General features: G+C 72.2%; 37 protein-coding genes, 2 tRNA genes and 3 pseudogenes (1 of these 42 cut by a window edge). 17 read left to right on the plus strand and 25 right to left on the minus strand.

What is annotated here, in order from left to right; translation table 11 throughout:
- Positions 1-914: the 3' portion of a molybdopterin molybdotransferase MoeA gene (locus ACZ4YY_RS09980; RefSeq protein WP_468286169.1), read on the plus strand. 559 nt of this gene lie to the left of the window's left edge; only the last 914 of its 1,473 coding nucleotides appear in the window; the start codon falls outside the window, past its left edge; the stop codon is at positions 912-914.
- A 99-nt stretch (positions 915-1,013) separates the two neighbouring features.
- On the opposite strand, the gene ACZ4YY_RS09985 is transcribed toward ACZ4YY_RS09980, so the two are convergent.
- A complete protein-coding gene (locus ACZ4YY_RS09985) occupies positions 1,014-2,132 on the minus strand; it encodes a potassium channel family protein (RefSeq protein WP_468286172.1) in 1,119 nt (372 codons plus the stop codon).
- A 120-nt stretch (positions 2,133-2,252) separates the two neighbouring features.
- Here ACZ4YY_RS09985 and ACZ4YY_RS09990 point away from each other — a divergent pair.
- Positions 2,253-2,912: pseudogene (locus ACZ4YY_RS09990) on the plus strand (potassium channel family protein); the annotation flags it as partial.
- Between the two features lie 27 nt (positions 2,913-2,939).
- Here the strand turns inward: ACZ4YY_RS09990 and ACZ4YY_RS09995 are convergent.
- Both ACZ4YY_RS09995 and ACZ4YY_RS10000 read right to left on the minus strand, forming a co-directional pair.
- Complete coding sequence (locus ACZ4YY_RS09995) at positions 2,940-3,788, minus strand: ABC transporter permease (protein WP_468286175.1); 849 nt, start codon at positions 3,786-3,788, stop codon at positions 2,940-2,942.
- Complete coding sequence (locus tag ACZ4YY_RS10000; RefSeq protein WP_468286178.1) at positions 3,785-4,792, minus strand: ATP-binding cassette domain-containing protein; 1,008 nt, start codon at positions 4,790-4,792, stop codon at positions 3,785-3,787. Before ACZ4YY_RS10000 ends, ACZ4YY_RS09995 begins: the two co-directional genes overlap by 4 nt.
- 461 nt (positions 4,793-5,253) lie before the next feature.
- Between ACZ4YY_RS10000 and ACZ4YY_RS10005 the strand changes: the two genes are divergently transcribed.
- Positions 5,254-6,234, plus strand: a complete 981-nt coding sequence (locus ACZ4YY_RS10005) for an NAD(P)H-quinone oxidoreductase (RefSeq protein WP_468286181.1) — start codon at positions 5,254-5,256, stop codon at positions 6,232-6,234.
- Positions 6,235-6,441: 207 nt separating this feature from the next.
- On the opposite strand, the gene ACZ4YY_RS10010 is transcribed toward ACZ4YY_RS10005, so the two are convergent.
- Positions 6,442-6,669 carry a hypothetical protein gene (locus ACZ4YY_RS10010; protein WP_468286184.1) on the minus strand — a complete coding sequence of 76 codons (228 nt, stop codon included), beginning with the start codon at positions 6,667-6,669 and terminating at the stop codon, positions 6,442-6,444.
- A gap of 910 nt (positions 6,670-7,579) precedes the next feature.
- On the opposite strand from ACZ4YY_RS10010, the gene ACZ4YY_RS10015 reads away from it, so the two are divergent.
- Positions 7,580-8,128 (plus strand): bacterial proteasome activator family protein, encoded by a 549-nt coding sequence (locus ACZ4YY_RS10015; RefSeq protein WP_468286187.1) that lies wholly within the window; start codon positions 7,580-7,582, stop codon positions 8,126-8,128.
- A 285-nt stretch (positions 8,129-8,413) separates the two neighbouring features.
- On the opposite strand, the gene ACZ4YY_RS10020 is transcribed toward ACZ4YY_RS10015, so the two are convergent.
- Positions 8,414-10,042, minus strand: a complete 1,629-nt coding sequence (locus tag ACZ4YY_RS10020; RefSeq protein ID WP_468286190.1) for a protein kinase domain-containing protein — start codon at positions 10,040-10,042, stop codon at positions 8,414-8,416.
- 344 nt (positions 10,043-10,386) lie between these two features.
- Between ACZ4YY_RS10020 and ACZ4YY_RS10025 the strand changes: the two genes are divergently transcribed.
- The gene (locus ACZ4YY_RS10025) at positions 10,387-11,997 is read left to right on the plus strand and encodes a protein kinase domain-containing protein (RefSeq protein ID WP_468286193.1); all 1,611 of its coding nucleotides are present in this window, start codon (positions 10,387-10,389) and stop codon (positions 11,995-11,997) included.
- Positions 11,998-12,076: 79 nt separating this feature from the next.
- Here the strand turns inward: ACZ4YY_RS10025 and ACZ4YY_RS10030 are convergent, their stop codons facing one another.
- Positions 12,077-13,081, minus strand: a complete 1,005-nt coding sequence (locus tag ACZ4YY_RS10030) for a phosphotransferase (protein ID WP_468286196.1) — start codon at positions 13,079-13,081, stop codon at positions 12,077-12,079.
- Between the two features lie 533 nt (positions 13,082-13,614).
- On the opposite strand from ACZ4YY_RS10030, the gene pdhA reads away from it, so the two are divergent.
- Genes pdhA through ACZ4YY_RS10045 form a run of 3 tightly spaced genes read left to right on the plus strand, consistent with a single transcriptional unit; the run spans position 13,615 to position 17,381 of the window.
- The gene (pdhA, locus tag ACZ4YY_RS10035) at positions 13,615-14,913 is read left to right on the plus strand and encodes a pyruvate dehydrogenase (acetyl-transferring) E1 component subunit alpha (RefSeq protein ID WP_468286199.1); all 1,299 of its coding nucleotides are present in this window, start codon (positions 13,615-13,617) and stop codon (positions 14,911-14,913) included.
- Between the two features lies 1 nt (position 14,914).
- On the plus strand, positions 14,915-15,907 hold the full coding sequence (locus tag ACZ4YY_RS10040) for an alpha-ketoacid dehydrogenase subunit beta (RefSeq protein ID WP_468286202.1): 993 nt from the start codon (positions 14,915-14,917) through the stop codon (positions 15,905-15,907).
- A gap of 10 nt (positions 15,908-15,917) precedes the next feature.
- Positions 15,918-17,381 (plus strand): dihydrolipoamide acetyltransferase family protein, encoded by a 1,464-nt coding sequence (locus ACZ4YY_RS10045; protein WP_468286205.1) that lies wholly within the window; start codon positions 15,918-15,920, stop codon positions 17,379-17,381.
- A gap of 212 nt (positions 17,382-17,593) precedes the next feature.
- On the opposite strand, the gene ACZ4YY_RS10050 is transcribed toward ACZ4YY_RS10045, so the two are convergent.
- The 5 genes from ACZ4YY_RS10050 to ACZ4YY_RS10070 all read right to left on the minus strand — a co-directional run bounded on the left by ACZ4YY_RS10050 (position 17,594) and on the right by ACZ4YY_RS10070 (position 22,163).
- The gene (locus ACZ4YY_RS10050; RefSeq protein ID WP_468286208.1) at positions 17,594-19,906 is read right to left on the minus strand and encodes a hypothetical protein; all 2,313 of its coding nucleotides are present in this window, start codon (positions 19,904-19,906) and stop codon (positions 17,594-17,596) included.
- Between the two features lie 2 nt (positions 19,907-19,908).
- Positions 19,909-19,980: transfer RNA gene (locus ACZ4YY_RS10055), tRNA-Leu, on the minus strand.
- Between the two features lie 5 nt (positions 19,981-19,985).
- Positions 19,986-20,057, minus strand: a tRNA-Pro gene (locus ACZ4YY_RS10060).
- 130 nt (positions 20,058-20,187) lie between these two features.
- Positions 20,188-21,504 carry an MFS transporter gene (locus ACZ4YY_RS10065; protein WP_468286210.1) on the minus strand — a complete coding sequence of 439 codons (1,317 nt, stop codon included), beginning with the start codon at positions 21,502-21,504 and terminating at the stop codon, positions 20,188-20,190.
- Positions 21,501-22,163 carry a GntR family transcriptional regulator gene (locus ACZ4YY_RS10070; protein WP_468286213.1) on the minus strand — a complete coding sequence of 221 codons (663 nt, stop codon included), beginning with the start codon at positions 22,161-22,163 and terminating at the stop codon, positions 21,501-21,503. Before ACZ4YY_RS10070 ends, ACZ4YY_RS10065 begins: the two co-directional genes overlap by 4 nt.
- Before the next feature lie 200 nt (positions 22,164-22,363).
- Here ACZ4YY_RS10070 and ACZ4YY_RS10075 point away from each other — a divergent pair, with 200 nt between their 5' ends.
- Complete coding sequence (locus ACZ4YY_RS10075) at positions 22,364-23,266, plus strand: D-alanyl-D-alanine carboxypeptidase family protein (protein ID WP_468286216.1); 903 nt, start codon at positions 22,364-22,366, stop codon at positions 23,264-23,266.
- Between the two features lie 58 nt (positions 23,267-23,324).
- On the opposite strand, the gene ACZ4YY_RS10080 is transcribed toward ACZ4YY_RS10075, so the two are convergent.
- Positions 23,325-24,149, minus strand: coding sequence for a maleylpyruvate isomerase family mycothiol-dependent enzyme (locus tag ACZ4YY_RS10080; RefSeq protein ID WP_468286219.1), 825 nt, complete (start codon positions 24,147-24,149; stop codon positions 23,325-23,327).
- 181 nt (positions 24,150-24,330) lie between these two features.
- Here ACZ4YY_RS10080 and ACZ4YY_RS10085 point away from each other — a divergent pair, with 181 nt between their 5' ends.
- Positions 24,331-25,146 (plus strand): carbon-nitrogen family hydrolase, encoded by an 816-nt coding sequence (locus tag ACZ4YY_RS10085; protein ID WP_468286222.1) that lies wholly within the window; start codon positions 24,331-24,333, stop codon positions 25,144-25,146.
- An 84-nt stretch (positions 25,147-25,230) separates the two neighbouring features.
- A complete protein-coding gene (locus ACZ4YY_RS10090; RefSeq protein ID WP_468286226.1) occupies positions 25,231-25,776 on the plus strand; it encodes an AAA family ATPase in 546 nt (181 codons plus the stop codon).
- 11 nt (positions 25,777-25,787) lie between these two features.
- Here ACZ4YY_RS10090 and ACZ4YY_RS10095 read toward each other — a convergent pair.
- A protein-coding gene (locus ACZ4YY_RS10095) for an IS5 family transposase (protein WP_468286588.1) occupies positions 25,788-26,617 on the minus strand; the annotation gives its coding sequence in 2 pieces (ribosomal slippage) (positions 25,788-26,288 and positions 26,291-26,617; 828 coding nt in all).
- Positions 26,618-26,684: 67 nt separating this feature from the next.
- Positions 26,685-27,179, minus strand: a complete 495-nt coding sequence (locus tag ACZ4YY_RS10100) for an LURP-one-related/scramblase family protein (protein ID WP_468286229.1) — start codon at positions 27,177-27,179, stop codon at positions 26,685-26,687.
- A gap of 145 nt (positions 27,180-27,324) precedes the next feature.
- On the opposite strand from ACZ4YY_RS10100, the gene ACZ4YY_RS10105 reads away from it, so the two are divergent.
- Positions 27,325-27,789, plus strand: a complete 465-nt coding sequence (locus ACZ4YY_RS10105) for an HIT family protein (RefSeq protein ID WP_468286233.1) — start codon at positions 27,325-27,327, stop codon at positions 27,787-27,789.
- A gap of 87 nt (positions 27,790-27,876) precedes the next feature.
- On the opposite strand, the gene ACZ4YY_RS10110 is transcribed toward ACZ4YY_RS10105, so the two are convergent.
- The 6 genes from ACZ4YY_RS10110 to ACZ4YY_RS10135 form a co-directional block, all read right to left on the minus strand.
- The gene (locus ACZ4YY_RS10110; protein ID WP_468286236.1) at positions 27,877-29,325 is read right to left on the minus strand and encodes a hypothetical protein; all 1,449 of its coding nucleotides are present in this window, start codon (positions 29,323-29,325) and stop codon (positions 27,877-27,879) included.
- Between the two features lie 16 nt (positions 29,326-29,341).
- Complete coding sequence (locus ACZ4YY_RS10115; RefSeq protein ID WP_468286240.1) at positions 29,342-30,658, minus strand: OmpA family protein; 1,317 nt, start codon at positions 30,656-30,658, stop codon at positions 29,342-29,344.
- A complete protein-coding gene (locus ACZ4YY_RS10120) occupies positions 30,655-31,563 on the minus strand; it encodes a hypothetical protein (protein WP_468286243.1) in 909 nt (302 codons plus the stop codon). The genes ACZ4YY_RS10115 and ACZ4YY_RS10120 overlap by 4 nt, the downstream gene beginning before the upstream one ends.
- Positions 31,564-31,629: 66 nt before the next feature.
- Positions 31,630-33,918 carry a hypothetical protein gene (locus tag ACZ4YY_RS10125; protein WP_468286246.1) on the minus strand — a complete coding sequence of 763 codons (2,289 nt, stop codon included), beginning with the start codon at positions 33,916-33,918 and terminating at the stop codon, positions 31,630-31,632.
- 20 nt (positions 33,919-33,938) lie between these two features.
- Positions 33,939-34,541 (minus strand): toll/interleukin-1 receptor domain-containing protein, encoded by a 603-nt coding sequence (locus ACZ4YY_RS10130; RefSeq protein ID WP_468286249.1) that lies wholly within the window; start codon positions 34,539-34,541, stop codon positions 33,939-33,941.
- Positions 34,542-34,927: 386 nt separating this feature from the next.
- Positions 34,928-36,229: a helix-turn-helix domain-containing protein gene (locus tag ACZ4YY_RS10135; RefSeq protein WP_468286252.1), complete on the minus strand. Its 1,302-nt coding sequence runs from the start codon at positions 36,227-36,229 to the stop codon at positions 34,928-34,930.
- A gap of 164 nt (positions 36,230-36,393) precedes the next feature.
- On the opposite strand from ACZ4YY_RS10135, the pseudogene ACZ4YY_RS10140 reads away from it, so the two are divergent.
- A pseudogene (locus ACZ4YY_RS10140) lies at positions 36,394-37,543 on the plus strand (NHL repeat-containing thioredoxin family protein).
- Between the two features lie 12 nt (positions 37,544-37,555).
- Here ACZ4YY_RS10140 and ACZ4YY_RS10145 read toward each other — a convergent pair.
- The 4 genes from ACZ4YY_RS10145 to ACZ4YY_RS10160 form a co-directional block, all read right to left on the minus strand.
- A complete protein-coding gene (locus ACZ4YY_RS10145) occupies positions 37,556-37,804 on the minus strand; it encodes a DUF6458 family protein (RefSeq protein WP_468286255.1) in 249 nt (82 codons plus the stop codon).
- Between the two features lie 101 nt (positions 37,805-37,905).
- Positions 37,906-39,204: a M18 family aminopeptidase gene (locus ACZ4YY_RS10150; RefSeq protein WP_468286258.1), complete on the minus strand. Its 1,299-nt coding sequence runs from the start codon at positions 39,202-39,204 to the stop codon at positions 37,906-37,908.
- Positions 39,205-39,494: 290 nt separating this feature from the next.
- Complete coding sequence (locus tag ACZ4YY_RS10155) at positions 39,495-41,321, minus strand: acyl-CoA dehydrogenase (protein ID WP_468286260.1); 1,827 nt, start codon at positions 41,319-41,321, stop codon at positions 39,495-39,497.
- Positions 41,322-41,460: 139 nt separating this feature from the next.
- Positions 41,461-42,378 (minus strand): alpha/beta fold hydrolase, encoded by a 918-nt coding sequence (locus tag ACZ4YY_RS10160; protein WP_468286262.1) that lies wholly within the window; start codon positions 42,376-42,378, stop codon positions 41,461-41,463.
- Between the two features lie 173 nt (positions 42,379-42,551).
- Between ACZ4YY_RS10160 and ACZ4YY_RS10165 the strand changes: the two genes are divergently transcribed.
- From ACZ4YY_RS10165 to ACZ4YY_RS10175, 3 genes are all read left to right on the plus strand, one after another.
- Positions 42,552-43,019, plus strand: a complete 468-nt coding sequence (locus tag ACZ4YY_RS10165) for an SseB family protein (protein ID WP_468286264.1) — start codon at positions 42,552-42,554, stop codon at positions 43,017-43,019.
- A 431-nt stretch (positions 43,020-43,450) separates the two neighbouring features.
- A complete protein-coding gene (locus ACZ4YY_RS10170; RefSeq protein WP_468286266.1) occupies positions 43,451-44,428 on the plus strand; it encodes a pirin family protein in 978 nt (325 codons plus the stop codon).
- 169 nt (positions 44,429-44,597) lie between these two features.
- On the plus strand, positions 44,598-45,740 hold the full coding sequence (locus ACZ4YY_RS10175; RefSeq protein WP_468286269.1) for an AI-2E family transporter: 1,143 nt from the start codon (positions 44,598-44,600) through the stop codon (positions 45,738-45,740).
- On the opposite strand, the pseudogene ACZ4YY_RS10180 reads toward ACZ4YY_RS10175, so the two are convergent.
- A pseudogene (locus ACZ4YY_RS10180) lies at positions 45,710-47,848 on the minus strand (SpoIIE family protein phosphatase); the annotation flags it as partial. The gene ACZ4YY_RS10175 and the pseudogene ACZ4YY_RS10180 overlap by 31 nt on opposite strands.
- Positions 47,849-48,005: 157 nt before the next feature.
- Here ACZ4YY_RS10180 and aspS point away from each other — a divergent pair.
- The gene (gene aspS / locus ACZ4YY_RS10185; protein WP_468286275.1) at positions 48,006-49,769 is read left to right on the plus strand and encodes an aspartate--tRNA ligase; all 1,764 of its coding nucleotides are present in this window, start codon (positions 48,006-48,008) and stop codon (positions 49,767-49,769) included.
- Positions 49,770-49,886 lie beyond the last annotated feature (117 nt).

Genomic DNA, 49,886 nt, shown 5'->3' on the forward strand with positions numbered 1-49,886 from the left:
GGATCCCCCCGGGCACCACGGCCGTCCTGCGCAGCGAACACGGCCGCACCGACGAGAAGGACCGGCTGCACCCGACCCGCGACCTCCAGCACGGCCAGGACATCCGCCCCCGCGGCCAGGAGTGCCGCAGCGGTGACCGGTTGCTGCCCGCCGGGGCGGTGGTGACCCCGGCAGTGCTCGGGCTCGCCGCGGCCGCCGGATACGACACACTGGCCGCCGTCCCCCGCCCCCGCGTCGAGGTGCTCGTCCTCGGTGACGAGCTGCTCACCGAGGGCCGCCCCCGCGACGGCCTCATCCGGGACGCACTCGGTCCCCTGCTGCCGCCGTGGCTGCGGGCACTGGGCGCCGAGGTCGTGGCCCTGCGCCGGCTGGGCGACGACGCGGAGGCCCTGCACCAGGCCCTCACGACGTCAGCGGCCGACGTGATCGTCACCACCGGCGGCACCGCCGCGGGCCCCGTCGACCATGTGCACCCCACTCTGCACCGCATCGGAGCCGACCTCCTCGTCGACGGCGTCGCGGTGCGCCCCGGCCACCCGATGCTGCTGGCCCGCTTCCCCGACGGCCGGCATCTCGTCGGCCTGCCCGGCAACCCCCTTGCGGCCGTCTCCGGGCTGCTCACGCTCGCCGAGCCTGTGCTGCGTGCCCTCGCCACCCGCGCGGCCCCGGAGCCGTACACGCTGCCGCTGAGGGAGGCGGTCCAGGGCCACCCCCATGACACCCGGCTCGTCCCGGTGGTCCTGCGGGGCGACCATGCGGTGCCGCTGCACTTCAACGGCCCGGCGATGCTGCGGGGCGTCGCGGCGGCCGACGCTCTCGCCGTCGTTCCACCGGGAGGTGCACGGGCGGGTCAGGAGGTAGACATCCTCGATCTGCCGTGGGCCGCGGCGGGGATCGGCTCCTGTTTCACGTGAAACAGCTCGCGTTTCCCGTGAAACAGGTAGAGAAGGCCGCTGTGGGACGTTTCACGTGAAACACCTGGATGGGCCCGCTCGTCCGTTTCACGTGAAACCTCATCGGATCTGCTCGGCCGTCTGGGAACGGCTCACCGTGATCAGGCGATCCCCCCGCTTGAGGTGATCGAGCCGGGGATCGGCGAAGTTCAGCAGGTCCTTGCCCCGGACCACGGCCAGGACCAGGTCCGCGCAGTCACGTGGCGACTGCCCGACCTCCGCCGCCGTCAACGGACGTTCGATGAGGTCCAGGCCGCTGCCGAGGGTCATCAGGTCTTCCAGGGTGCGGGCCACGGTCGGGCTGACCATGGAGACCCCCAGCAGGCGTCCGGCGGAGCTGGAGCTGGTGACCACCGTGTCCGCGCCGCTCTGCTTGAGCAGCGGCACGTTCTCGTCCTCCCGGGCCGCGACGGCGATCGTGGCGCGCCGGTTGAGCTGACGGGCGGTGAGCGTGACGAGGGCCGAGGTGTCGTCGCGCTGCGGGGCGACGATCACCCGGGAGGCGTGCTGGGTCTCGGCCCTCAGCAGGGTCTCGGAACGGGTGGCGTCCCCGGTGACCGACACCAGCCCGTCGTCGCCGGCCGCGTGCGCGGCCTTGCGCTGGGAGTCGACCACGACGATCCGTTCCTTGGGGATGCCCTGGCCGATGAGCGTCTCCACGGCGTGGCGCCCCTTCGTGCCGTATCCCACGACCACGACGTGACCGCGGGTGCGGGTGCGCCAGCGGTGGACGCGGACCTGCTGGCGGGTGCGCTCGGTGAGCACCTCGAGGGTCGTGCCGACCAGGATGATCAGGAACAGTACCCGCAGTGGGGTGATGACCAGGATGTTGATGAGCCGGGCCGCGTCGCTGACCGGAGTGATGTCGCCGTAGCCGGTGGTGGAGAGGGTGACCGTGGCGTAGTAGGCCGCGTCGAGGAAGTCGACCGAGCCGTCGGAACTGTCCTTGTAGCCGTCGTGGTCGGCGTAGACAATCAGTGTGGTCGCGGCCAGGACCAGCAGGGCCAGGGCGAGGCGGCGCAGCACCTGCTGGAGCGGGGGGAGGGCGCTGTGCACCGGCATGGTGATGGTGCGGCCCGCCTCGGCGTCGTCGCGCGCCTCGGTGCGCGAGCGACGGTGCCAGAGCGACTTCAGCAGGGAGATTCTTCCCGGCCCGAGCTGTCGTTCGGCGTCTCGCATTCGCGTGGCCCCCTGTGGTGGTGATCCGATCGATGGGCACCATGGTTGCGGGCGGGGTCGCCCCCGTCAGCAAGCAACACGTGCCCGCACACTGTTTCAGCCCATCATCCGGAGGTCCCCTTGCGTGACCACACTGTCGTCATCGGCTTCGGCACGAAGGGGCGGTCCGCGATTCGGACTGTCTGCGGGGCGGGCCTGCGCAAGGACCAGGTCGTCGTGATCGACCCCGGCTCGAGGGCGATCGACGCGGCGACGGCGGAGGGGTACGCGGGCGTGGTCGGCGACGCGACCCGCAGTGACGTGCTGCGGCGGGCCGAGGTGCAGCGGGCGGGACGGATCATCGTCGCCACCGAGCGCGACGACACGGCGGTCCTCGTGGTGTTGACGGCCCGCCAGATGAACCCACGCGCGAAGATCGTGGCCGCGGTGCGGGAGGAGGAGAACGCGCCGCTGCTGAAACAGTCCGGCGCCGACGAGGTGATCACCAGCGCCGGCGCCTCCGGGCGGCTGCTGGGGTTGTCGGTGCTCAGCCCCGCCGCGGGTCGGGTGATGGAGGACCTGATGCACCAGGGCAGCGGCCTCGACATCGTGGAACGCCCGGTCACCAAGGCCGAGTCGGGCCGTTCACCGCGCGAGACGGACGACCTGGTGGTGAGCGTCCTCCGCGGTCACCGGGTCCTCGCCTACGACGATCCGGCCGTCGGGGTCCTGGAGCTGACGGACCGGCTGGTCACGATCGTGCGGGTGCCGTCGGAACCGCCGACGACACCCCACTTCTGAGCCTGCCGGGCCCTCAGGCCCGGGTAGTCACTTGCGGTTGTACAGCCGCATCGTCACCGGTCCGAAGACCAGCACGAACAGGCCCGCCCACCCCAGCGACCAGGCGATCTCAGCGGCCGGCCAGTCGCCCGCCATCAGCCCGCGCACCGCGGACGACAGATGGGTGACCGGGCTGTTGTTGACGAACGCCTGCAGCCAGCCCGGCATGGTTTTGGGGTCGACGAACACGTTGGACAGGAAGGTCAGCGGGAAGATCACCATCATGCTGACGCCCATCACCGACTTCTCGGTGCGCAGCAGCAGCCCGAACATCGTCCAGATCCACGAGAAGGCGAACGAGAAGACGACCAGCAGGGCGATGCCGGCGACGACGCCGCCGACCCCGCCGTCCGGCCGGTAGCCGAGGATCATGCCGACGGTCAGCATGACGACGGAGGCGATGGTGTAGCGCAGGGCGTCGCCCAGGAGGTAACCGACCATCGTGGACGGTCGCCAGATCGGCAGCGACCGGAAGCGGTCGAAGACGCCCTTCTCGATGTCGGTGTTCACCGAGACGCCGGTGTACATGGTGATCATCACGACCGACATCACCAGGATGCCCGGCAGCAGGAACTGGATGTACTCCTCCGGCGACCCGGCCAGAGCGCCGCCGAACAGGTAGGTGTACATCAGCACCATCATGATCGGGAACGCCGTGACGTCGAAGAGCTGCTCCGGCACGTGTTTGATCTTCAGGATCGCCCGCCAGCCGAAGGTGAGGGAGGCCGACCAGGCGCTCGGCCGCGGCGGTCGTTCCTTGGCCACCAGCAGCGCGGCGAGGGAGTCGGCGCTGACGGGGGCGAGTTCCTGGGCCTCGTTGGTCGTCGCGGTGCTCATGCCGCCACCTCGTTCTTCGCGTCGTCGGCCGCTTCGTGCGTGTCGTGTCCGGTGAGGGCGAGGAAGACCTCGTCCAGGCTGGGCTGGCCCAGCGAGAAGTTGTCGACGGTGATGCCCGCCCGGGCCAGCTCGCCGAGGGCCCGTGCGGCCTGCTCGGCGGCCGTGTCGCTCGCCGCGGCGCCCAGTCGGGCCGTGAGCGCGACCGGGTCCGGTTCGGGCTGGACGCGGGCGTCCAGCACCCTGCCCAGCACCTCCGCGGCCGCCGGGCGCTGCTGGGCGTCCCGCAGCCGCAGATGGACGGTTCCCGCGCCGACGGACGCCTTCAGCTCGCCTTTCGTGCCCTCGGCGATCACCTTGCCGTGGTCGATGACGGCGATCCGCGACGCCAGCTGGTCGGCCTCGTCCAGGTACTGCGTGGTCAGCAGCACGGTGGTGCCCTGCCCGACCACCGCCCGCACGATCTCCCACACCTGGTTGCGGCTGCGCGGGTCGAGACCGGTCGTCGGCTCGTCCAGGAAGAGCAGGTCGGGCGTGCTCAGGATGGACGCGGCGATGTCGATGCGGCGCCGCATGCCGCCCGAGTAGTGCTTGACCTGCTTTCCGGCCGCTTCGGTGAGCCCGAACGCCTCCAGCAGCTGTGCCGAGCGCTCCCGCGCGGCCTTCTTTCCGTGGCCGAGGAGGCGGCCGAGCAGCACCAGGTTCTCGATGCCGGTGAGGTCCTCGTCCACGGAGGCGTACTGGCCGGTGAGACTGACCCGGCCGCGCACCTGGTCGGCCTCGCGCACCACGTCGTGGCCGAAGACGTGCGCCTCGCCGCCGTCGGGCCGCAGGAGGGTGGCGAGCATCTTCACGGTGGTGGTCTTCCCGGCGCCGTTGGGGCCGAGGACGCCGTAGACCGTGCCGGTGGGGACGGCGAGGTCGACGCCGTCCACCGCCCTGGTCTCGCCGAACGTCTTCACCAGGCCTGCGGTCTCGATGGCCAGGCCAGGGGTGTGCTGGCTCATGGTGGGGTGTCCTTCCACGCACTTGGGTTACGCATGGGGAGACTTTTACGGTCGCGCAAACTCATCGGTCCCGCACAGAGTTTTTCCGCGGACCGGTCGATCGACCTACGCGCCTGCGACCGCGGACCGAGGCACGGGGACGGATGCGTGCGGACGAAATGCAGGTGGGGGGCACGCGGGCGGATGGAGGCGGGGGCGGGGCATCCGGACGGCAGCAGGGTGCTTGACGTACGCGGGCCGACGCAGGCGGGGGCGGGGCATCCGGACGGCAGCAGGCGGCCTGCGGCGGCGGACGGACGCAGGCGGCCCGAGGCGCGCGCACGGGACGGACGCGCACGGGATGGACGGGCGCGCACGGGACGGACGCGCAAGGGACGGACGCAGACGGACGGATGCGGGCGGGATGCGGGCGGACGGAGGCCACCGGCCGGGTGCTGGGGCCGAGGAGTAGCGTCCCCCTCATGCATGCGATCACGATTCCCGAACCTGGTGGTCCCGAGGCGCTGGTGTGGGACGAGGTCCCCGATCCCGTACCCGGCGAGGGCGAGGTCCTGGTCGAGGTGGTGGCCAGCGCCGTCAACCGTGCCGACGTCCTGCAACGGCAGGGCTTCTACAACCCGCCGCAGGGCTCGTCGCCCCACCCCGGCCTGGAGTGCTCCGGCCGGGTCGCCGCGCTCGGCCCCGGCGTCTCCGGCTGGTCCGTCGGTGACGAGGTATGCGCCCTGCTGGTGGGCGGCGGTTACGCCGAGAAGGCCGTCGTCCCGGCCGGGCAGCTGCTGCCCGTGCCAGAGGGGATCGACCTCACGCAGGCCGCCGCGTTGCCCGAGGTGACCTGCACGGTGTGGTCGAACGTCTTCATGATCGCCCACCTGCGCCCCGGGGAGACGCTGCTCGTGCACGGCGGTTCCAGCGGCATCGGCACCATGGCGATCCAGCTGGGCAGGGCCGTCGGCGCGAAGGTGGCCGTCACCGCGGGCAGTGCGGAGAAGCTGCGTCGGTGCGCCGAACTGGGCGCGGACATCCTGATCAACTACCGGGAGCAGGACTTCGTCGCCGAGCTGAAGGACGCCACGGACGGCGCCGGCGCCGATGTCATCCTCGACAACATGGGCGCCAAGTACCTGGAGCGGAACGTCCGGAGCCTCGCCGTCAACGGCCGCCTGGCGATCATCGGCATGCAGGGCGGTGTGAAGGGCGAACTGAACATCGGCGCTCTCCTCGCCAAGCGGGCCGCGATCAGCGCGACCACGCTGCGGGCCCGCCCGCTCGGCGAGAAGGCGGCGATCGTCGCGGCCGTGCGCGAGCACGTCTGGCCGCTGCTCGCCGCCGGTCACATCCGTCCCGTCGTCGACCGCGCCGTCCCGATGCGTGACGCGGCCGCCGCCCACCGGGTCGTCGAGGAGAGCGGCCACATCGGAAAGGTGCTCCTGGTCACCGGATGACCGCCGCCCCTGCGGGCGACCCTGCCCGCACCCGGAGCGCTCCTAGGGCCCTTCTGATGCATCTCCGCGGCGTCGCGACGCCCGGCACGCACTCTCGCCGCACCGCGCGAAAGCCCAAGCAGCACCGCTACGAGGACTTCCGCGCCGCACGCCGAGAGCACGCACCGGACGCCGCTCCTTCTCCCACGGAGATCCATCAGGAGGGCCCTAGCCACGTCGCAGACGCAGGCCCAGGAAGGCGAGGCCCAGGCCGAGGCCGATGAGGACGAGACCGCTGCCGAGGGGCAGGATCCGCAGCATCCGTCCCACGGGCCGCTCCTCGGCGGCCACGGCCCGTGCCGACGGGGAGGGCACGAGTCCGGCCTCCCCGGGCGGGTCGGCCGCGGAGCTCGGCTCCTCCACCGGCCCCAGGTCCTCCCCCTCCTCCGTCTCCACCTCGCTCTCCTGCGGGTGGCTCCGCCCCGGTCGCGCCCGCCCCTCTCCGGCCCGGCTCCCGGCGCGACGGGGGTCGACGGTGGAGGCGGAGGCGGACGGAGAGGGGGAGACTCCCGCCGGGAGGGGGGCGTACGACGGACCCGCCGCGGGCCCCGCCCCCCGCCCGCGCTCCACACCGTCCACACCGTCCGCGTCGTCCCCCTCGTCCTTCTGGCCCGCCCGGCCGCCTCGGCCCCCCGCCTCCTCCCCGTCCTCCCTGTCCTCTTCCAGGTGGCTCCGCCCCGGTCCCACCCGCCCCTCCCCGGCGGCCCGGCTCCCGGCCGGACGGGGATCGGCGGAAACGGCGGGGGACGACCCCGAGTACACCCCGGAGGACGAGCCGAATGACGAGCCGAATGACGAGCCGGAGGACATCCCGGGAGAGGCCGCCGTGGGAGAAGCCGCGGCAGAGCCCGCCCTCGCCGTCGACGCGTGCGCCGAGCCGGCGCCGTATGCGGAACTGCCTCCGTGCAACGAGCCGCCCCCGTACGGCGAACCGCCCCGGTACGACGAAACGCCCCCGTACGACGAGCCGCCCCCGTACGACGAGCCGCCCCCGTACGACGAAACGGCCCCGTACGACGAAACGCCCCCGTACGCCGAACCGCTCCCGTACGACATCCCTCCGCCGTACGGCAGCACCACCACCAGCAGTCCTGCCCCCGCCCCCCACCACCCCCGCCGCCATGGAGCCACGCCTGTGACCCCCTCCCGGTGTCGGTCGCCAAGAAAGACGGCACAAGCCTCACATAACAGCAAATTGGCCGCACTTCGGAGTGCTCCGAACGGAATCGGCGGGCCGGAAACGGTGGATCTTCCCCCACAGGGGGCACCACGGTGATGAGGTGGAGGCGTGCGAGAGAATGGCGGCATGGAGATGCCGAGAAACGACAGGTCGCCGGAGAACGCCCAGAGGATCCTGGTGGTCGGCCAGGACGGCATGGCGCTCGGCGGTATCGACGCAGACGACGACTCCCGTGAGACCCCGCTGACGGAGCAGGTCGAGCAGCCGGCGAAGGTCATGCGGATCGGCAGCATGATCAAGCAGCTGCTGGAGGAGGTGCGCGCCGCTCCTCTCGACGAGGCGAGCCGTGCCCGGCTCAAGGAGATCCACGCCAGCTCGGTGAAGGAGCTCGAGGACGGCCTGGCACCGGAGCTGGTCGAGGAGTTGGAGCGGCTGTCCCTGCCGTTCAACGACGACGTGACGCCGAGCGACGCCGAGCTGCGCATCGCGCAGGCGCAGTTGGTCGGCTGGCTGGAGGGGCTCTTCCACGGCATCCAGACCACGCTGTTCGCCCAGCAGATGGCCGCGCGCGCCCAGTTGGAGCAGATGCGTCGCGCGCTGCCGCCCGGCGTGGGCGGTCAGGAGGGCACCGACGACCCGCGTACGGGCGGCCGTTCGGGCGGACCGTACCTGTAAGGGGTCCTTGCGCTGAAGCGCCTGATCAGGCGTTCACAGTGCAAGGAGCTCTAAGAGCTCCGAACCAAAAGGGGAGCCCGGCTCGCGACGCCCGGCACGCACGCTCGCCGCGTTGCCGAAAGCCCCTGGTAGCTCCGCTATGAGGAGCTTCCGGCGCCCAGCGACCGCACGCCCCGGACGCCGCGAGCTGATCGGCCTCCCCTTTCGTTCGGAGCTCTCAGCGCCTCACGCAGCGCGAAGGGCCCGGCGTGGCAGACGCCGGGCCCTTCCTCATGCCGTGTCAGCTCAGGAGGCCGGGTTGCCCGTCGACACCTTGACCTCGATCTCGGGCATGGCCTTCGGGTCGACGTCCGTCCCTGCCGACGGGAACTGGTCCATGACCGCGCCGTCGCCGTAGGTGTTCTCGTCCACGTACGTGATCTTGTACTTCCAGCCGGCGGCCTGGAAGCACTCCTTCACGGAGTTGATGTACTTGAACTTGAAGTCCGGCACCCGGATCTTTTCGGCGTCGTTGTACGACTCCTCCGGCTCGGAGCACTCCGTCGAGTCGATCGCCTTGGACACGTCGGGGCCGCGGTAGCCGGCCGCCTTCGTCGCCGTCGGCGAGGCGCTGGTGCCGCCACCGCCCTTGTCGTCCTCGCTGCCGCCCTTCATCGCGAGGCTCGCGACCAGTGCGCCGACGGCCACGACGGCGACGACCGCCGAACCGATGAGCACCGGCTTGTTGCCCTTGCGGCCACCGCCCGAGGCGACCGTCGTGGAGGGCTGGGGCGAGATGGTGTACGCGGGCGGGGTGGGCGCCTGGTGGCCGCCGTAGGCCGGAGCGGGCGTCTGGTAGCCGCCCTGCTGCGGGTAGCCGTACGACGCGGCGGGCGTCGAGGGGGTGTTGTACGGGTTCGGCGCCGGCTGGTACGGCGTCTGGACGCTGCCCTGCGGCGTCTGCTGGCTCTGGCCGACCGGCGGGAACACCGCGGAGCCGACGCCCGAGCCGCTCTGCGAAGGCGCCCCCGGCACGATGCTCGGCGGGGCGGCCTGGAAGGAGGCCGCGACGCGCAGACACTCGTCGCGCATGGCGACGGCGGTGGGGAAGCGCTCGTTCGGGTTCTTCTTCAGCGCGCGGGCGACGAGGGCGTCCACGGCCGGCGGCAGGGCACGGTTGATCGAGGACGGAGCCACCGGCTCCTCCTGCACGTGTGCGTATGCGATCGCCAGCGGCGAGTCCGCGTCGAACGGCAGGCGTCCGGTGACCAGTTGGAAGAGCATGATGCCGACCGAGTACAGGTCGGAACGGGCGTCCACACCCCGGCCGAGGGCCTGTTCGGGCGAGAGGTACTGGGGGGTGCCGACGACCATGCCGGTCTGCGTCATCGAGGTGACGCCGGACTGCATCGCGCGCGCGATGCCGAAGTCCATCACCTTGACGACGCCGCGCTTGGTCATCATCACGTTGCCGGGCTTGATGTCGCGGTGGACCAGCCCCATCTCGTGGCTGATCTCCAGCGCCGCCAGCACGTCCGCGGTGATCTTCAGCGCCTTGTCGGCGGGCATCGCGCCCTGCTGCCGCACGTCCTCGTCGAGCACCGAACCCAGCGGCCGGCCCTCGATGTACTCCATGACGATGTACGGCGTCGTCATGCCGTCGACGTCGTCCTCGCCGGTGTCGAAGACCGACACGATGTTTGTGTGCGTGAGCTTCGCCACGGCCTGGGCCTCACGGCGGAAGCGCTCGCGGAAGGCCTGCTCGCGGCCGAGTTCGGTGTGCAGGGTCTTGACCGCGACCTGACGGTCCAGCACCGAGTCGTAGGCGAGGTGCACCGAGGCCATGCCGCCCTCGCCGAGCAAGTCGCGCAGCTGGTAGCGCCCACCGGCGAGCGCCCGCCCCGTGAACCGGCCCTGTGCGCCGTCCTGGCTCATCTTCTGCGTCCCCCGTAAGGCCTTCAGGCGCTCTCGCTTGCCGTGCTCGCCATTGATCGAAAGTGCTATTCCCGGCCAAGTCTGCCCCAGGGCACCGACACGTCAAGCTCGGTGCCCGTTCCGTGACCCTACGCGAAAGAAGCGTCGCGGAAGCGTTACAGGGGGCGTACGCCCGGTACACAGAATTTGCACGTCGACACGGAGTGCGGGTTTGATGGCCGGTCCGTCTCGGACCGGTGCCCGGGCTCGTCCCGGACCGGCGGCTTGCGCGGAGGCTGTAGCGTGGCCGACGGAGACCGTAACAACACCGCGCGCACCGCGGGCAGAAACGACGGCGAGGACTGATGGCACAGCAGCAGCGCGCCCAGGGCCCGTCCGACCCCGAGGCGACTGGCGGCGGTATGTCAGATGCGCCGGAATTGTGGGGCAACGGCGGGTTGGTCGGGGACGGCCGGTACCGGCTGACCGGCAGACTCGGCCGGGGCGGCATGGCGGAGGTGTTCGCGGCCGAGGACGTACGTCTCGGACGCACCGTCGCGGTCAAGCTGCTGCGCGCGGACCTCGCCGAGGACCCGGTGTCCAAGGCCCGCTTCACGCGTGAGGCGCAGTCCGTCGCAGGTCTCAACCACCATGCCATCGTCGCCGTGTACGACTCCGGCGAGGACGTCGTGGGCGGCCAGAGCGTGCCGTACATCGTGATGGAGCTGGTCGAGGGGCGGACCATCCGCGACCTGCTGCTCAACGCCGAGGCGCCGGGCCCCGAGCAGGCCCTGATCATCGTCTCCGGCGTCCTTGAGGCGCTGGCCTACTCGCACCAGCACGGCATCGTGCACCGCGACATCAAGCCGGCGAACGTCATCATCACGCACAACGGCGCCGTGAAGGTGATGGACTTCGGCATCGCCCGCGCCCTGCACGGCGCGTCGACGACGATGACGCAGACCGGCATGGTCATGGGCACCCCGCAGTACCTCTCGCCGGAGCAGGCCCTCGGCAAGGCCGTCGACCACCGCTCCGACCTCTACGCCACCGGCTGCCTCCTGTACGAACTGCTCGCGCTGCGCCCGCCGTTCACCGGCGAGACGCCGCTGTCGGTGGTCTACCAGCACGTCCAGGACATCCCCGTGCCGCCGTCGCGCAGCTCCGACGGCGGCTGCCCGCCCGAGCTCGACGGCCTCGTCATGCGCTCCCTCGCCAAGGAGCCCGACGACCGTTTCCAGACCGCGGAGGAGATGCGCGGCCTGGTCCAGTACGGACTGCAGATGCTGTACGACCAGGGCGGCCATACCGGCACCTGGAACACCGGCCCGGTCGACGCGCCCGACGGGCGGGGCGCCGGCACCGTGGCCTTCGCGGGCACGACGGCGATGCCGCACGGCGTCGGCGGCTCCAGCACGTCCCAGATCCCCCAGCCGATCCTGCCGCAGGGCTACGGCGGCGGTGACGACGGCGGCTTCGAGGGGCACGGCAACCGGGGCAGCGGCCGCGGCAAGCTGTGGATCCTCGCCGTCCTCGCGGTGATCGCCATCGCCGCGGGCGTCTCCTTCGCGCTGAGCAAGGGGGACGGCAAGGGCGGCGGGAGCGAGACCACGAAGTCGCCGAGCGCCACTCCGTCCGCCTCGCAGGACACGTCCAGCCCGTCGCCCAGCGAGGAGAAGAGCGACCAGCCGACTGGCGACACCTCCGACAACACCGGCGGGTCGGGCTCCGGGTCCAACTGGACGCCCTCGTACACCCCGTCCTACTCGCCGTCGCCCAGCTACAGCAGCGAGCCGTCCAACGAGCCGTCGGACCCGGCGACCGAGACGCAGCCGTCGGAGGAGCCGACCGACACCGAGTCGAGCGGCACCGGCGGCGGCGACAGCAGCGGGACCGGCGACGAGGGCGGTACCACGCAGGGCACGTCGAACGGCGGCACCGACCAGGGCACGTCCCTCGGCGTGACCGGAGGCTGACCTCTCGGCCGCACCCCTTCTTCACATGCGCGCGTGGGGCCCGCCGGGGCGCCACGCGCGCGTGTGTGTCCGGGCGGGTTCAGTCCGCGAACGCGTCACACACCGCGTCGTACGCGCCGGTCCACCAGACCACCAGCGCCGAGGCGGCGGGGAACTGGGAGTCGGCGCGGGTGTCGCCGCGTTCGTAGTGCCAGCGCAGCATCCAGAAGTCGTTGAGCCGCTCCCACCACACGCGGTGCACGGCCGCCGCCAGTTCCGAGGGCGTGGCCCCGGCGGCAGGCCGGTACGCGCGCGCGTAGGCCCGGATCTTCGGCAGGTCCAGGGTGCCGTCGGGCCGGACGAAGAAGATCGCGGCGGCGCGGACGGCCTCCTCCGCGCGGGGCTGCACGCCGAGCCGGTCCCAGTCGACGATCGCGGCGGGCGCGTCCCCCCGGTAGAGCAGGTTGAAGGGGTGGAAGTCGCCGTGCACCCAGCCGACCGGGCCGACGCGCGGTGGACGCCGGTCGGCGTGCCGTTCCAGCAGGACACGCCGTTCGAGGAGCCGGCGGCGGGCCAGTTCGTCGAAGGAGCCGGCCGGGCGGTGGCGGCTCACGCGGGCGAGGAGGTCGTCGATCAGGGCGAAGGTGTCGGCCGGAGCGCTGCTCTCGGCGGGTGTGGCCCGCGCCCGCGCGTGCGCCGGCATCACGCGCTCCAAACTCGCGTGCACAACCCCCAGAAGCGCCCCCAGCCGTCCGCACTCGGCGGGCGTGAGCTGGGCGCCATGGCGGTGGCGGCCGTCGATCCACGGGTGCAGCGCGTAGGCGTGACCGCCGACGACGGCGACCGTGCGCCCGTCGCGGCCGGGCAGTGGGGGCGCGACGGGGACGCCCAGGTCGGCCAGGCGCCGGGTGGCGCGGTGCTGGCGGACGATCGAGGCAGGGTCGGCGGTGTCCGGATCGAAGTGGTGCTTGAGGAAGTACCGGCCGCGGGTCGTGCGCAGCCGGTAGCCGCGGTTCAGCAGGCCCTGGTGGACCGGCTCGCAGGCGAGCGGGGCGCCGGCGGCGTATCGGCGGAGCAGGGCGCCCAAAGGGGGCGCATGGGGCACGAGGGGTGGTACACAGGAGCGCGGCACGCGGCCGATGCTAGGGCACGGCGCACCGCTGTGAGCTGGGCGTTGTCACAGAAAGTCACCAGGCGACACAAGTGATCTCCGGCGGTCCCGGTCGGTCTCCGACGGGCACACTCCCGGCCGCCACGCCGTCATGACATCGGGCCCGCCAAGGGGAAACACCCGGATTCCTCCCTTTCCGTGCCTGACATCGGTGTCGTACACGAACTCTTCCCGTGAACTGGGTGGGCGGGTTAACGTGCCGTTGCTCCGGCCTCCTGCAAGGCTGTGACCAGGATCCTTCCCGACTTTGCCGATTTACTTGGAAATCCAAGCAAAAACGCAGGTCAGGTGGGGTTTCACAGAAATGTGGCGCACTGGGTAACGTGAACATTGCAGGGCGCTCGCCGGGGCACCTGTCACGCCTGTTCCCGGCCGAGTGACACCCACCCCGTGCACGGGTGTCGGACAACAGGTGAGCCGCACTGGTACCCGGCAACCCCGGGGGCCGGACCGACGGAGGAGCACACGTGACCGTGGAGAGCACTGCCGCGCGCAAGCCGCGACGCAGCGCCGGAAGCAAGGCCGGCACCACCGGCGCCGAGGAAGCGGCCGGCACCCCGCGCGCCGCGGAGGCCAAGGGCACCGGCACCGGCACCAAGCGCACCACCAGCGCCAACCGCACCACCCGCACCGGCCGCGCCGCCAGGAAGAGCAGCGCGGAGCCCGGCCTCGTCCAGTTGCTCACCCCCGAGGGCGAGCGCGTCGAGAACGCCGAGTACGACCCCTACGTCGCCGGCATCACCCCCGACGAGCTGCGCGGCCTGTACCGCGACATGGTGCTCACCCGTCGCTTCGACGCCGAGGCCACCTCGCTCCAGCGCCAGGGCGAACTGGGCCTGTGGGCGTCGCTGCTCGGTCAGGAGGCCGCCCAGATCGGCTCCGGCCGGGCCCTGCGCGACGACGACTACGTCTTCCCCACCTACCGCGAGCACGGCGTCGCCTGGTGCCGGGGCGTCGACCCGACGAACCTGCTCGGCATGTTCCGCGGCGTCAACAACGGAGGCTGGGACCCCAACGGCAACAACTTCCACCTCTACACGATCGTCATCGGCTCCCAGACGCTGCACGCAACCGGCTACGCCATGGGCGTCGCCAAGGACGGCGCCGACAGCGCGGTGATCGCCTACTTCGGCGACGGCGCCTCCAGCCAGGGTGACGTCGCTGAATCGTTCACCTTCTCCGCGGTCTACAACGCGCCCGTCGTGTTCTTCTGCCAGAACAACCAGTGGGCGATCTCCGAGCCCACCGAGCGGCAGACCCGCGTCCCGCTGTACCAGCGCGCGCAGGGCTACGGCTTCCCCGGCGTCCGCGTCGACGGCAACGACGTCCTCGCCTGCCTCGCGGTGACGAAGTGGGCGCTGGAGCGCGCCCGGCGCGGCGAGGGCCCCACCCTCGTCGAGGCGTACACGTACCGCATGGGCGCCCACACCACCTCCGACGACCCCACCCGCTACCGCCACGACGACGAGCGGGCGGCCTGGGAAGCGAAGGACCCGATCCTGCGTCTGCGCCGCCACCTCGAGACCTCGAACCACACGGACGAGGGATTCTTCGCGGAACTCGAGGCCGAGAGCGAGGCGTTGGGCAGGCGAGTGCGCGAAGCGGTCCGTGCCATGCCCGACCCGGACCACTTCGCCATCTTCGAGAACGTCTACGCCGACGGGCACGCCCTCGTCGACGAGGAGCGGGCCGAGTTCGCCGCCTACCAGGCGTCGTTCGCGACCGAGTCCGACAGCGGCTTCGCCACGGGCGAGGGGGGAAACTGAGATGGCCGGTACTGCGACCAGCAAGAACATGGCCCTGGCCAAGGCGATCAACGAGTCGCTGCGCCGCGCCCTGGAGGCCGACGAGAAGGTCCTCGTCATGGGCGAGGACGTCGGCAAGCTCGGCGGCGTCTTCCGGGTGACGGACGGCCTGCAGAAGGACTTCGGCGAGTCCCGCGTCATCGACACCCCGCTCGCCGAGTCCGGCATCGTCGGCACGGCGATCGGCCTCGCCCTGCGCGGCTACCGGCCGGTGGTGGAGATCCAGTTCGACGGCTTCGTCTTCCCCGCCTACGACCAGATCGTCACCCAGCTGGCGAAGATGCACGCCCGCTCACTGGGCAAGGTCAAGCTGCCCGTCGTCGTGCGCATCCCCTACGGCGGCGGCATCGGCGCCGTCGAGCACCACTCGGAGTCCCCCGAGTCGCTCTTCGCGCACGTGGCGGGCCTGAAGGTGGTCTCCCCGTCGAACGCGGGCGACGCCTACTGGATGATGCAGCAGGCCATCCAGAGCGACGACCCGGTGATCTTCTTCGAGCCCAAGCGGCGCTACTGGGACAAGGGCGAGGTCGACACCGAGGCGATCCCCGGCCCGCTGCACAGGGCCCGGGTCGTCCGCGAGGGCACCGACCTCACCCTGGCCGCGTACGGCCCGATGGTGAAGCTCTGCCTGGAGGCCGCCGCCGCGGCCGCCGAGGAGGGCAAGAACCTGGAGGTCCTGGACCTGCGCTCGGTCTCCCCGCTCGACTTCGACTCCATCCGGGCCTCGGTGGAGAAGACCCGCCGCCTGGTCGTCGTCCACGAGGCGCCGGTGTTCTTCGGTTCGGGCGCGGAGATCGCCGCCCGGATCACGGAGCGCTGCTTCTACCACCTGGAGGCACCGGTGCTCCGGGTGGGCGGCTACCACGCCCCCTACCCGCCGGCCCGCCTGGAGGAGGAGTACCTGCCGGGCCTGGACCGGGTGCTCGACGCCGTCGACCGTGCCCTGGCGTACTGAGGAGAGGGTCGTGACGACGATGACGGAAGCGTCCGTACGCGAGTTCAAGATGCCCGACGTGGGCGAGGGACTCACCGAGGCCGAGATCCTCAAGTGGTACGTCCAGCCGGGGGACACGGTCACGGACGGACAGGTGGTGTGCGAGGTCGAGACGGCCAAGGCCGCCGTCGAGCTGCCCATCCCCTACGACGGCGTGGTCCGCGCCCTGCACTTCCCCGAGGGCACCACGGTCGACGTGGGCACGTCGATCATCGCGGTGGACATCGCGGGCGGGGCCGCACCGGCTCCCGCCGAGGCCCCGGCCGCGCCCGCCGCGACCGCGGTGGGTCCGTCGGTTGTGGAGAAGCCGGAGGAGCCGACGGCGCAGGGGTCCGGCCGCCAGCCGGTCCTCGTCGGGTACGGCGTGGCCTCCTCCTCCACCAAGCGCCGCCCGCGCAAGTCGGCGGAGACGGCGGTCCCCGAGGAGACGTCCGCCGCGGCGGCCGTGCAGGCCGAGCTGAACGGCCACGGGTCGGCGGGCCACGGCCCGGCCGGCGCGGGCACCGAGAGGCCGCGCCCGCTCGCCAAGCCGCCGGTGCGCAAGCTCGCCAAGGACCTGGGCGTGGACCTGACGACAGTGGTCCCGTCGGGCCCGGACGGCGTCATCACCCGCGAGGACGTCCACGCCGCGGCCGCCCCGGCGGCGGTCCCGGCCCGGGCGCCCGAGCCGGTGAGCCCGGCCGTGACCGCCGCCCCCGCTGCGGCACCGGCGCCGGTGGTGTCGTACGACACGGCCCGCGAGACCCGTGTCCCGGTCAAGGGCGTCCGCAAGGCGACGGCCGCGGCGATGGTCGGCTCCGCGTTCACCGCGCCGCACGTCACCGAGTTCGTGACGGTCGACGTCACGCGCACGCTGAAGCTGGTCGAGGAGCTCAAGCAGGACAAGGACATGCAGGGTCTGCGGGTCAACCCGCTCCTGCTGATCGCCAAGGCCCTGCTCGTCGCCGTCAGGCGCAACCCGGAGATCAACGCGTCCTGGGACGAGGCGGCGCAGGAGATCGTCGTCAAGCACTACGTGAACCTCGGCATCGCGGCGGCCACACCCCGTGGCCTGATCGTCCCGAACGTCAAGGACGCCCAGGCCAAGACGCTGCCGCAACTGGCCGAGTCGCTGGGCGAGCTGGTGGCGACGGCCCGCGAGGGCAGGACCTCGCCGGCCGCCATGCAGGGCGGCACCATCACCATCACCAACGTCGGCGTCTTCGGCGTCGACACCGGCACCCCGATCCTCAACCCCGGTGAGTCGGCGATCCTCGCGGTCGGCGCCATCAAGCTCCAGCCGTGGGTGCACAAGGGCAAGGTGAAGCCGCGTCAGGTCACCACCCTCGCGCTGAGCTTCGACCACCGTCTGGTGGACGGGGAGCTGGGCTCCAAGGTGCTGGCGGACGTGGCGGCGATCCTGGAACAGCCGAAGCGCCTGATCACCTGGGCGTGACCGAGACAGGGGGCGGCCTCGGCCGCCCCCTGACCCCGGATCCGCCCGGGCCTCAGCCCCCCGTCTTCCACGCGGGGCCTCGGCCCCCGGGTAGGGGCGGGCCCCTCAGCCCCCGGCTTCCATCCGGGGGCTGAGGGGCCCGCTTCCAGCCCGGGCCCCCGGCCTCGCCCCCGGGCCTCGACTTCTCCGACCTCGCCCCCGGCTTCGGCCCCTTACCGGTTCGCCCCCTGTTCCTGGCTCATCCAGTGGCCGTTCGTCGACCAGCCCAGGAGGAGGCGGCCCGGGCCGTCGTGCGGTGAGCCGCCCTCGGCGGTCTGCCGGAGGCCGGTGAGGGCCGGGGCCAGGCGGGTGGCCACGTGGGCGGGGTGGCGGGACAGTTCCTCCGCGAGGCGGGCCGGGGCGCGGGACCGTTCCCGCTCGTCGCACAGCGAGAGGTGGAACAGCATCTGGCGCCAGGCGTAGGCGACGTCCTTGATCGTGGCCAGCGGGCGCGGATTGCCGTGCAGCCGCGCGGTCAGGCGGCACACCGTGTCGAAGCAGCGGTGGGCCAGTTCCTCCCAGCCCGGCTCCGGGGCGATGCCGACGCGGTGGACCAGGGTCGCCAGGTTGTGCGTGGTGAGGATCTGCGCCTGCTCGATCACCGTGCCGTTCGCCGCCACCGAGCCGTAGCCGTGCCGCGACCGCGAGGACGAGGCCTCGGCCCGCTCGGCGCACAGCTTCGCGAAGCCCGGTGAGGTCCGCGGACGGAACGTGCGCGTCAGCGCCTCGCCCGCCTCGGCGATCGCGAGGTTGCGGACGGCCCGGTAGTCGATGCCGTAGTACCGCTCGTACAGCGAGCCACCGCCCAGCAGCTCCGCCGCGACGCGGGCCGCGGCGAGGAACTTCGGGGTGAACGTGCCCATGAAGATGTCCGCGGCCAGCTCCTCCACCAGGGGAGCACCGAGGTCGGCCTGGCGGGCGAGGACCGACAGCTCGCGCACCAGCGGGTTGGGCAGGATCGTGCCCGGGAAGGCCTGCACGGCCAGCTCACCGAGCCGGCGCAGCGCCACCTCCGCCACCGCACCGGCGTCGCCCCGCGCACGCCACCGGCCCACGGCCGACACCCACGGCAGCTCCTCCACCCGCACCTGCTTCTCCAGGTTGAGCAGCAGCAGCGACCGGCGGTTGCGGAACGCCCGGTAGGTCGCGGCGGACAGCGTGCGCAGCCCCTCGTCCGGGTAGGCCCGCGCGGCGGTGACGGCGACGACCTGCGGGACCAGTTCGGCCAGCACCTCCGCCGACGGCACGACGCCGCGCTCCACCAGCGTCCCGAGGGGCGCGCTCAGCGCGGCCTCCACGGGCCAGCGCAGGGCGCTCGGAATCACCGCGCCGGCGGGCAGCCCCGTCTCGCGCGCCTCCTGCGCGCGCACGGGAGCGACCAGCGGCTCGACCTCGGCGACGCCCTCCTCCAGGGGCAGGCCGGACAGCCGGCACAGCACGAGCCGGGCGAGCGCGTGGTGCGAGGGCAGCGCCGCGTGGGCGGCCTGCTCCCGGCGCAGCGCCGTCAGCTCGGCGGAACCGGGCAGTCCGCGCTTGCGCACCATGGACGTGACGGCGTGCCGCAGCAGCCCCAGCCGGCGGGCGTCGAGCGTCCGGCCGGCGACGGTCTCCTCCAGCGCGCCGCGCAGGATGCCCAGGTTCTGCTTGGGGTCGAGGTGCTTGGTGCAGTACGTGTGCCGGCGCGCCAGCTCGCGGTGGCGGCGCAGCAGCCCGGCGCCGCGCGCGTGCCAGGCGTCGTCGGGCGTGCGGGCCAGGACCCGTCCGTCCTCGGCCGTCTCCAGCCAGTGCGCGAGCAGTTCGTCCCCGAACGGCTGCCAGACGGCGAGCGCCTCCCGCTGCGCCTCCACGGCCCTGTTCGGACGGCGCCGCTCCAGGGCGTGCCGGGCGTCCTCGACGGTGCGGCGGTGGATCGCGTCGGCGCCGGGCGCCGGGCGGGCGGCCGGGCGCGGCGAGAACCGCAGCCGGTCCGCGAACGGCGCGAGCTCCTCGACGAGTTCCAGGGCCGCGTCCGTCTCGCCCGCCCGGCCGAGCCAGGCCACGGTGAGCAGGGCGGCCTCCTCGGGGACGGTCACCTCGTAGCGTCCACTGTCCAGCAGCTCGTAGAGGTGTCCGAGGCCCTCCTCGGACAGCCAGTACGCGAACAGCGCCCGCCGGTCCTCGGGCACACCGGCCCGGCGGGCGGTGTCGATCTCGTCCGCGCTCAGGGGGCCGCCGGCGCTCGGCACACCGGTGGCGAAGCCGCCGCGGATCACCTCGGGCGTCACCCAGGCCGGCAGACCGGCGACGGGCGTGCGCGAGCCGACGGTCAGGAGCCCGTTCGCCATGCCGGCGAGGACGGCACGCCAGGAACGGCCGCGCTCCCGGGCGCGGCGGCGGGTGTCGGGGTCCGGGTGGGTGTGGGCGGTCCTGAGCGCCCTGGCCAGTTGGCCGGACGCGTAGCCCGGGTTCGCCTCTGCGAGGTGCTGCTGGTCAGCGTCGTGGTCCATAGCCGACGTGGCGGGTTCCGCCCCCGCGCCCTCCGGGTCCTGAGCCCGGCGCTCTGCTGCTGAGCTACACGTCGAAGATCCGACGTGGCGGGTTCCGCCCCCGCGCCCTCCGGGTCCCGAGCCCGGTGCTCTGCTGCTGAGCTACACGTCGACCCGCCCGACGGTAGTGCGCGAACAGACGTCCGGACAATCGCTTTTGACGGCAAGGGGACACGGCAAGGGGACACGGCGAGGGCGACCGCCACCGCCTCCCGGGAGACGGTGGACGGCCCTGCCCCCGGCTACACGGGCACGTGCACCGCGGACACCCGGCTGGCCACCAGCCGCTCCCGCTCCCGCCGGGCCGCCCGCCTGCGCAGCCGCAGGATCTGGCAGACGCCCAGCGCCTGGAGGACGAACACCGAGGAGAACGCGACGGTGTAGTCGTCGCCGGTGGCGTCCAGCAGGACGCCCACCGCGAAGAGGGTCGTCATGGAGGCGACGAACCCGCCCATGTTGGTGATCCCGGACGCGGTGCCCTGCCGCTCGGGCGGGTTGGCGGGCCGGGCGAAGTCGAAACCGATCATCGACGCCGGTCCGCACGCCCCCAGCACCGCGCACAACACGACGAGCAGCCACATCGGCGCGTGGTCGCCGGGACAGGCGAGGGTCGCCGCCCACACCAGCGCGGTCGCGCCGACGGTGCCCAGTGCCAGGGGCAGCCGCGCCTCGTGGTGCCGGGCGACGACCTGGCCGTACACCAGGCCGACGGCCATGTTCGACAGCACCACCAGGGTCAGCAGTTCGCCGGCGACGGCACGCGACAGGCCCTGTGCCTCCACCAGGTACGGCAGGCCCCACAGCAGCAGGAACACCATCGCCGGGAACTGGGTGGTGAAGTGCACCCACAGCCCCAGCCGGGTCCCCGGCTCGCGCCAGGACGCGGCGATCTGCCGTCGTACGTAGGCGGCGCCCCGGTGCGGGAAGGGCTCGGGCTCGTGGCCCTCGGGGTGGTCCTCGAGGAACAGCAGGAGCAGCACGAGGACGACGACACCGGCGACCGCGCTGCCCGCGAAGGCGGCGGTCCAGCCGATGCCGTGCAGCAGCCGGGCCAGCAGCAGTGTGGAGACGAGGTTGCCCGCCATGCCGGCCAGACCCGCGAACTGCGCGATCATCGGCCCCCGCCGTGCCGGGAACCACCGCGAGCCGAGCCGCAGCACGCTGATGAACGTCATCGCGTCGCCGCAGCCGAGCAGCGCCCGCGAGGCCAGCGCCATGCCGTACGACGGGGAGAACGCGAACCCGAGCTGTCCGGCCGTGAACAGCACGACGCCGATGGCGAGCACCTTCTTCGTGCCGAGCCGGTCGACCAGCAGGCCGACCGGTATCTGCATGCCCGCGTACACCAGCAGTTGCAGGATCGAGAAGGTCGACAGCGCGGAGGCGTTCACATGGAAGCGGTCGGCGGCGTCCAGGCCGGCCACCCCCAGCGACGTGCGGAAGATGACGGCGACGAAGTAGACGGCGACGCCGATCCCCCAGACGGCGACGGCGCGCCGCCCGCCGGGCGGGTCACCCGGAAGGGTGGTGTGGCGCGCCGACCCTCCCTGGGCCCTCATCGGACCTCCCCCCGGGCCAGGTGCGAGAACCAGCCGATGTGGCGGCGGACGACCGCGACGGCCTCCTCGGGGTCCCCCGAGCGCAGGGCGCGCAGGATCTCCTCGTGCTCGGTGAGCGTCTTGGCGATCCGGTCGGGGTGGGAGTGCATGATCGCCACGCCCATCCGCAGCTGACGGTCGCGCAGTTGGTCGTAGAGCCGGGAGAGGATCTCGTTGCCGCCGCTGCGGACGATCTCGGCGTGGAAGCAGCGGTCGGTGACTGCGGCGCCGGCCAGATCGCCGGCGGCGGCCTGCGCCTTCTGCCGCTCCAGCAGTTCCTCGAGCCGTTCGACGAGTCCGGCGGGCGCGGGAACGGCCTTGCGGGCCGCGTGCTCCTCCACCAGCAGCCGGGTCTCGACGACGTCCGCGATCTCCTGCGCGGAGACCGGCAGGACCAGGGCGCCCTTTTTCGGGTAAAGCCTGATCAGCCCCTCCACCTCCAGCCGCAGCAGCGCCTCGCGCACCGGTGTGCGGGAGACGCCCACGGCCTCGGCGAGCTCGCCCTCGGTGAGGAGGGTGCCGCCCTCGTAGCGGCGGTCCAGAACGCCCTGCTTGACGTGGGCGTAGACACGGTCGGCGGCGGGTGGCTGCTTGAGGGGGGCGGGCGGGGCGGAAGGCATGACCACAGGATAGATACAACACGTACGCATCGGGGGTGCGTTCCAGCATGCGGAACACGGGGCGGCGGCGGGAGCCCGCTTCAGCGGGCGTACAACTTTCTGTGCTACTTACGTGTCACACACGTGCGGCCCCATTTTCTTTATCCCCCCTCCAACTCGGCCGCACCGCAGGGGCATTCGACGTAATCGGGGTATTTCAGTTGATAACCGCCACCCAGGGGCTCCGGACCCGCAGAGCCGCAGCCGTCGCCCTCACGACCGGCGCGATGCTCGCCGCCGGCGCCCTCAGCGCGGCGCCCGCGCAAGCAGTTGCGACGCCCACGATCGCCGCGAAGACCGGCTACGTGATGAACAACGCCAACAGCGCCGCGCTGTACAACAAGGGCGCCACCACCCGGATGTCCACGGGTTCGACGACGAAGATCATGACCGCGAAGGTCGTGCTGTCGCAGCCGAACCTGAACCTGGACACCAAGGTCACCATCCAGAAGGCCTACAGCGACTACATCGTGTCGAAGGGCGCCTCGTCCGCCCGTCTGATCGTCGGTGACAAGGTCACCGTCCGTCAGCTGCTCTACGGGCTGATGCTCCCGTCGGGCTGCGACGCCGCGTACGCCCTCGCCGACAAGTTCGGCACGGGGACGACCCGGGCCGCGCGCGTGAAGTCGTTCATCGGCAAGATGAACGCCACCGCGAAGTCGCTGAAGATGACGAACACGCACTTCGACTCGTTCGACGGCATCGGCAACGGAGCCAACTACTCCACCGCCAAGGACCTGACGCTGCTGGCGAGCAACGCGCTGAAGAGCGCCAACTTCCGCGCCATCGTCAAGACGAAGTCCTACACCGCCAGGACGGTCACCAAGACCGGCTCGATCCGCACCATGGCGGCCTGGAAGAACACCAACACGCTGCTGAGCAGCTACAGCGGCACCATCGGTGTGAAGACGGGCTCCGGCCAGGAGGCGAAGTACTGCCTCGTCTTCGCCGCCACCCGCAACGGCAGGACGGTGGTCGGCACGGTGCTGGCCTCCACCAACGCCACCACCCGCGCCGCGGACGCGACGAAGCTGCTGAACTACGGCTTCGCCCGGCTCCGCTGACGCCGCACCACCGGGAAGGGGCCCGTCGTGACCGCCACGACGGGCCCCTTCCCGTGTGCTACCTCGTGACGGCGAAGTTCCGCAGGATCGCCGCCGTCAGCTCCGGCTCGCCCTCCGCCTTCACCCGGTCCGCCACGGCCTCCGCCGACACCCGGCCGCAGGCGAGCCGCACGTACGTCTCCCAGTCGAGGGTGAACGCGGCGGCCGGGCCCAGCGCGGGCGCCGTCTCCAGGGTGCCGCGGCCCTGGATGTCGACCCGGATCGTGCGCAGGAACTCCACCGGACCGTGGACGTCGAAGACGACCGCGGAACTGCGGGGCGCCTCGGCGCGGTCGGCGACGACGGAGGGCAGTTCGTCGAGCAGCACGTCACGGGTGATGTGCGCGCCGGGGGAGTCGAGGTTGCCCGGCCGGCCGAGGGCGGCGCGCAGGTCCTGCTCGTGCACCCACACGTTGAACGCGTGGGTGCGCATGGACTCCTCGAGGGTCAGCTCACTGCCGAGGGGGCCGCGCACCTTCGTCCCCGGGTCACGCGACTCGTTCCGCAGCTGGCGGTTGCGGCGGATGATCGTGTACTCCAGCTCCGACGTCATCTCCGGCGCGGTGTGGTGCCGGCGGACGTCGACCTGCATCTCCATGTAGCGCTGGAAGTCGTTGGTGACGTGGAACAGGTCGCGCGGGAGGGTGTGGATGGGCCGCGGGTCGCCGTACATCTCGCAGTCCAGGCCGATGACGTGCGACACGATGTCGCGGACCGACCAGCCGGGGCAGGGCGTCCGGCGGTTCCAGTCCGCCTCCACCAGTGGCTGCACCAGCTCGGATATCGCTTCGATGGAGTGGGTCCAGGCGTCGGCGTAGGGCTGGAGGGTGGGATGCAGACTCACGGAACGGGACCCCTCGGCGGTCGGTACTCGGGCGGTTGTGGCGGCGGCGTTGCCTGCGGGAGGTGGCTGTCGGCGGGTGTCTCGAAACGTTAAGTTACGCTGCTGTGAGGCACCCCGGCAGTGCTTTCGTGTGACGATCGTAGGCCCGTGTGGACGACTCGAATGCCAGGACGGTGGTAGTGTGCGCGCCTCTCTGATCCAGATCGCCGTGGAAGAGGGCGAATCGGTCGAAGCGCGGCGGGCGCGGGTCTCCTCCCTGGTGCGCGAACAGGCCGGGGCCGCGGACCTCGTGGTGCTGCCGGAGCTGTGGACGACCGGGGCGTTCGCCTACGAGGAGTTCGCCGCCGAGGCCGAACCGCTGGAGGGGCCGACGTACGAGGCGATGGCCGAGGCCGCGAGCGACGCGGGCGTCTGGCTGCACGCCGGCTCCGTCCCGGAACGGGACCCGGAGGGCCCCCTCTACAACACGTCGCTCGTCTTCTCCCCCTCCGGTGACCTGGCCGCCGCCTACCGCAAGATCCACCGCTTCGGCTTCGACAAGGGCGAGGCCGTCCTGATGGGCGCCGGCCGCGACCTGGTGACGGTACGGCTGCCCGGGACGACCCTCGGTGTCGCCACCTGCTACGACCTCCGGTTCCCCGAACTCTTCCGCGGTCTCGTCGACGCCGGCGCCGAGACCCTGGTGGTCCCGGCGGGCTGGCCGGAGCGCCGCCGGGCGCACTGGACGCTGCTGGCCCAGGCGCGGGCGGTCGAGAACCAGGCGTTCGTGCTCGCCTGTGGAACGGCCGGGACGCACGCGGGGGTTCCGCAGGCGGGTCACTCGATCGTGGTCGACCCGTGGGGCGAGGTGCTGGCGCAGGCCGGCCCCGGCGAGGAGGTCCTCACGGTGGACTTCGACCCGGCGCGGGTCGCCGCGACCCGCGAGCAGTTCCCGGCCCTCAAGGACCGGGTGCTCGGCCTGGAACCGCCCCGCCGCAACCGGGGCGGACAGCCTTAGGGCGGAACGCCCCCTAGGGCCTGTCTCCTTGATCCGCGCATATCTGGTTCGCGCAGTTCGACCCCCCGGTGGCAGGGTGCCGTTATGGATCAAGCAGAGGTATTGCTCATCGGAGGGCGCGCGGGCGTCGGTAAGACGACAGTGGGGTGGGAGGTCTCAGCGCGTCTGCGCGCCGCGATGGTTGCTCACTGCGTAGTCGAAGGCGACTTCATGGGGCAGGCACATCCTGCTCCGGAGGGGGACCCCCGGCGCAGAAAGATCGCGGAGCGCAATCTGACGGCGCTCTGGTCGAACTACGCCGAGCTCGGGTACCGCCGCTTGATCTACACGCACACTGTGAGCGTGTTGGCTGAGAACGAGGCCATGTTCCAGCGCGCCATGGGTGCGAATGTCAGGATCGTGCGGGTTGTGCTCACCGCCTCCGATGCCACCGCTCGTGAGCGGCTGACCGGTCGGGAACTGGGCTCGGAGCTGGAGCACGAACTGGAGAGCAGCGCCCGTAAGGCGCGGATTCTGGATGAGCAGACGCCTCTGGACACGGTGCGAGTGGCGACCGACGGGCGTTCAGTGGTGGACATAGCGCGCGAGGTGTTGGGCGCTACCAGCTGGCTGCCCAGCACCTCCGGTTAGTTCTTCGTCGCTCAGTGTCGGGTCCAGATCAGGATGGCAGCGAGGTGGAGTGCGGCCTGGTAGGCGATGGCGAGCTTGTCCGTCCGCATGGCCAGACCGCGCCACTGCTTGAGCCGGTTGATGCATCGCTCGACCGCGTTGCGCTGCTTGTATGCCTCGGCGTCGAAAGCGGGCGGTCGGCCGCCGGCGCGGCCGCGCCGCAGCCGGTGGCCGACCTGGTCGGAGGGCTGGGGGATGACTGCGCGGATACCGCGTCGGCGGAGGTGACTCCGGATCGCGCGGGATGAGTACGCGCGGTCCGCGAGGACGGCATCGGGTCGCGTCCTCGGCCTTCCGGGTCCGCTTCGCGGAACACGGATGGCGGCCATGATGGTCTCGAAGGCCGGGGCGTCGCCCGCCTGGCCTGCGGTGACGCGGAGAGCCAGGGGTCGTGCATGGCCGTCGCTGGCGAGGTGGACCTTCGTGCTCATGCCGCCGCGGGAGCGTCCGAGCGCATGGTCGTCGGGTTCGGCCGGGCCTGGAGCCCCCTTTTCCTGGCTCCGGCGGAATGCTGGTGAGCCCGGCAGACGGTGGAGTCCACAGACAGGGTCCAGCCGATGTCGTCACCGGCGTCGGCCGCGGCCAGCACCGCTGCAAAAATGCGTTCCCAGGTGCCGTCCACGGCCCACCTGATCAGGCGTTTGTGAGCGGTCTGGAACGAGCCGAGCTCGTCCGGCAGGTCCCGCCAGGGCGAGCAGGTGCGGTACTTCCAAGCGATGGCCTCCAGGGTTCGGCGGTGATCGGCCCACCGCCGACCGCGGACCGGATCGGCCGGCATCAGCGGCTCGATCCGGTCCCACATCGCATCAGTGATCACTAATCGGACAGACACATCCGATCAACTGACCAACCGATCAAAGAGACACGCTCTAGTCCTCCCGCTCCTTCTCCGCCAGGTGGATGACGCACACCGCCACCGCGATCAGCAGCGCCGGGTCCGCGTCCTCCCGCACGATGTCGACGCCGTACGTCTCCCGCACGTGCAGCCGGCGGCGGGAGACGACCGCGAGGAGTTCGCCGTCGTACTCGACCGCGAACTCCCGGTCGAGGATCTTGCCGCTGACGTCCAGTTCGGTGCTGCCGTCCGCCAGGGAGACCCGGTAGTGATTGCGCAGCAGCGACAGGCGCTTGCGCCGGATGGTGGCCAGGGGCGAGCCGGACCGTTCGATCACCATCGTGTCGCGCAGGGCGAACATCTTCCGGTGGATGTCGATCAGGACCCGCCCGTGGGCGTCCTTCAGCTCGAAGGTGTCCCGCAGCCGCATCGCCTTGCCGTCGACGAGGAACACCCTGGTGCCGCGGTCGTCCTCGATCCAGTAGTCGTCGCCGAAGCCCAGGAGCCGGTCGCGTACGAGGAATCTCATGCCCTCACCGCTTCCCCGGCGGCCGCCGCGCGACGCCGCCGGTAGGCCGCACGGCCGAGGCCGCGGTGTCGGTCCCGCAGGCCCCGGCCGCCGCCGTACGGTAGCGGCACACGCCCGCGTGCAACGACCGGCACCTGGAGGAACCATGCCCGCCGAGGACCGCCACCGGACGGAGGAGCCCGCCGTCGACGGCTCGCGCACGGCGGACACCTGCCCGTTCTGCCGCATCGTGCGGGGCCTCGCACCCGCGCGGGTGCTGCGCGGCTGGGACGACGCGCTGGCGATCGTGCCGCGCGGCGGGGGCGTCACGGCGGGGCACGTCCTCGTCCTGCCCAAGACGCACGTCCCGGACGTGGCGGCGGACCCGGCCGTGTCCGCCGCCACGATGCGGCACGCCGCCGAACTCGCCGCCGAGGTCGGCGACTGCAACATCATCACCTCGCGCGGCACGGCCGCCACCCAGACCGTGCGGCACCTGCACGTCCATGTCGTGCCCCGGCGGCTGGGCGACGGCATCCTGCTGCCCTGGACACCGCCGCCGAGCGGACTCGGCACCGCCCGGCCGGGCCGCGACCGACGCCCCTGGACGGCCCGGCCCGCCGGCCGGTGAGCCGCACCGGCCGGCCGGTGTGACCGGGGGAGGGGCCGGAGCGGGGGCGTCACTGGTGAGGGGCTTGAGCCGAGTTCGGAACCGGGTTCACGTCCCGACCCGGTCCGGCTCGGGGGGGAAAGGCGCCGGGGCCGGGGCGAAGGGAGTCGGGTCGGTCTCCGGTACGGCGAACTGGGCGTTCAGCTCCTCCACGATGTCCTCCAGCCAGTTCTCCAACAGGCTCGGGTCGTACCGCTTCAGCAGTTCGTAGGTGTGCTCCAGGACCTCCAGACGCAGGCGCGGCGTGGCGTTCCCGTCCCGCGCCGCCCCCTCGTTCCCGGCGCTGTCCGCGCCCTCGTTCGCGGCGCTGTCCGCGCCTTCGGCCCCGGTCCGCGCCCGGTCTTTTCCGCGCGGCCACGCGTACGCGCGCAGCGGCAGGTCCAGCGTGCCGGCGACGCCGCTGTCGGCCCGCTCCTCGACGATCGCGGCGCAGGCGTCGTCCACGGTGCGGCGGGCCTCGGCCGCGGCCTGTTCCACGGCGGCGCGCAGCGTGTGCCAGGACGTGCTGTGCTCGACGAGCCGCCGCCTCGCCTCGGGCACCCGCGCCGTCGTGCGTTTCTCGGCGGTGACCGTGGCGCTCTTCGCCGCCTTGTCCGCCTCCGCGCAGGGGTTGTGCGCGAGGCACGCGGTCGCCACGGTGGCGAGGCCGAGGGAGACGACGAGGAAGACCGCCATGACGGTGCCCGCGGTGTCCAGCGCGGGGTTCTGCCGGGCCCGCGTGTAGGCGGTCGCGCCCAGCAGGCCGAACAGCAGCAGGCTGGCGAGGACCGGCAGGACGGGGGCGGCCCAGGGCAGGTCGTCCGGCCGGCGCGTCTCGATCCGGGACTCGTCCGGCCACAACCGGTGCCGCAGCGCCCGGCCCGGGGTGCGCCGCACGCGCTCGGTGGCGTACGCGGCGCGCACCCGCAGCCGGAAGAGCGACCGGGCCAGCCAGTGCCCCAGGGCGAACTGGAGGCCGGACACACCGAGCGCGACCAGGTAGGACAGGCCGAAGACGATGTCGTCCCACCACGTGTCCGGTCCGACGCCCAGCGCCTGTGCCGTGGCCTTGCCGACGAAGGGCAGGTCGAACAGGGCGCTGAGCCCGAACATCACCCACTGGAGCCACGACCAGGGCCGCCGGCTCCGGCGCAGGCTCTCGGGTCCGTCCCGGACGTGCCGGCGGCGCACCTTCGCGACCTCGCTGCGCGCCTCGCCCGCCGACCCGCCGACCGTGAAACGCTCCACGGCGTCGATCGCGGCCAGCCCCGACTGGAACGTGTCCACGAGTCTCGTCCCCTGCTCCCCCAGCGACTGCTGCGCCCGGGCCAGCCCGGCGTTGCCACGGGCGAAGGCGCGCAGCAGGACCGCGGACTCCTGACTGTCCACGGGGTCGGCGGGCCGCCCGGCCCGGCGGCGCCCGTCGGTGCCCACGAGAGGGAGGGAGGACCGGGCGCAGGATATGGGTGCCTCACGGGCGCTCGCCTGCGACGAGCCGTTGCTGCCGTTCACTTTCATGGCGGTGTCTCCGGCCTCACTTCCTGAAGATCTCGATGTCGACGCGGCGGTCGCACTGCAGCCGCTGCATGCGGGACATGCCGTCCGCGGCCCGGTCCTCGGGGCAGCCCGTCGACCGGCCCCGGCCGACGGCCGTCACCCGGGCGGCGGGCACGCCCCGCTCGACGAGCACGTCCCGCACCGCGTCGGCGCGGCCCTGGGACAGCGGCCCGTCGACCTCGGGGTTTCCGCGCGGGTCGACGTATCCCTTGACCACGACGCGGTCGAGCTGCGGTGTGGTCAGCACGGTCCTCGCGACGTCGGTGAGCGTGGACAGGGCCGAGGGGCGCACCCGGGGCGAGTCCGGGTCGAACAGGGCCGCGCCGGGCAGGGTGACGGTCCAGGAGCGGCCGTCCGTGTAGCGCACCACCGGATCGGCCGCGGCGGAGGAGTCTCCGGTGGCCTTCCCGTCGGCCTCGGCGTTCGACCCGGCGGAGTCCTGGGGGCCGGTGGACTCCGTGGACTCCGCCACGACGGACGCTTCATCGGCCTCGCACGTGCCGCCGGCCTTCGTGCACAGCGCCTTCCACAGCTCGCGCAGCCAGCTGCGCTGGGCGGGGTTGGCGGAGGGCTGGCCGCCCACCGAGTGGCCCAGGCCGACGAACCTGACCTTCACGCCCGACAGATCGGGCAGTTCACTGAACTCGCCCTGGGCGGCGCACACCGACGTGAGGGACGCGATGTTCTGCGGGGAGCCGAACCGGGCCTGGCGCAGGTCGGCGCAGCCGGTCGTGGACAGCCCGTCGGTAGCCACGATCAGCTGCCGTCCCCCCTCGACGCCGCTCAGCATCTCCGCTCCCGCCGACAGCGCGGCGAGGACGTCGGTGCCGCCGGCGGTGGGCGCCGTCCGCTGGGCCGCGGCGACGTCGATGCGCAGACACTTGTTCGCGGCCTGGCGGTTGAGCTCCTGGTTGTCCGCGTTGTCGTTGCTCTCCTCCCAGTCGCCCGGCCTCTCCCGCACCGTCCACGCGATGCCGCTCTCGGTCCCGCCGAACGTGCCGATGGAGACGGTGTCCCCCTTGGCGTCGTCCCTCTTCTCGTCGTTCTCGGGGAGCAGGTCCCCGAGGGCGCTGCCGTAGTCCAGCGTCCTGCCGCCGGCCGCGGCGCGCACGGACGCCGACCCGTCGACGAGGACGACGGTGCTGCCCGCGTCCGGGACCGGGGACTGCGTCTTCGTCCAGGCGCAGTCGGCCCGCTCGTCGTCCTCGTCGCAGCCGGCGAGCAGGCCGGTCAGCGTGGCGACGGCCGTCAGCACCCCGATCGCCCGCACCGCGGCGGACCGCCGGGCGCTCACAGCTCCGGCCCGTCGTTCGCGATGGCGTTCTCGATCCAGGAGAACTCGCTGAGCCCCATCTCCCGCCGGAACGCGCTGACGGCCTTGTCGTAGGCGTCGGCGAACTCGAACAGACCGGCCTCCTGGTGCGCGGTGCTCGCGCCCTTCAGGGTCGCGATCAGCGCGTCGACGCTCGTCCGGCGGTCCCGGCGCAGCGCCTCCATCACCTTGCGGAAATCCTGGTCGGCAAGGGTGGCGGCGAACGGGACCAGCAGCCGCCGCTGGTGCGCGTCGAGGTCGCCGAGCAACTCCAGCTCGCTGATCACCCGCAGCCAGGCCTCGGTGAGCACCCGGGCCCGCTCGGCCCGGATCAGGCCGAGCCGCTGCGACTCCCTGAGCGTCAGCTCGTCGAGGTGGTGCGGCAGGACGTGCTCGCGCAGGGCGGGGTCCACCCGTACCCGCACCGAGGGCGTGCAGCGGATGAACCCCTCGGCGTCGTCGAAGCACCAGTTGCCCTCGGTGGACAGCTTCAGGTTGACGGCGCGCTCGGCGGCCACCGGGTCGGCCGGGTCGCAGTCACGGGCGGCGGACCAGGCGACGCGGAGCAGTTCCTCGCGCGCGGTGATCTCGTGGCGGGCCACGCGCGACTTCAGCGTCTCCCGCGACATCGCCTTGCTGCTCCACCGGAACGTCGGGATCACCTCGAAGGCGAACACGTCGCCGTGGGCCGCCATGGACAGCGGGCTCTGCACGGGCGACTGGACGAACACCTTCTTGCTCCGGCTCCGCGTCCGGGAGCCGTCCTCGTCGGACCCGACGAGGTCCGTCCCGTCGTCGTCGAGGACGTCGTCGTCGTACGGGGAGCGCCGCCAGGCGCGCCACGCCTCGAGCAGCGCGGCGAAGAGGCCCTTGCGCCGTCGTGCCATGGTTCTCCTCCAGTGGGGGTCACGGTCGTTCGATGACAGTCGGGATCGGGGTTCGGGAGCCGCGGCTCACGGGCCGAGCAGGTCCAGCAGCCGCCGCACGCACGAGGCCTGCGGGTGCTGCCGCACCCAGCGGCGCAGGTGGAACAGGAGCCGGCGGCGGCGCGGCACCGGCAGGCAGACCCGCGGCACGAACTTCTCCAGGAACAGCGCCAGGTCCTCGTCCTCGTCGGCGGCCAGCAGCCACTGCAGCAGCAGGTTCCAGGCCTGCCCCGCGTGCGCGGGCTCGATCAGCGCCCGCCGCCACAGCAGCAGCAGCGTCTCCTCGCGCGCCGGGCTCGACATCGCCTGGTGGGCGAGCGTCGGCCGGGACGGCAGTTCGGCCTCGGCGGCGAACGGGCCGAGGACGAGCAGGGTGCGGGCGGCGTGCCGGTGCAGGTGACCGTTGTCCGAGCGGATCCACCGGCCCAGCGCGTCGGCGACCTGCTCGGCGCCGCCGTCGGCGAGGAACAGGGCCGCCGTCGAGTAGGCGACGGACGCGTAGGGGACGAGGGCGGGCCGGCCGCCCAGGTCCTGCAGGGCGCGCAGGGCGCCCGGCACGTCCCGGGTGCCCACCTGAGTGCCGTAGGCCCGCGCGGCGCTGTCCTGCAACTGCGGCCGGGGGCTGCGGGCCCAGTCCGCGACCTGGCGGCCGACCTGCGCCGTCAGCCGGGGCTCGTCGGTGGCCATCGCCACCGCCAGGGACAGGGCGGCGTAGCGGCGGTCCCGCACCGATCCGCCGCCCGCCCACCCCCGCACCAGGTCCCGGTAGACGCTGTCGAAGTCGTGGCGGAGCAGGTGGCCGGCGATCACCGCGGCCCGTGTGCTGACCCGCTCCAGGCGGTCGCCGGCCAGCGTCCGCAGCCACGCCAGGAGCGGTTCGCGCAGCCAGGCGAGGCCGTGCCAGATGACCTCGACGACGGCCGGCATCAGCTCGGGGTCGGTGAGCCGGGCCCGGCGCGGGTTGTCGGCCAGATGGGTGCCGGGTTCGGCGGCGATGCCCATGCCCGGCGCGACCAGCTGGTCGAGATCCAGCTCGAAGACGGGGCGCATGGGCGCCGTCTCCCGGTACTCGGCGCGCAGCACCTCGGCGCTCAGCAGCGTGCCGGCCCGGATGACGTCCGACAGCGGCAGGTCGTGGCAGAGGACGTACGTGATGCGCAGGGCCTGGTGGTGGGTCTCGGCCTCCGGCGCGGGCGTCTCCTCCTCCGTGCCGGGCGGGGACAGCTTCAGGAATCGTCTCGCCAGGCTCCGCAGGTCCTCGTGGGGGGTGTCGAGCAGGGTGTCGAGCGCGTCCTCGGGGCCGTGCAGGCACGCGGCGACGTTCCGGGCGAAGGACGCGACCCACTCGACCGACCGGGCGGCGACGATCTTCGCGCTCACGCGGGGGTCCGCCAGGACCTGCCGCTCGACGACCCCGCCGTCGCAGACGTACGGCTGGGGACAGCGGGGACGGTGGTTGTCGAGGGCGGCCCTCAGGTGGGCCTTCAGCACCTCTCCCAGATCGGGCCGGTGGTGCCGGACGCCGTAGGGGGCGGGGACGTCGGGTTCGGGCCGCGCGTCGTCGACGATCAACACGACGTACGCCCCGAACTGCCGGGCCAGCAGGCTCAGCAGCTTCAGCATGCTCTGACCGGGGCGTCGCGGCCCGAGGTTCACCAGGTACCCGTGTCCGTGCTCGAAGTGCCGGCCGGCCTGCGCGAGCAGGGCCTGCGGGAGGCCGGTGTCGTCGCTGTGCAGGACGGAGACGCGGTCGCTGCCGCACCGTTCGGTCAGCAGGCGGACGGCCGTGCCCTCCCGGCCGCCGCCCGGCGCCCCGGGCAGCACGACGAGGTGGTGCTCGAGCAGCTTCCCGCCCATCTGGTCCTGCTGCGGGACCCGGCGGTGCAGCCGGTGCTGCCGGGCCGCCTCCGCGGCGTCGAGACGGATGCGCTGGAGCTCGGCGCGCTCGGCGGTGCCGATGTTCCACGTGTAGGCGTCGCCACCGCCGATGGCCATGGAGTTGTGGCGCGCCGTCCTGAAGGCGGTCCAGGACAGCGACTCGGCCCGGTCCCGGTCCTGCTGCCGCGGGACGGCCGGCCCCGGCTCGCGGTCGGCCGAAGGGGCGCCCTCGGGGGTGTCCCCGGCCTCCTCGCGGTGACCGGTGTCGGGCGTGTCGTCGGACGTGGACGCGGAGCCGGGCCCCGCCTCGGCGCCGTCGTCCGGTGCCGCGGGCGGTTCGGCGGGGTCGCCGTCGGCGTACGGGGCGCCCGAGCCCGGGTCGGAGGCGGCGCCGGGATCGGGCGTGGTGTCCGGGGGGACGTCGTCTGTCGTGCTCACGGGCGCTCCTCGTCGTGTTGCTAGGGGGCCGAGGGGTGGTTGTGGGTGGTCGCGGTGTTGTACTGACCGCCGATGACCAGCGAGCTGTTGCTGATGTCGCCGGTGTGGGCCGTCGCTCCGCTCGGGGCTCCGGCGCCGCCCGCGTGCGAACGGCGCAGACCGGGCACCGCCGCGTGGACGGCGTCGTAGAGCGGCGGGAAGCCGATGTGCTGCTGGTTGTTGCGGAAGAAGCACGCCTGACGGCTGGTCAGCGGCTTGAGCGGGTCGGGCAGATCGGCCTGCCTGGGCAGGTGGTCGCGGTCGACGAGGACGGGGAGGACGGTCAGGTCGTAGGTGAAGGCCAGGGCGATCTCCTTGCGGACCCAGTCCTCCTCGTCGTCGAGGCAGCGGCGGCCGTTCTCGTCGGTCGCCGACTCCCACCCGGGGCCGATGAGCGACAGCATCAGGTCGGCCTTGCGCAGGGCCAGCTTGATCTCGTCGGGGAAGTGGGCCCCCTTCGTGATGGACCGCTGGTCCAGGAAGACCTCGCCGTCGCCGAACTCCCGCGTGAGGGCCGTGTCGAAGTGCGGACCGGCGTTGCCGGTGTCCGAGCGGCGGAAGTTGATGAAGATGCGGGCGGTCATGCGGTTCCTCGTTTCGCGGGAAGGAGCGCGCTCGGCGTGTCCGGACGGACCGCCGGGATGTGCTGCGGTGGGCGGGTTCCGGGAGGCGTGGGCTCCTCGGGCGGGTGCGGAGACGACCGCCGGGCCGACGGCGGCGGTGGGCCGAGCGGTGGGTGGAGCACCGGCGACCGCTGGGGGTCGCCGGGGAAGCCGTCGGTGGAGGACCGGGGGCGGTGGGTGGAGCACTGGGTGATGCGATGGGTAAAACCGACATTTTCAGCCGTCGTGTGAACGGTCAATGAGTTGCCTGTGGACACTTCCGCGGGCAACGGGACACGTGCGGCCCGGCCGTCGACGCGGGCTGCCGGGGCGGCTGTTACCGCCGGGACGTCTGACGGCCTACGACGTCAGGGTGTGTGCGCTCCGCGCAGGCTCGCCGCGATGACCGGAAGGGTGTCACGCACCACGGGATGCTTGCGCCGGGTGGCCAGAGACGACCGGAGCTGCCTGAGGTCGGCCCGGACGGTGGCCGAATCGGTCGCGATGACGTCCTGGGCGACCGCACGGGCGACCGCGCAGGCGCGTTCGACGTCGTCGGCGTCCGCGAGGGCCAGGGCCAGCCGCGCGCCGTGCCGGGCGCGGGCCCGCAGCGCGTGCGGGGCGATGGAGTCCTGGCCGGTGTCGAGCAGGGCGACGGCCGCCTCGGGATCGCCGAGTTCCTGCATGCACCACGCCGTGACGAAGGCGGCGAGGTCGGGGAGGTGCGTGCTGCCCAGGGCGGGCGCGTCGTCGCCGTGCGGCCGGGCCTCGCCCGAGAGTTCGGCGCCGCGGTCGAGGGCGCGGCGGCACTCCGTCTCGTTGCCCGTCAAGGCGTGCCCCTGGGCCTCGCGCTGTGCGGCGAGCTGCCGGGTGCGCGCGCCGCGGGCCTGCGCCCCGGCCGCGCGGGCGAGTTCCACGGTGGCCCACGCGTCGCCCTGGTAGAGGGCGAGTTCGGCCTGGCGCAGCAGCGCGTACGCGGCGAGTTCGGGGTCTCCGCCGGACACGGCCAGGTGCGCCGCCTGCTCGGTCCACCAGCGGGCGGCCCGGTCGTCGCCGGCCTCCTGCCACATCCAGCCGGTGTACTCGGCGAAGCGGGCGGCGAGCCGCAGCGCGACGCCCCGGCACGCGGCCGGCGCGCTGTGGCCGAGGCCGCGCAGGGCGGCGGTGGTCGCGGTGGTCATCGGGATCACGACGGCGGGTCCGCAGCACTGGCCGAGGCGGCGGTACTCGTGGAACACGGCCTGGAACACCGGCAGGGACTCCTCCGCCGAGACGGCCTCCTCGTGGGGGCCGGCGGCGAGGGCCCAGTGCGCGGGCACGGTGGGTGTCCCGTCGTCCGCGCCGGTGTGGGGATCGTGGGCTGTGAAGGTGCTCTCGCCGGTGGTGCTCACGCGCAGCGTCCAGGGCGCGGTGTCGCCGGAGGCGGTGGCGGGTCGGCCGGCGAGCGGGTGTTCGGGCGCGGACAGCAGGGCGAGGAGCTGTCCCTCGGCGCGCAGTTTGGCGTCGCAGGCGCGGGCGAGTTCGAGGCTGGGGGTGCGCTGGCCTCGTTCGATCTTGCTCAGGTACGACCGCGACACATGAACCAGCCGTTCCATGTCGGCCAGCGACTTCCCGGACTCGTTTCTCCGCCGGCGCAGTTCCTCGCCGAACGTCGGACCCGCTCGTGACATGGTGGCTCCCCCGCGTCGCACCGGTGTTGTGCCGAGTTTGCCACAACTGAACTGAAGATCATCTGTTCGTTGCATTCATGCGTCAATAGGCTGAATGTCTGTTCGAGGATCGCTGCTCGGTTCGAGGGTGCGGGGTGGCGGGACGCGTGTGATTGGCTGGAGTCATGGCGAAGCGCGCACGTGTCCGGGCCCCGAACTCATCGGCAGGGGCGGCTGGATCAACACCGGCGGGAAGGATCTGACGCTCGCCGGCTTCCGGGGACGCGTCCTGGTCCTGGACTTCTGGACGTTTCGCTGCATCAACTGTCTGCACATGCTGGACGAGTTGCGCGCGTTGGAGGAGAAGCGCCGGGACACCGTCGTCGTCATCGGTGCCCATTCGCCGAAGTTCGTCCACGAGGCCGACCACCGGGCCGTGCTGGACGCCGTCGAGCGGTACGAGGCGTACGACCCGGCCGACGACGTCGTGGCCGTCGCGGCCGGCACCACCAACGAGGGGCTGGTCGACGGTCCCGCCGCCGAGGCGTGGTTCGCACTAGCCGTCGGGGCTCGCGGTCTCCGCCGACGGGAAGCGGCTGTGGCTCGCCGACTCCGAGACCTCCGCCCTGCGTCGGGTGGACCGCGACGGGCTGGTCCACACCCTCGTCGGCACGGGGCTGTTCGACTTCGGGCACCGTGACGGCGCGGCCGGTCAGGCGCTCCTGCAGCATCCGCTGGGCGTCACCGTGCTGCCCACGGCTCGGTCGCCGTCTGCGACACCTACAACCACGCCCTGCGCCGCCACGACCCGGAGACCGGCGAGCTCACCACGCCGGCGACGGATCTGCGCGAGCCCAGTCACGCGGTCGTCGTCGGGGACGACATCGTCGACGTCGAGTGGGCCCGTCACCGCCTGACCCGGCTGCGGCTGCCCGAGGAGACGGTGCGGGTGGAGGCCGTCGCCCACCGCACCCGGCGGGCCGCCACCGAGGTGGCTGCGGGCCGGCTGCGGCTGGACGTGGTCTTCGGGGCGCCGGCCGGGCTGAAGCTGGACACGCGCTACGGCCCCTGCACCCGGCTCCTGGTCTCCTCCACCCCGCCCGGGCTGCTGCTGTCGGGCGGAGGCGCGGACACCGACCCCTCCCGCACCCGGGAACTCGACCCCGGGGTGGGGGGGTTCTGCACGTGTCCGCGATGGCGGCCTCGTGCGACGAGGACCCCGCCGACCCGTACCCGCCCTGCCATGTCCATCAGCAGGACCGGGGTGTCCCGGTGCGGCTCACCGAGAACGGCGCCGACCGGCGGCCGCTGGTGCCGGCCGGCCTGGACGCCTGATCCCGTCGGGGGTCACACGCCGTATCCGTCGCTGTAGCCGTCGCGGTGGCGCCGGTCCGTCTCGACGACGGTGGTCGAGGCCGGCGGGACCATCACGCGTCGGCGCCGGGCGATGCTGCTGAAGGTCGTCACGCCGATCAGGCCGACGATCATCAGGATGACTCCGACCAGGTCGAGGTTGACCCCCTGCATGTCCCAGTCGGTCGCGAACGTGAGGATGGCTCCCACGGCGATGAGGATGATGCACCCGCCGAGGCCCATGAGTTTGCCTCCCAATCCGGTGTACCGGCCGTTCCGGTCACCGCGTTCGGGTACCCCGGCGGGCAACTCCCATGCGGGCGCACCTCTCCGCGACGCGGTACCTAGCCCTCCAGGAACGCCACGAGCGCGTTGGCCAGCAGGTACGGGTCGTCCGCGCCGCTCAACTCCCGTGCGCTGTGCATCGACAGGATGGCCACGCCGATGTCGACCGTGCGGATGCCGTGCCGGGCGGCGGTGATCGGGCCGATGGTGGTGCCGCACGGCATGGAGTTGTTGGAGACGAAGGACTGGAAGGGCACGCCCGCCTTCTCGCAGGCGGCGGCGAAGACCGCCCGGCCCGAACCGTCCGTGGCGTAGCGGTTGTTGACGTTGACCTTGAGGATCGGGCCGCCGTTGACGCGCGGGTGGTGCGTCGGGTCGTGCCGTTCGGCGTAGTTGGGGTGGACCGCGTGCCCGGTGTCGGAGGAGAGGCAGACGGTGCCGGCGAAGGCGCGGGCCCGGTCCTCGTACGATCCGCCGCGTGTGAACACCGAGCGCTCCAGCACGCTGCCGAGCAGCGGCCCGTCCGCGCCCGTGTCCGACTGTGAGCCGTTCTCCTCGTGGTCGAAGGCGGCCAGCACCGGGATGTACGGCAGGTCCTCGCCGCCCGTCGCCACGGCGACCAGCGCCGCCGTGCCGGCGTGCACGGACAGCAGGTTGTCCATGCGCGGGCCGGCCACCAGCTCCTTGTCGCGGCCCAGGTAGGCGGGCCGCTCCACGGAGTGCGTCATCAGGTCCCAGCCGGTGACCTCGCCCGCGCCGAGTCCGGACTCCTCCTCGAGGAAGGCGATCAGGTCGCCGTCGCGGACGTCGGAGCCGAGGCCCCAGACCGGCTGGAGGTGGCGCTGTTTGTCCAGCTTGAGGCCCTCGGTGCCGACCGCGCGGTCGAGGTGGATGGCGAGCTGCGGCACGCGCAGCAGCGGCCGGTCGACGTCGACCAGGCGGGTGGAGCCGTCGCGCAGGGTCAGCCGGCCGGCCAGGCCCAGGTCGCGGTCGAGCCAGGAGTTCAGCAGGGGGCCGCCGTAGATCTCCACGGCGACCTGGCGCCAGCCGTGCGCGCCGGTGTCGGGCAGCGGCTTGACGCGGAGGTTGGGGGAGTCGGTGTGGGCGCCGACGATGCGGAACGGGGTGTGGGGGGCGGCGCCCTCGGGGACGTACCAGGCGATGATCGCGCCCCCGCGCAGCACGTACCTGCCGCCGCTCGTCCCTTCCCAGGCGTCCGTCTCGGCGACCTGCCGGAAACCCGCCTTCTCCAGCCGTTCGGCGGCGTTCGCCACGGCGTGGTACGGCGAGGGGCTCGCCGCCAGGAAGGACATCAGGTCGTCGGTGTGGCCGCGGTCGAAGCGGGAGGGTTCGCTCATGGGGTTCACCTTAACGACGGACGAGGGCCCGCTCCCGGACATGGGAACGGGCCCTCGAGAGGACGGTGCGGGGTTTGGTGCGGTGCCACCACAACTGACCGGAACGCCCCGCCGCCCGGCCGGGGGCGGGCGGACCCGGACCCGGACCCGGACGGCGACCGGGCCGCGGCTTGCCTGCCCCGCCGGCGGCCGGGACGGAGCTCGTCCACCCCGCCGTGGCCGGGAAGCGGCCCACGCCGTGGCCGGGACGCGGTGTGTCGTGTCGTCGGTCGTGTCCCGGCCGGGGTGGGTCAGAACGCCGCCTCGTCCAGCTCCATCAGGTCCAGCTCGACGCCGGCGGCGATCTTGCGGGCCAGGGTGACGCCGGGCAGGACGTTGGCCGCGAAGAACTTCGCCGCCGCGATCTTGCCGGTGTAGAAGGCCTTGTCCTTGGCGGAGGCCGTCTCCAGCTTCTCCGCCGCGATCGCGGCGCCCTTCAGCAGCAGGTAGCCGACGACCACGTCGCCGGAGGCCAGCAGCAGGCGGGTGGTGTTGAGGCCCACCTTGTAGATGTTCTTGACGTCCTGCTCGGTGGCCGCGAGGTCGGTCAGCATCAGGCCGACGATGGCCTCCAGCTCGACGGCCGCCTTGGCCAGGTGCTCCCGGGCGCCCGCCAGCTCCTCGCCGCCGGTGCCCAGCGCCAGGAACTTCTTGATGTCCTCGGCGAGGGAGTTCAGCGCCGCGCCCTGGTTGCGGACGATCTTGCGGAAGAAGTAGTCCTGGCCCTGGATCGCGGTCGTGCCCTCGTAGAGGGTGTCGATCTTGGCGTCGCGGATGTACTGCTCGATCGGGTACTCCTGCAGGAAGCCGGAGCCGCCGAAGGTCTGCAGCGACTGCGCGAGCTGCTCGTAGCCCTTCTCGGAGCCGTAGCCCTTGACGATCGGCAGGAGCAGGTCGTTCAGCGCGTGCTCGGTCTTCGCGTCCTCGCCGGCCGCCTCCTTGACCGCGATCGCGTCCTGGACGGAGGCGGTGTAGAGGACGAGGGCGCGCATGCCCTCCGCGTACGCCTTCTGCGTCATCAGCGAGCGGCGCACGTCGGGGTGGTGGGTGATGGTGACCTTGGGCGCGGTCTTGTCCATGAAGTTCGCCAGGTCGGGGCCCTGGACGCGCTCCTTTGCGTACTCCAGCGCGTTCAGGTAGCCCGTCGACAGCGTGGAGATCGCCTTCGTGCCGACCATCATGCGGGCGAACTCGATGATGCGGAACATCTGGCGGATGCCGTCGTGCTTGTCGCCGATCAGCCAGCCCTTGGCGGGGTGGCGGTCGCCGAAGGTCATCTCGCACGTGTTGGAGGCCTTCAGGCCCATCTTGTGCTCGACGTTGGTGGCGTACACGCCGTTGCGCTCGCCCAGCTCTCCGGTCTCGAAGTCGAAGAGGTACTTCGGGACGAGGAAGAGGGACAGGCCCTTGGTGCCGGGGCCGGCGCCCTCGGGGCGGGCCAGCACGTAGTGGAGGATGTTCTCCGACATGTCGTGCTCACCCGAGGTGATGAACCGCTTCACACCCTCGATGTGCCAGGAGCCGTCCTCCTGCTGCACGGCCTTGGTGCGGCCGGCGCCCACGTCCGAACCCGCGTCGGGCTCGGTGAGGACCATGGTGGAGCCCCACTGCTTCTCGACGGCGATCTGGGCGATGTGCTTCTGCACGTCGTTGCCCTCGTCGAAGAGGATGCCGGCGAAGGCCGGGCCGGAGGAGTACATCCACACGGCCGGGTTGGCGCCCAGGATCAGCTCGGCGTACGCCCAGATCAGGGACGGCGGGGCGGTGGTGCCGCCGATCGCCTCGGGCAGGCCGAGACGCCAGTACTCGGAGTCCATGAAGGCCTGGTAGCTCTTCTTGAAGGACGCCGGGACCGGAGCGGTGTTGGTCTCCGGGTCGAAGACCGGCGGGTTGCGGTCGGCGTCCGTGAAGGACTCCGCGAGCTCGTTCTCCGAGAGGCGGGTCAGCTCCTCGAGGATGCTTTTCGCGGTCTCGGTGTCCATCTCCTCGAACGGGCCGGTGCCGTACAGCTTGTCGCGCCCGAGTACTTCGAAGAGGTTGAACTCGATGTCGCGGAGATTCGACTTGTAGTGCCCCATGGCGACGGCTCCCGGCTCCCTAGAGAGATCGGCGAGGCACTGGATCCTCGCGCTAGTTCACGTACCAACAAGTAGCTACGAATGATGCTACCCGTCGGTAATAAGTCGCAACCCCTCCTCGGTGAAGTGTGAGAAGGGTCTATCCGAGACCTTCCGCGCGGCCGGTGGTGTCTCCGTCGAGGCCCACTGTGCTTCCCGCGAGCCTCGCGGTGTCTCCCGTCGGCCCCGCGGTGTCTCCAGTGAGCCCCGCGGTGTCTCCGGTGAGCCCCGCGGTGTCTCCGGTGACTCCCGCGATCAGCAGCTCCGCCCAGCGGGCCGGGTGTTCGGCGAAGGGCAGGTGGCCGCCCGGGATCTCCACGAGCCGCGCCCCGGGGATGCCGGCCGCCGTCGCCCGGTGCAGCCGGGGCGGGACCAGGGCGTCGTCCACGGGGGAGATCACCAGCGTCGGCGCCGTGATCCGCGGCAGGTCGGCGCGGACGTCGGCCCTGATCACCAGGTCCACGTGGTCGGCGGTGCCCTCCGGGACCGTCGCCCCCGTCTCCCGCGCCGCCGCCTCCAGCGCGTCCGGCGTCATCGCCTCCAGTGCGGCCGGGCTGAGGGCGCGCGCCAGCACGAACCGGCCGAGCGTGTCGGGGTCGCCCGCGGTGCACAGGGCCTGCCAGACCCGCGCGTTGAGCCGCAGTTCGGCGTCGGCGTGCGGGAACGGCGCGGTCAGCACCAGCGCCGTCACGCGGTCCGGGTGGCGGGCGGCGAGCCGTGCCGCCACCGGGCCGCCGAGCGAGAAACCGGATACGGCGAACCGGTCCAGTCCTTCGGCGTCGGCCGCCGCCACGAGTGCGTCGGCCAGTCGGTCCAGGTCGAGCGGGTGCGTGCTGCGCGGGGTGGCGCCGGTGCCCGGGTAGTCGACGCCGACGACGCGGTGCCCGGCGGCCAGGGCGTCCAGGACGGGACCGTAGTTCGCCTCGACGGAGCCGCCGGCGCCGTGCGCCAGCAGCAGGCCGGGACCCTGGCCGTGGACGGTGCGGGCCGAGGAGGTGGAGGAGTGGACGGCGGACATGCGGGGACCCCCGGTGGTGTGGTGCGCGGACCGGCCGGCACGCGGTGCGGACCGCAATCTGTATGGGCCGATACAGAAATCGACAGCCGTCACCGTAGCGCCATTCTCTAACGACCGCTACATAAATCTCGCCCCTCCCCGTCCCGCCCGCCTTCCTCGGTACGCTGTCGCCCATGTACGGCTACGACCAGAACGTGGGCGCCCAGCAGCAGTACGCCCCGCCGCAGCAACCCGGCGGCCTCGGCGGATACGGCCAGCAGCCGCCCCTGTACCCCGAGCCGTCCCCGCCCTCGCTCGCGGACGCGGTGCGGGCCTTCACCACCGGGCAGCTGGCCGCCGAGGACTTCCAGCAGGTCTTCGCCACCTCGAAGGTCTACTGTCCGCGCGGTGACAATCCCGGGTTCCTCGCGCTGCACAACACCCAGCAGCCGGTGATCCCGATGTTCTCCACGCTGAAGGAACTGCGCCGGTACGCGGGCAAGGAGTCCAAGTACTTCGTGATCACGGGCGCCGAGGTGCTCGACCTGCTGCCCACCGGCTACGGCTTCGTCCTCGACATGGAGGGCGAGCACCGCATGGTCTTCGATGCGAAGGCGGTCGAGCAGATGGTGGATTTCGCGATGCGCCGCATGTACGGCTAGGGGGTGTTTCGAAAGTCTGTGCGGTGCCCGCGGTGTCCGGTGCGTGCGTGCTCTCGGCGTGCCGGACGGAAGCGCTCGTACTGGGTGTACTCGGGCTTTCGGCCGGTGCGGCCAGCGGGCGTGCCGGGCGCCGCGGGTGCTGTGCGGGACGTTCGGAACACCCCCAGCCGTCGGTGCGCATGTGTGCGCCCGGCCGTCGGTTCGTCACGTGACGCCCGGCCGTCGGTTCGTCGCGTGTACGGCCCCGTCCCCTTGTCGTCGTCGCGTGACGCCCGGCCGTCGGCGCCCCGCGTGTACGGCCGGCCGTCCCCTTGTCGTCGTCGTGCGCCCCGGGCCCGGAGGGAATGTCCTCCGGGCCCGCGTCGTTCTGGGTGGCAGAAAGTTCAACGCTCAACTAAAGTGGAACGCACGTCGCCCAAGGAGGGACCGAGATGCCTGCAGTGACCGTCGAGAACCCGTTGACGCTGCCCCGCGTGGCCGCACCGGCCGACGCCGTGGCCCGTCCCGTGCTCGCCGTCACGACCGCGCCCGGCGGTTTCGAGGGGGAGGGATTCCCGGTGCGCCGGGCGTTCGCCGGGATCAACTACCGTCACCTCGACCCGTTCATCATGATGGACCAGATGGGCGAGGTGGAGTACGCGCCGGGTGAGCCGAAGGGCACGCCCTGGCACCCGCACCGCGGTTTCGAGACCGTCACCTACATCATCGACGGCATCTTCGACCACCAGGACAGCAACGGCGGCGGTGGCACCATCACCAACGGTGACACCCAGTGGATGACGGCCGGCGCGGGCCTGCTGCACATCGAGGCGCCGCCGGAGCACCTGGTCGTGTCCGGCGGTCTCTTCCACGGCCTCCAGCTGTGGGTGAACCTCCCGGCCAAGGACAAGATGATGCCCCCGCGCTACCAGGACATCCGCGGCGGAAGCGTGCAACTGCTGACGACGCCCGACGGCGGCGCCCTCCTGCGGGTCATCGCCGGAGAGCTGGACGGTCACGCGGGCCCCGGCATCACCCACACCCCGATCACGATGGTCCACGCGACCGTCGCGCCGGGCGCGGAGATCACCCTGCCGTGGCGTGAGGACTTCAACGGTCTGGCCTACGTCCTGGCGGGCAAGGGCTCCGTCGGCGCGGAACGCCGTCCGATCCACCTGGGCCAGACCGCCGTCTTCGGCGCGGGTTCCTCGCTGACCCTGCGCGCCGACGAGCGGCAGGACTCGCGCACCCCGGACCTCGAGGTCGTCCTCCTGGGCGGGCAGCCGATCCGCGAGCCCATGGCCCACTACGGCCCGTTCGTCATGAACACCAAGGACGAACTGATGCAGGCCTTCGAGGACTTCCAGAAGGGCCGTCTGGGAACCGTCCCGGCAGTGCACGGAATGTCGGAGACCGGCCCGCAGGCCTGAGCGGGCGGACGCCGGACGACAGGGCCCGAAGCCGCGCCCCCGCGGGGCGGCTTCGGGCCCTGTCCCGTCGGGCGCCGGTCCGTTCGACCACGTGGCGGCGGTGACGGGGCGTCACCCGGGCGGGCCGCTCGCGCAGGACAACCCGCGGAGCGCGTGGTGCGCTGGACGCGTGTCGTCGTCGCTGCCGGTTCCCGCCCGTCGTCTCGCCGCCTGGTGCGTGGTGATCCTGCTCGTGTCGGGAGTGGCGTACGTCGCGATCCGGCTGTGCGCGGAGCTGCGGACGGCGGTGGTGCCGGTACTGCTCGCGTTGCTGGGGACCGCGCTGCTCGGGCCGTTCCACCGGCGGCTGGTGAAGGCGCGGGTGCCGAGGTCGATCTCCGCCGCCGTGACCTGCGTGGCCGTGGTGGCCGTCGTCGGCGGGGCCGTGTACATCGTGGTGGCCGCGCTGATCGACACGGGGGACCAGATCGTCGCCTCGCTGAGGGACGCGGCGCAGGACCTCGCCGGTCACTTCGGGGCGGCGGGCACTTCCCTGGACGACCTCGCCTCCAACGCCAGGGAACTGCTGTCCAAGTTCGGCGGCACCGCCGCGTCCGGGGTGATCAGCGGGGTCAGCGTCGTCGGCGAGGCGATCGCCATGGCCGTCCTCGCGTTGCTGCTCGTCTTCTTCTTCCTGCGCGACTCCCACCGGGCCGTCGGCATTCTGCGGGCACTCGCCCCGCACGGCGCCGCCGACACCCTGGAGGGCATGGCCCGGCGGGCGTTCCACAGCGTCGAGGGGTTCATGCGCGGGACGACGCTCATCGCGTTCATCGACGCCGTCTGCATCACCGTCGGACTGCTCGTGCTGGACGTCCCCGGCGCCGTCGGGCTCGGGGCGCTCGTCTTCGTCGGCGCCTACATCCCCTATCTCGGCGCCTTCATCTCGGGGGCGGTGGCCGTGCTGGTGGCGCTCGCCGACCGGGGGTTCGTCATCGCGCTGTGGGCCCTCGGGGTGGTGCTCGCCGTGCAGGTGCTGGAGGGACACGTGCTCCAGCCGATGATCCAGAGCCGGACCGTGCAGATGCACCCGGCGGCGGTGATGCTCACCATCACGGCCGGGGCGTCCGTCGCCGGGATCCTCGGCATGCTGCTCGCCGTTCCGCTGACGGCGGCGGCGTTCGGGGTGGCGCACGAACTGCGGGAGCGCTACACCCCTGACTCCCCCGACAGCTCCCCCGACCTCCCCGGGAACTCCCCGGGCTCTCCCGAGGGTTCTCCCGGCAGCTCCCCGGGCCCACCTGGTCGTCCCCCCGGCCCCCCCGGCTCGTAGAGCTCGAACCAGATGCTCTTGCCCTCGCCGCGGGGCGCGACCCCCCACGCGTGGGCGAGGAGTTCGACGAGGACCAGGCCGCGTCCCGAGGAGGCGAGTTCTCCGGGCCGGCGCATGTGGGGCAGGTCGTCTCCGGCGTCGGTGACCTCGATCCGCATCCGGCGCTCGCCGGCCGTGCCCGTCACCTCGGCGACCAGCAGGGCGTCGGCGTCCGTGTGCACGAGGACGTTGGTCAGCATCTCGGAGACCAGCAGGACGGCCGAGTCCACCTGGTCGTCGTCGGCCCAGTCGTGCAGCAGCTCGCGCACGTGCCGGCGGGCGACGGCGATCCGCTCGGGCTCGGCCTGCGCGACCGTCAGCATGGTGCGCCGCACGGCCGGCCGGGCCGCCAGCGGCGCGTCCAGGCCGCAGCCCTCACCCTGGCGGCACAGCAGCAGTACGGCGATGTCGTCCTCGCGCCGGTCGGCCAGCGGCCCGGTGGTGTGGTGGGACGAGGGTCCGTGCACGCCCTGGACCAGTGCGTCGGCCAGCCCCTCCAGGCCGCCGTCGTGCGCCTCGAGGATCTTGCGGACGCGCCGCCAGCCGGTGTCCAGGTCGTGGCCGCCGGTCTCCAGCAGCCCGTCGGTGCACATCATCAGCGCCTCGCCCGGCTCCAGCACGAGCCGGGTGGTGGGGTAGTCGGAGTCCGGGTCGATGCCCAGGGGCAGCCCGCCCGCCGTCGAGCGGACCAGGACCGTGCCGTCGGACATGCGGACCGCCGGGTCGAGATGACCGGCCCGAGCGGCCTCCAGGACGCCGGTGACGGGGTCGACCTCGACATAGAGACAGGTCGCGAAGCGCAGGTCGGGATCGGCGTCGGGGCTGTCGTTGTGGGTGAGACCGTAGAAGAAGCGGGAGGCGCGGGAGAGGACCGCGTCGGGGCGGTGGCCCTCGGCCGCGTAGGCGCGCAGCGCTATCCGCAACTGGCCCATCAGGCCCGCGGCCCGCACGTCGTGTCCCTGCACGTCCCCGATGACCAGCGCGAACCGGCCGCCGTCCCCGGGCAGCGGGATCATGTCGTACCAGTCGCCGCCGACCTGGAGACCGCCGCCGGTGGGTATGTAGCGGGCGGCGAGGGCCATGCCGGGTATCGCGGGGCCCAGGGTGGGCAGCATCGAGCGTTGCAGGCCGTCGGTCAGCTCGCGCTGGGTCTCGGCGGCGCCCGCCCGGGTCAGCGCCTGGGCGAGCATCCGGGCCACGGTGGTGAGCACGGACCGTTCGTCGGGTGTGAAGGCCACCGGATGGGTGAAGGCGGCCATCCAGGCGCCCATCGTGCGGCCGGCCACCGTCAGCGGCAGGAACGCCCAGGACTCGCGGCCGAAGGGGGCGGCCATCGGCCAGGTGAGCGGGTAGCGCTCCTTGTACTGCGCGGGCGAGGAGAGGTAGACGGCCCGGCCGGTACGGACGACCTCGGCCGCCGGGTAGTCCGTCTGGATCGGCATCTGGGTGAACGGGGTCTCGTCGCCGGGCCGGTGCCCGTGGTGGCCGATGATCGTCAGCCGGTCGCCCTCGACACCGAAGACGGCCAGGCCGTCCGGGGAGAAGCCCGGCATCGACAGGCCCGCCGCGACCCGCAGCACCTCCTCCGTGGACCGCGCCTCCGCCAGCGCCCGGCCCGCGTCCAGCAGGAACGCCTCCCGGGAGCGGCGCCAGTCACCGGTGACGGCGGTGCGGTCGGAGGAGGTGCCCGGCCGGGGCTCGGTGACCTCCTGGAGGGTGCCGATCAGCTCGTACACCTTGCGCGCCGGGTCGAAGGAGGGTTTGGAGCGGCTGCGGACGACACGGACGACCTGTCCCGTGTCGTCCATGATCCGGATACGGACCTCTGCCAGGGTCCCCTCGGCCACGGCGAGCCGGACGACGCCGGTGATCTCGTTCCAGTCGACGGGGTGGAGCCGGGAGCGGGCCTGGGCCTCGGTGAGGACGGTGCCCTCGGCGGGCAGTCCGAGCAGCCGAGCCGCTTCGGCGTCGACGGTGACCAGCCCGGTGGCGGTGTCCCAGTGCCACAGGCCGGTCGCGAGGGAGGCGAGGACCTCCTCCACGGCGGGCAGGGGCTCGCGAGTGCGCATTGCCCCACCATAAGAACAGGGGAATGAAGCGTGCCACTGATCACCGGGCCGGTAATGAGGGGGGTCGATCGTGGCGTGCCCGGTACGCTGGGGGTGTTTCACGTGAAACACGTGATCGTGACACAGACCCCGATCCGCGAAGACTGGATGAACGACGATGCATCGGTACAGGTCCCACACCTGCGGCGAGCTCCGCGCCTCTGACGTCGGCAGCGACGTCCGGCTGAGCGGCTGGCTGCACAATCGGCGCGACCTGGGCGGCATCCTCTTCATCGATCTGCGCGACCACTACGGCATCACGCAGCTGGTCGCGCGGCCCGGCACGCCCGCGTACGACGCCCTCGACAAGCTGACCAAGGAGTCCACGGTCCGCGTCGACGGCCAGGTCGTCTCCCGTGGCGCCGAGAACGTCAACGCGGACCTGCCCACCGGTGAGGTCGAGGTCGAGGTCGGCGAGGTCGAGCTGCTCGGCGCGGCCCAGCCGCTGCCCTTCACGATCAACACCGAGGACGGGGTCAACGAGGAGCGGCGCCTGGAGTACCGCTTCCTCGACCTGCGCCGCGAGCGCATGCACCGCAACATCATGCTGCGCACGGCGGTCATCTCCGCGATCCGCAGCAAGATGGTGGCGCTGGGCTTCAACGAGATGGCCACCCCGATCCTGACGGCGACCTCCCCCGAGGGCGCGCGTGACTTCGTGGTCCCCTCCCGGCTGCACCCGGGCAGGTTCTACGCCCTGCCGCAGGCTCCGCAGCAGTTCAAGCAGCTGCTGATGATCTCCGGCTTCGACCGCTACTTCCAGATCGCGCCGTGCTTCCGCGACGAGGACGCCCGCGCCGACCGTTCGCCGGGCGAGTTCTACCAGCTCGACGTCGAGATGAGCTTCGTCGAGCAGGAGGACGTGTTCCAGCCGATCGAGCAGCTCATGACCGAGCTGTTCGAGGAGTTCGGCAACGGCCGTCACGTCACCTCTCCCTTCCCGCGGATCCCGTTCCGCGAGGCGATGCTGAAGTACGGCTCGGACAAGCCGGACCTGCGCGCCCGGCTGGAGCTCGTCGACATCACCGACATCTTCGCGGGCTCGGAGTTCAAGGCGTTCGCCGGCAAGCACGTGCGCGCGCTGCCGGTGCCGGCGGTCCAGGACCAGCCGCGCAAGTTCTTCGACCAGCTCGGCGACTACGCGGTCTCGCAGGGCGCGAAGGGCCTGGCCTGGGTGCGCGTCGGCGAGGACGGCTCGCTGTCCGGCCCGATCGCGAAGTTCCTGACCGAGGAGAACGTCGCCGAGCTGACGAAGCGGCTCTCGCTGGCGGCCGGCCACGCGGTGTTCTTCGGGGCGGGCGAGTTCGACGAGGTCTCGAAGATCATGGGCGCGGTGCGGGTCGAGGCCGCCAAGCGCGCCGGGCACTTCGAGGAGAACGTCTTCCGGTTCTGCTGGATCGTCGACTTCCCGATGTTCGAGAAGGACGAGGAGACCGGGAAGATCGACTTCTCGCACAACCCGTTCTCGATGCCGCAGGGTGGCATGGACGCGCTGGAGAACCAGGACCCGTTGGACATCCTGGCCTGGCAGTACGACATCGTCTGCAACGGCGTCGAGCTGTCCTCCGGCGCGATCCGGAACCACGAGCCGGACATCATGCTCAAGGCCTTCAACATCGCGGGCTACGACAACGAGACCGTCGAGCGTGAGTTCGCCGGCATGCTGCGCGCGTTCCGCTTCGGTGCCCCGCCGCACGGTGGCATCGCCCCGGGTGTCGACCGCATCGTGATGCTGCTGGCCGACGAGCCGAACATCCGCGAGACGATCGCCTTCCCGCTCAACGGCAACGCCCAGGACCTGATGATGGGCGCGCCGACGGAGCTGGAGGAGGCGCGGCTGCGTGAGCTGCACCTGACGGTGCGCAAGCCGCAGCCGAAGTAGGCGGACGGACGCCGCGACAGGCGGCGTCCGGACGGAAGTGGGGGGGGGGGGGGGGGGGGGGGGGGGATGCTTTGTCTTGTCGGTCTTTTGTTGTGGTGCATTCACTACAACAGCCTT

This window comes from Streptomyces sp. NPDC030143, from assembly GCF_055573695.1.

Coding starts and splice junctions, on each gene's coding strand:
- ACZ4YY_RS10145 (WP_468286255.1), bottom strand. CDS start 37,804: ATGGGCCTCGGCGGGTGCATCATCCTCATCGCCGTGGGAGCCATCCTC.
- ACZ4YY_RS10050 (WP_468286208.1), bottom strand. CDS start 19,906: ATGGACCACGACGCTGACCAGCAGCACCTCGCAGAGGCGAACCCGGGC.
- ACZ4YY_RS10160 (WP_468286262.1), bottom strand. CDS start 42,378: ATGTCCGCCGTCCACTCCTCCACCTCCTCGGCCCGCACCGTCCACGGC.
- ACZ4YY_RS10090 (WP_468286226.1), top strand. CDS start 25,231: ATGGATCAAGCAGAGGTATTGCTCATCGGAGGGCGCGCGGGCGTCGGT.
- ACZ4YY_RS10025 (WP_468286193.1), top strand. CDS start 10,387: ATGGCACAGCAGCAGCGCGCCCAGGGCCCGTCCGACCCCGAGGCGACT.
- ACZ4YY_RS10110 (WP_468286236.1), bottom strand. CDS start 29,325: ATGAAAGTGAACGGCAGCAACGGCTCGTCGCAGGCGAGCGCCCGTGAG.
- ACZ4YY_RS10170 (WP_468286266.1), top strand. CDS start 43,451: ATGCCTGCAGTGACCGTCGAGAACCCGTTGACGCTGCCCCGCGTGGCC.
- ACZ4YY_RS10000 (WP_468286178.1), bottom strand. CDS start 4,792: ATGAGCCAGCACACCCCTGGCCTGGCCATCGAGACCGCAGGCCTGGTG.
- ACZ4YY_RS10100 (WP_468286229.1), bottom strand. CDS start 27,179: ATGAGATTCCTCGTACGCGACCGGCTCCTGGGCTTCGGCGACGACTAC.
- ACZ4YY_RS10155 (WP_468286260.1), bottom strand. CDS start 41,321: ATGGGGCACTACAAGTCGAATCTCCGCGACATCGAGTTCAACCTCTTC.
- ACZ4YY_RS09985 (WP_468286172.1), bottom strand. CDS start 2,132: ATGCGAGACGCCGAACGACAGCTCGGGCCGGGAAGAATCTCCCTGCTG.
- ACZ4YY_RS10165 (WP_468286264.1), top strand. CDS start 42,552: ATGTACGGCTACGACCAGAACGTGGGCGCCCAGCAGCAGTACGCCCCG.
- ACZ4YY_RS10005 (WP_468286181.1), top strand. CDS start 5,254: ATGCATGCGATCACGATTCCCGAACCTGGTGGTCCCGAGGCGCTGGTG.
- ACZ4YY_RS10015 (WP_468286187.1), top strand. CDS start 7,580: ATGGAGATGCCGAGAAACGACAGGTCGCCGGAGAACGCCCAGAGGATC.
- ACZ4YY_RS10020 (WP_468286190.1), bottom strand. CDS start 10,042: ATGAGCCAGGACGGCGCACAGGGCCGGTTCACGGGGCGGGCGCTCGCC.
- ACZ4YY_RS10150 (WP_468286258.1), bottom strand. CDS start 39,204: ATGAGCGAACCCTCCCGCTTCGACCGCGGCCACACCGACGACCTGATG.
- ACZ4YY_RS10105 (WP_468286233.1), top strand. CDS start 27,325: ATGCCCGCCGAGGACCGCCACCGGACGGAGGAGCCCGCCGTCGACGGC.
- ACZ4YY_RS10130 (WP_468286249.1), bottom strand. CDS start 34,541: ATGACCGCCCGCATCTTCATCAACTTCCGCCGCTCGGACACCGGCAAC.
- ACZ4YY_RS10065 (WP_468286210.1), bottom strand. CDS start 21,504: ATGAGGGCCCAGGGAGGGTCGGCGCGCCACACCACCCTTCCGGGTGAC.
- ACZ4YY_RS10120 (WP_468286243.1), bottom strand. CDS start 31,563: ATGGCACGACGGCGCAAGGGCCTCTTCGCCGCGCTGCTCGAGGCGTGG.
- ACZ4YY_RS10040 (WP_468286202.1), top strand. CDS start 14,915: ATGGCCGGTACTGCGACCAGCAAGAACATGGCCCTGGCCAAGGCGATC.
- ACZ4YY_RS10135 (WP_468286252.1), bottom strand. CDS start 36,229: ATGTCACGAGCGGGTCCGACGTTCGGCGAGGAACTGCGCCGGCGGAGA.
- aspS (WP_468286275.1), top strand. CDS start 48,006: ATGCATCGGTACAGGTCCCACACCTGCGGCGAGCTCCGCGCCTCTGAC.
- ACZ4YY_RS09995 (WP_468286175.1), bottom strand. CDS start 3,788: ATGAGCACCGCGACGACCAACGAGGCCCAGGAACTCGCCCCCGTCAGC.
- ACZ4YY_RS10070 (WP_468286213.1), bottom strand. CDS start 22,163: ATGCCTTCCGCCCCGCCCGCCCCCCTCAAGCAGCCACCCGCCGCCGAC.